This is a genomic window from Streptomyces sp. ICC4 (assembly GCF_003287915.1).
GTDB classification, from domain to species: domain Bacteria; phylum Actinomycetota; class Actinomycetes; order Streptomycetales; family Streptomycetaceae; genus Streptomyces; species Streptomyces tritrimontium.
Genome location: NZ_CP030286.1, coordinates 3334253 through 3389054, shown reverse-complemented (window position 1 = coordinate 3389054; position 54802 = coordinate 3334253). Strand labels below are relative to the sequence as shown.

Sequence of the window (54802 nt, the reverse complement as noted above, 5' to 3'; positions counted from 1 at the left end):
GGAGGCTCCGGCGTGGCGGCGGGCGTTCTCCAGGGCTTCCGAGGTCACTGCGAGGAGGTGTCGGGCCACCGTGGCCGGTACCACCGGCAGGACTCCCGTCGTGCGGAGTTCGCAGCCCGTGGTGAGGGCGCGGAGTTCCCCGAGCAGTGAGACACCGGGGGTGTCCAGGTCCCGACGCAGGTCCGTCAGTAGCGACCTCGACTCCTCCGCCGCCCGGCGGGCCGCCACCGACAGCAGCTCCGCCTGGCGGCGGAGCTCCGCCGGGTCGGCCGTCCGGGTCAGGGCGTCCGCCGTCAGGGCCAGGCCGTGCAGGGTCTTCGACACGGAGTCATGCATCTCCCGCGCCAGATGGTCGCGTTCGGCGCGGACGGCCTCCGCCACGGCCAGGCGGGCCCGGGTCTCGGTCAGGGCCTGGCTCGCCGCGCCGAAGCGGAAGAAGAGGTCGCGCAGGCAGGATCCCGCGGCGCCCGCGAGCAGGCACAACGTCGGCAGGAGCAGCGTGCCCGCGAGAGCCGCGACCGCTAGCCCCTGCACCGCCGCGTACACCGCCGAGGCCCGCCACCCGTAGACCAGGCCGGCCAGGAGCGGCGTGCAGATCGACACGAAGCCGAGTGGGGATTCCGGGGTCGCCGTGACCAGCAGCAGCGCGTTGAAGGCCATGTCGACCGCCAGCAGCCAGCGGTGCCGCAGCAGCAGCGGGCCGAAGCGCTCCCAGTCGCGGAAGAGGACGTAGGACAGCATGAAGGTCAACAGGATCGCGCCGCCCACCAGGTACGTCGGCCCCCCGTGTGCCGTCCTCGCGAGCGCCAGCGGCGCGCCCAGGCCGATCATCACCATGCGGAACGCGAAGACCTGGCGGCAGAGGGCTTGGAGCGCGTTGACCTGGAGGGTCGGGGATGGTGCCGGTGCGGGATTCGCCGGCAGCGCGATGTCAAGTACCGCCATGGTGCTCACCCGCCCCCGAGCATCGCGTCGAAGTCGATGTTCGCGCCGTACACGAACCCGCACACGAGCAGGATCAGGGTGCCCGGCAGCATGAAGGTGGTGACCGCGAAGGTCGCCTTGGGGATCGCGCGCGCGGCCCGTCGGCGGGCGTTCTGGGCATCCGTGCGCCGCATGTCCTCGGCGATCGCGATCAGGGTCTCCACGATCGGGGAACCGAGCTCCTCGCCCTGCTGGAGGGCGGTGACGAACTGCGCCACCTGCTCGGAGTCGTTGCGCCGCCGCAGCTCGTCGAAGGCCTGGCGGCGGCTGACGCCCATGTCCATCTGCTGCAAGGTGATGCGGATTTCATCGGCCCACGGGCCCTCGTACTTGTCGGCCACCCGGGCCAGGGCCTGGCGGAATCCCAGGCCCGCGCTGACGACCACCGCGAGGACGTCGAGGAAGTCGGGCAGCGTCCGCTCGATGTGGTCCCGGCGTATCCGGACCGCCGACCACAGGCCGGCCTCGATCCAGAACAGTCCGAAGGCGACCATCAGCAGGGCCGGAACCAGCTGGCCGTTGAGGAGCATGGAGAAGGCACCGAGGGCGCCGAGGAATCCGTACACCGCGCGGCGTGCCGCGTACCGGTCGATCGTGAGGCCCGCCGGGTTGCCCGCCGAGTCGATCTGGCGGCGCTTGCGCGCCACCCGGGTGGGGCCCATCAGCCGCAGGACCAGCGGCGCGTAGCGGATGCCCAGCCGGTCGACGGCCGAGCCGACCGCCGTCGTGCGGGTTGCGCCGACTTCCAGGGCCAGGGCCAGGTCGGTGGGGAGCTTGGCGTCGGCACGGTAGAGCCGGACTCCGTGGAAGATCCCGAATACGGAGGCACCCACCAGGACGGCCAGGAGCAGAGCGATCACGGCAGCCTCCTCACACGTCGATCTTCGACATACGGCGGATGAGGACGAAGCCCAGCGTGAAGAGGCCGAGCGACACCAGCACCGCCACCTGGCCGATCCATGCTCCCGTCATACGGTCCAGCGCGCCCGGCATCATCGCGTTCACCAGGAGCAGCGAGCCGAACCCGATCGACGGCACCAGATACGCCGTCACCGTCACCTGCGACAGCTGCGTCCGGATCTCCCGCCTCGTCTCCTTCCGCTGCTCCAGCGTCACCGTCAGGTTGCGGAGGCTGCCTACGATCGCGCCGCCCGCCCGCGCCGACAGCACGAGGGTGGAGACCAGGACGACCAGTTCCCGCGACGGGAGGCGCTCCGTCAGCTCGCTCAGGGATTCCTCGATGGAGTGGCCGATGGCGAGGCGGTCGGCGACGCGGGTGAGCTCTTCGCCCGCCGGAGCTTCAAGTTCTTCCGCCGCTATGCCGATGGCGGTGCGCAGGGCCAGGCCGGCCTGGGTGGCGTTGGCCAGGATGCGGGCGAGTTCGGGGAGTTGGCTGATGAAGCGTTCCGTACGGCGCGTGCGCTGCCAGTTGAGGAAGGCGTTGGCCGCCCACAGGCCGATGGCAGCGGTGAGCGGGCCGAAGAACGGGGCCAGGAAGGAAGCCGCTATCAGCCAGAGCATCGCGACCGAGGCGAGCATGTAGACGAAGAACTCGCCCGGGGTCATGTCCAGACCGGTGGTCGCCAGCTTGAGTTCGATGCGGCGGCCGAGCTCCGTACGCCGCAGGCGGCGGTCCAAGGAGCGGAAGCGGCGTACGCGACCGATCTGCTCGGGGGCTCCGCTCGCCGAGAGGCGGTCGATGAGGGCGGCCCGCTGGGCGCGGCCCTTGGCGTAGGCGTGAACGCCCCACACCACGAACAGGCAGGCCAGCAGAGTGGCGGCGAGGGTGAGGGAGACATATGGGTTCACAGGACTGTCCGCGCGGTGAGTTCGTCGTCCGGCAGGGCCACGCCGAAGGCCTGGGGGATCGGCTGGCTGTTCATGTAGAGGCGGTCCGCGATGCGGCGCGGCAGGGGGTAGTAGGCGAAGTAGCCGTGGACCCGGGTGTCCGCGCCCATCGGCTGGGGGACGAACCGGCAGACGGTGGTGGTTCGGAACGGTTCGCGGCCATGGGATTCGAGGATGGAGATCTCCGTGATGCGGCGCGAGCCGTCGCCGAAGCGGGTGAGCTGGACGATGACGTTGACGGCACTGTTGATCTGGTCCTGGAGCGCCTCGAAGGGGATCTCCACCTCCGACATGGAGGCGAGGGTCTGGAGGCGGGTCAGGGCGTCGGCGGAGCTGTTGGCGTGGACGGTGGCCAGGGATCCGTCGTGACCCGTGGACATCGCCTGGAGCATGTCGAGCGTCTCGCCGCCGCGGACCTCGCCGACGATGATGCGGTCGGGTCGCATGCGCAGGGAGTTGCGGACGAGGTCGCGGATGGTGATCTGGCCCTTGCCCTCCACGTTCGCCGGGCGGGATTCGAGGCGGATGACGTGGGCCTGCTGGAGCTGGAGCTCGGCGGAGTCCTCGATGGTGATGATGCGCTCGCCCTCCGGGATCAGGCCGGAGAGGGCGTTGAGGAGGGTGGTCTTGCCGGTGCCGGTGGCGCCGGAGACGATCACGTTCATCTTGGCCGCCACCAGGCCGGAGAGCAGGAGGAGCATGTGCTCGTCCAGGGAGCCGAGGCCGACCATCTCGTGCAGGGTGAAGGCCCGGGGGAAGCGGCGGATGGTGAGGGTCGCGCCGGTCAGGGACAGCGGCGGGATGATGACGTTGACGCGCTCGCCGCTGGGCAGGCGCGCGTCGACCATCGGATTGGCCTCGTCCACACGGCGGTTGACGGTGGAGACGATGCGCTCGATGGTCTGCATCAGTTGGTCGTGCGAGGCGAAGCGGAGCGGGAGCTGCTCCACGCGGCCTGCCCGTTCCACGAAGATCTGGTCGGGGCCGTTGACCATGATCTCGGAGATCGTGGGGTCTTCGAGGAGCGGTTCGAGCACACCGAGGCCGAGGGCCTCGTCGACGACGCGGCGGATCAGCTGCGCGCGCGCGGCGGTGGACAGGACGGGGCCCTCGCGGCTGATGATGTGGCCGAGTACCCGCTCCAGGCGCGCCCGGCGCTCGGCGGGCGCGAGCGCGGACATCTCCGCGAGGTCGATCTCCTCCAGCAGCTTGGCGCGGTAGGAGGAGACCAGCCGGCCGTCCTCGCGCGGGCTGTGGCGGTCGTCCGGTGTGTTGACCCGGGAACGCAGGCTCATGGTCAGGGTCCCTTCGGGTCGTCGTTGGGCATGACGGCGGTGGCCGTCGCCGGGTCGGGATCCAGGCCGGGGATGATCGAGTTGACCGCGATGGTCACGCTCGCGGTGACGGTGTCGGCGTTCTTGACGATGCTGATGTCCGCGCCCAGACCGCCCCGTACGGCAGCCTGGCCCGCGGCGACGCCACCCGAGCCGTTGCGGGCCTCCACCCGCGCCGCCGTCCGCGCCGCAGTCTCCGCCTGCTGGTGGACGTACGCGACCCAGCCGAGCTGGATCCCGCAGAGCGCGACGAACAGCAGGATGGGGATGAAGCCGATGTATTCCAGGGCCACTTGACCCCGGTCGCCCCGGTCGGAGCGAACGCGCCGTCTCATGCCGTCAGTCCTCCCTCTCCATCGCCGCACCGGCCGTGCCGTCGATCGCGCCGAAGTTGAGACCGGGGTACAGCACCGGTATCCGGAGGGTGACGGTCGCCTTGTAGACGTCCCCGGACGCACCGCAGGCCACGGACATGCTCCAGGCGCTCCCGATGTACTTGCCCGCCGCCTCCCGGCACTCCGCGCCCCCTTTCACCGCCCCCGCCCGCGCCGCCTCGTCCGCCGCGTTCCCGGCCAGGGAGAACGCGTACCCGATCAGCACGCACTCCCACACCGCCGCCACGAGCAGCAGGATCAGCGGCACCGTGCCGACGAACTCGATCGCCACCTGGCCCCGGTCCCGGTCCCGGTCGCGTACGGGTCTCCGCGCGGGCACCGCTCAGCCCTCCCGGCCGCGGCGCGGCCACGGGCCGAGTGCGCCGCGGTCGCCCCGGGCGCCGCTGCGGAGCCTGGCCACGGGGCCGGAGGGGCGTACCTCCAGGGCGGCGCCCGGGTCGGCGGCCGCCGCGGCCGCGGCGGACTCGGGGGTTTCCAGTGGTGCCAGCAGGCCCAGTTCGCCCGCCACCGCCCACAGGGCCTGTTTCACCGTCGAGCGGTTGTCCAGGTCCTGGACCCGGCCCGCGTCGACGACCGCCTGGAGTTCCTTGAAGGCGGCCGGGACCGGGGTGCGGACGGCCCGGGTCTTCGTGATCTTCTGGATCAGGGCGGGCTGTATCTCGGTGTGCTTGGTCCAGCGGTTGACGACCATCGCGGTGTCCTCCGCCTTGCGGACCTGGAGCCGTTCCCACATCCGGACCATCCGCTTCGCCGCCCGCACCGCGACCACGTCCGGGGTGGTGACCAGCACCGCCACGTCCGCGGTCTCCACCGCCGCCGCGTTGGCGCCGGTGACCTGGGTGCCGCAGTCGATGACGACGAGCTCGTACCGGGCGCGCAGGGCGGCGATGACGTGCCGGGCAGCCCGGTCGTCGACCTCCTCGCCGCGCTCGCCGTCGGCCGGGGCGAGGAGGAGGGCCAGGCCCGTCCGGTCGTCGTAGACCGCGTCCTGCAGGACGCGCGGCGAGATGTCCTGGATGCCGGCGAGGTCGGCGATGGAGCGCCGGAACTGCACGTCGAGGTACGAGCCGACGTCGCCCGCCTGGAGGTCCATGTCGACCAGGGCCGTATGCCGGCCCGCGGCCGCTGCGGCCAGGGCGAACTGCACGGCCGCGAAGGTGGTGCCGACTCCGCCCTTGGCCCCGCTGACCGTGACCACCCGCCCGCCCGGGCCGGTGGGGAGGTCCGGGCTCCGGCCCAGGTGGCGGCGTACGCCCACGGACCACTGGGCGGCGGCCTGGACGCGGGCGGCGAGTTCGTCGTAGGCGAGGGGGAGGCCGACCAGGCCGCGCGCGCCCGAGTCCATGGCGGCGGAGAAGAGAGCGGGGCTCGCGTCCGAGGTGACCAGGACGACGCCGACCCCGGGGAAGCGGAGGGCTACCTCGCGGATCAGCTCCAGAGCGGGGAGCGGACCGATCCGCTCGTGTACGAGGACCACCTCGGGCAGTTCGTCGATCGACTCGGTGGCCAGCCTGGCCAGCATGTCGAGGAGGAACGTGGAGTCGGGGACCGGCGCGGCCGGCTCGGCGCCCGGGAGCTGGCCGAGCAGGCCGGCGATGACGCGCGCGGCTTCCGGGTCACCGACCGCGGGGAGGATTCGGGTGGTCATCCGCATCTCACCTGTCCCCTTCGAGGGTGTAGAAGCGGTCGTTCGGGTTGGGCGCCGAGTCGGTGCCGGGGGCCACCAGGGCCAGGCGTACGTGCTCCGCGAAGGACTCGGCGTAGGCCACGCGCTGGGTGTCCTTGGTGGTCAGGGCGAAGGTGATCGGGACGGCCTCGGCCGGGCCCTTCTTGTCACTGTCCTTGTCGAGGGGGGTGAGCTTGCCTACGTTGATGACGCGGGCGTTGGCCACCATCACCACGGACACGTCGGGGTCGGTCGGCTTCTTGCCCTTGAACGTGCCCAGGATGTTGACCTTGGCACCAGGGGTGATCTTGCCCGCCACACCCGTCGACGCGTCGATCATGATGGCGATCTCCTGCTCGCCCGGCTGGAGCTGCGGCCGGGCGACGAACATGTCGCTCTGGAGCAGCGAGCCCTTCTTCAATGCGGTGAGCGCCATCTTGTCCTTGAGCTGGCCGAGGTCGGTGACGGCGGTCTCGGACAGCCACCGCTTGGGGACCGTGACCTCCTCGAACTGCCCGGCCGTCAGCGCGCTGTACGGGGCTATGTCGTCCTTCACCCGGTAGGCGACGACCTCGGCCCCGACCTTGGAGTTGACGTCGCCGATCACCACGAGGACTCCGCCGAAGGCGGCGAGGGCGCACAGGACCGACAGGATCAGCAGGATGACGCCGCGGCGCTGGCGTGAGTTCATGACGTACTACCTCGGCGTTCTTCGTTCGGTCGAGCCGGTCATCAGCGAAGTCTGGATCTGGATCGGGAGCCCACGGCCGCCTGCGCCACCGCCGCCGGGGCGGGCGGCGGCGGTGGCGCCGTCAGCGGGGCGGAGCAGAAGCCGCAGCGGTCTCCGATGAGTTCGAAGCCGCACCAGCGGCACTCCTCGCGGCGGACCGAGGCGACGAGCTGGTAGAGCACCGACGGGTCCGGGATGGCGGCGGCGAACTCGACCAGCTTCGGCGTGGCCCACCAGGCGGGCGAGTCGGCCGGCAGCGGGTTCTCCATGACGCCCTGGACCTGCCAGGCGGGGGCCAGGTCGGAGACCACCCAGTCGGAGGCGAGCTGGCCCCGGGCGAAGCTGAGGTGGGTGGCGAACGCCGGTCCCGGGGGCAGGGCGCCCGAGGCGGACGCGGAAGCGGAAGCGGAAGCGGAAGCGGATCCGGAGCCCCCGCCGCCGTGCGCCCCGGAGGAGCGCGAGGGCTTCGAGGAGCCCGGGCCCCCGGACCGCGAACCGCCCGAGCCCAGCTTGACCAGGTGCGCCACCGGATTGGCCAGGACCGCGAACTGCGCGTTCGGCGACCAGGACTTGGCGTGCGCGCCGAGCCCGACCGGCACCCGGTCCAGCTTGGCGACCGAGCCGAGCAGCGCGCCCGCGTAGATGTAGTGGGAGAGCAGCCGGGCGGCGGAGGCGAGCACGCCGGGGCTGAAGTCGCTGACGCTGAGCTGGCGCAGTTGACGTACCAGCAGGGCGGTGGCCAGCGGCGGGAGATCGATGTCGAGGAGCGCGATCCGGTCGGTCTCCAGGATGGCCCGTACGGTGTGCAGCCGGTGGACGGCGGCGGCCGGGAGCCAGGGCGGGACGACGACCACGAGATGGCCGTGGCGCTCCAGCAGGGCGGCCGTCTGGGAGAGCGAGCCCTCGAGGTCGAGCTGGTCGGGCGGCGCCAGCACGGCGGCCGTCGGCGTGTGCCGGTCAGGGGCCGGCAGCACCAGATCGGCGCTGGTGACAGCAATGGCGGTCGGCACGCGCATCCCCCCGTTCACCCCATGCCCAGCGGACGTCCGCACCGCCCGGCAGACCGTCCGAAGACGGGTCCGAGCACGCGCCGTACGTCCCCTCACGGCCGCGCACACGCTGCGCGACCGCAAACGATCAACCCTCTGCCCCCTTGCCCCAGCACCCTATCCGCGTCCCCCCTGGCAGGGCAGGGGCTTGCCCATTCCTGTGCCACGAGCACATGTCACGGGCAGCGGGACAGGTGGCGGGAAACCCGGACAACCGGGATCGGAACACGCGCACCGGGCCGATCGGTTCCAGCCATATTGCAAACATCCTTGACAGGGGCATTGGACTAGACCAACTTGTCGGTGGGGCACCCCACTTGCCCCGGACGCGTACCTCACATCCCCCAACTCCCCCCACCGGAGCCCACGTGAACCGCATACGCTCCCTCGCCGTACCCCTCGCCGTGACCCTCACCGCCGGCGCCCTGACCGCCCTCGCCGCCGGCACCGCCCAGGCCGCCGACGTCAACGTCGCCCGCAACGGCGGCTTCGAGTCCGGCCTCGCCAACTGGAGCTGCACCTCCGGCAGCGGCGCCATCGTCTCCTCTCCCGTCTTCGCCGGGGCCGCCGCCCTCAAGGCCACGCCGGCGGGCCAGGACAACGCCCGCTGCAGCCAGACCGTCACGGTCAAGCCGAATTCGACCTACACGCTGAGCGAGCAGGTCAACGGGTCCTACGTCTACCTCGGCGCGACCGGGACCGGCACCCAGGACGTCTCCACCTGGACCCCCGGCACGGGCGGCGGCTTCCAGAAGCTGTCCACCACGTTCACCACCGGCCCGAACACGACCCAGGTCACCGTCTACACCCACGGCTGGTACGGCCAGTCGGGCTACGTGGTCGACGAGTTCAGCGTCTTCGGCCCCGACGGCGGCGGCGGCACCGACCCCGGTCCGGTCATTCCCGGCGCTCCGGCCGGAACCGCCGTTTCCGGCCAGAGCTCCAGCGGGCTCACCCTTTCGTGGAACACGGTCAGCGGAGCCGCCGGATATTACGTGTATCAGGACGGCGTCCGCGTCCGGACCGTGACCTCGGGCACCTCCGCGCAGATCACCGGGCTCGCCGCGTCGACCTCGTACTCCTTCCAGGTGAGCGCGTACAACGCGGCGGGCGAGAGCGTGAAGGCCGCGGCCGTCACCGGCACCACCACGGGCGGCGGGGGCGGCAATCCGAACCCGTCGGTGCCCAAGCACGCGCTGACCGGCTACTGGCAGAACTTCAACAACGGCGCCACCGTCCAGAAGATCTCCGACGTGTCCGCGCAGTACGACATCATCGCCGTCTCCTTCGCCGACGCCACGACCACGCCCGGCGCCATCACCTTCAACCTCGACTCGGCCGGCCTCGGCGGCTACACGGTCCCCCAGTTCAAGGCGGACATCGCCGCGAAGAAGGCGGCCGGCAAGTCCGTCATCCTCTCCATCGGCGGCGAGAAGGGCACCATCTCGGTGGGCGATTCGGCGTCCGCGACCAACCTCGCGAACTCCGCGTACGCGCTGATGCAGGAGTACGGCTTCACCGGCATCGACATCGACCTGGAGAACGGCCTGAACCCGACCTACATGACGCAGGCGCTGCGCGCGCTGGCGGCGAAGGCCGGCCCCTCGTTCGTCCTCACGATGGCCCCGCAGACCATCGACATGCAGTCGACCCAGGGCGGCTACTTCAAGACGGCGCTCGCCGTGAAGGACATCCTGACCGTCGTCAACATGCAGTACTACAACAGCGGCTCGATGAACGGCTGCGACGGCAACGTGTACCACCAGGGCTCGGTGGACTTCCTCACCGCGCTGGCCTGCATCCAGCTCGAGGGCGGGCTCGACCCCTCGCAGGTGGGCATCGGCGTCCCGGCCTCCCCGAGCGGCGCGGGCAGCGGCTACGTCTCGCCGACCATCGTGAACAACGCGCTGGACTGCCTGACCAGGGGCACGAGCTGCGGGAACTTCAAGCCGTCCAAGACCTACCCGGGTCTGCGCGGCGCGATGACCTGGTCGACCAACTGGGACGCCAAGGCGGGTAGCGCTTGGTCCAACGCGGTGGGTCCGAAGGTCCACGGCCTGCCGTAGCAGGTAGGTGTGTGGGAGTGGCCTGCCGGCGCCCTTTGGCCGCCATGGCTGATTGAAGCTGTGGACTCTTGACCCGGACATGCCATGAGAGCACGCTGTGCGCGTCCGCACGGCTACCCCCACACTCCCACCCAGGAGAACGCATGCGGCTCCACCACCGCCGAAGGGCCGCCGTCACGGCGGCCCTTCTCGCGCTCGCGCTCGGCGCACCCGCCTACGGCCTGAGCGCGACGGCAGCCCCGCCGCCCACCCCGTCGACCGCCACCCAGGACGAGGCCATCGTCCAGTACGAGATCCAGGGCCCGGCCACGGCGGCCGAACGCACCGCCCTGCTGCGCACCGGCGCCTCCATCGACGAGGTCGACGCCCGCTCGGTCGTCGTCAGCGCCGACACCATGCAGGCCAGGAGCCTGCGCGCACTCGGCTACAAGCTCACCGCGCTGCCCGGCCCGCCGGACCGCTCGGACGGGCGCGACATCGCCGCCGGGATCAACGACTTCCCGTCGAAGGACGCGCTCTACCACAACTACGCCGAGGCGAGCGCGGAGATCGACCAGCGCATCGCCCAGTACCCCTCGATCATGAGCAAGCAGGTGATCGGCAAGTCGTACCAGGGCCGGGACCTGTTCGCGATCAAGATCAGCGACAACGTGGCCACGGACGAGGCCGAGCCCGAGGTGCTCTTCACCGCGCACCAGCACGCCCGTGAGCACCTGACGGTCGAGATGGCCCTCTACCTGCTCAAGGAGTTCGGTTCCAAGTACGGCACCGACTCCCGGGTCACGAACGCGGTCAACGGCCGCGAGATCTGGATCATCCCGGACCTGAACCCGGACGGCGGCGAGTACGACATCGCCTCCGGCTCCTACCGGTCCTGGCGCAAGAACCGGCAGCCGAACGCCGGCTCCTCGTACGTCGGCACGGACGAGAACCGCAACTGGAACTACAAGTGGGGCTGCTGCGGCGGCTCCAGCTCCAGCAAGAGCTCCGAGACCTACCGGGGCGCCTCGGCGGAGTCCGCGCCGGAGGTCAAGGTGGTCTCGGACTTCGTGCGCAGCCGCGTGGTCGGCGGCAAGCAGCAGATCAAGGCCGCCATCGACTTCCACACCTACAGCGAGCTCGTGCTGTGGCCGTTCGGGTGGACGTACAACGACACGGCGCCCGGTCTGACCGCCGACGACCTGGCCGTGTACAAGAAGATCGGCACCAGCATGGCGGCCAGCAACGGCTACACGCCGGAGCAGTCGAGCGACCTGTACATCACGGACGGGACGATCGACGACTGGCTGTGGGGCAACCAGAAGATCTTCGCCTACACCTTCGAGATGTACCCGACCGGCTCGGGCGGCGGCGGTTTCTACCCGCCGGACGAGGTCATCGACCGCGAGACGGCGCGCAACAAGGACGCCGTGCTGCAGCTGCTGGAGAACGCGGACTGCATGTACCGCTCGATCGGCAAGCAGGCGCAGTACTGCCCGTAGCGGTCCACGCGTGAGCACCGGGGCGCCCCACCGCCAGGGGGGCGCCCCTTCGCCCGGCCAGGGCTGCCGGAAGGGCTGCCGGAAAGAAGACAAGATCGGCAGCACGCGGGCTGTCACAACCGTCGTCCGGCCGGTGTCTGGTGTCCGAACCCTCGAAACGAAGGAGACGGACACCATGGCTGAGAACACCGATGTGGTCGTGATCGGCGGCGGATACGCCGGAGTGATGGCTGCCAACCGCCTGAGCCGGCGCCAGGACGTGACGGTGACGCTGATCAACCCGCGTGCGTCCTTCGTCGAGCGGATCCGCCTGCACCAGCTCGTGGCCGGGTCGCACGACGCGGTCGTCGAGTACCGGAAGGTCCTGGCCGAGGGGGTCGACCTGGTGGTCGACTCCGTCGTACGGATCGACGCCGCCGGGCGCGGCGTGACCCTGGCCTCGGGAGGCCGGGTCGGCTACGACCACCTCGTCTACGCGGTGGGCAGCGGCAGCGCGGACCCGTCCGTGCCGGGAGCGGCCGAGTTCGCCCACCCGATCGCCACCCTGGAGGACGCGCAGCGGCTGCGGCCGCTCCTCGACGCCGCCCCGGCGACGGCCGCGGTGACCGTGGTCGGGGCCGGGCCGACGGGCATCGAGACGGCCGCCGAACTGGCCGAGCGGGGCCGGGCCGTGACCCTGGTCTGCGGCGGGGTGCTCGGCCCGTACCTGCACGCGCGGGGGCGGCGCTCGGTGGCCGGGCGGCTCGCGGCGCTCGGGGTGACCGTATTCGAAGGCCCCGACACGAAGGTGACGGCGGTGACCGCCGACGCCGTGCGGCTCGCCGACGGCCGCGAGCTGCCCAGCCGGGTCACCATCTGGACCGCCGGATTCGGCGTACCGGACCTGGCGGCGCGCAGCGGGCTGAGCACCGATGCGCTGGGCCGCCTCCTCACGGACGAGACGCTGACGAGCGTGGACGACGTACGGATCGTGGCGGCGGGCGATTCGGCGGCGCCCTCGGGCCTGGCCTTGCGGATGAGCTGCCAGGCCGCGATGCCGTTGGGCGCGCGGGCCGCCGACACGGTCCTGAGCCGGATCGCGGAAGAGCGGCCCGAGACCCTCAACCAGGTGTTCGCCGGTCAGTGCATCAGCCTGGGCCGGGGCGCGGGCATCTTCCAGTTCGCCCACCGCAACGACACCGCGCTGTGGTTCCACGTCGCGGGCCGGCCGGGCGCGAAGCTCAAGGAAGTCGTGTGCAAGGGCACCGTCAAGCACCTGGCCGACGAGGCCGCCAAGCCGGGTGCGTACGGCTTGCACCGGGTTTCGGGAGGCGCCGACCGGAGCCGGCGCCTGGAGGCCGGGCAGGGTGGGACCAGGGCCGCCGCCGAACAGACCGCTTGAGCCGCACCGCCGGTCCGTCGATCATGAACGGATCCGAACCGGCGGAAGACCGACGGAGCCTGACGGAACCTGACGGAAGAGAACCGGCTGTGGACGCACCCTCGCAGGCCCCCGATCCGGCGACCGAGACCTTCGTCGCCCACCGCAACCTGCTGTTCACCGTCGCCTACGAGATGCTCGGCTCGGCGGCCGACGCCGAGGACGTCCTCCAGGAGACCTGGCTGCGCTGGGTCGGCGTGGACCTCGCCGCCGTCCGCGACCAGCGCGCCTACCTGGTCCGGATCACCACCCGGCAGGCACTGAACCGGCTGCGGACGATGAGCCGGCGCAAGGAGGCCTACGTGGGCCCGTGGCTGCCCGAACCGCTGCTCACGGCGCCGGACGTGGCGGAGGACGTGGAGCTGGCCGAGAGCATGTCGATGGCGATGATGCTCGTCCTGGAGACCCTCGCGCCGACCGAGCGGGCCGTCTTCGTCCTGCGCGAGGTCTTCGACCTGGGCTACGAGGAGATCGCGGCCGCCGTCGAGAAGACCCCCGCGGCCGTCCGGCAGATCGCGCACCGCGCCCGCAAGCACGTCGATGCCCGCCGCCCCCGCCGAGCGGTCTCCCCGAGCGAGACCCGGGCGGCCCTGGAGTCGTTCCAGCGGGCCCTCGAGAACGGGGACCTCCAGGGACTCCTCGCCGTGCTCGCCCCCGAGGTCGTCTACATGGGCGACGGCGGCGGCATCAAGCACGCGGCGCTGCGGCCGGTCCTCGGCGCCCACAACGTGGCCCGCCTCTTCGCCGGCATCGCCGGCCGGGCCGGGACCACGGTCGTCGCCCTCGGCCCCACCGTGGTCAACGGCACCCCGGCCCTGGCCGTCCACCTGGACGGCGAGTTCGACGGAGTCATCGCCGTCCACGTGGCGGACGCCCTCATCACCGGCCTCTACTTCGTCCGCAACCCGGAGAAGCTGTCCCACGCCACGGCCGAGACCACGCTCACCCGGCGGTGAACCGCTTCCCGGTCCTTCTTCCTAGTTCTTCTTCGCATCCCCGGCATTGCGCCAGATCGTGAGGTCCACCTTGATGTACGTGCTGGACTCCTTCGCGCCGGACCTGCCGCGGTAGGTCACCAACGCGACGTGGCCGGCGTCGCTCAGCACGCAGACCTGCGAGCCGTCCGTGAGCTGGTCGAGGCCGATCTTCTCGGTGAAGCGGGTCACGGCGCGGCAGGTCTCCAGGGAGCCCTTCTCCGAGTTGTTCAGCAGGACGAGCTTCCCGTTCGCGGTGCCGAACCTCTCGTCCCCGAAGAGGGTGTCCCGGTAGTAGAAGAGGTCCCCGTGCCCGTAGAGCACGCCGGCGCCGGTCGGCTCCTCGGCCGGGCGCGGCGGGTTGTCGGCGAACAGCAGCTGGTGGTTCTGCGGCACGTCGATGCCCTGGTAGGAGACCGGCTGCGGCTCGGGCCGCTTGGCAGCGCCCGACGAGGCACCGGCACCGGCACCGCCGGGGTCCTTCGCGTCGCCGCCCTTGCCCCCCTTGCCGTCCGGCAGCAGGGACCCGAGGACGACGAGCCCGACGAGCGACGCCGCGATGGCCCCGGCGACGATCAGCCCCGTCCGCTTGCGGCCGGCCGCGGGCGGGTGCGAGGGCTGCGCGTACGGGGTCTGCGGGTACGGCGCCTGCGTATAGGCGGGCTGCGCATAGCCGGGCTGGGGGTACGAGGGCTGCGTGTAGACGGGCTGCGGGTACGAGGGCTGCGGGTACGAGGGCTGCGGGTACGGAGGCTGCGCCGGAGCCGCGTGCGTGGGCGCGCCATGCGTGGGGGCGCCATGCGTGGGGGCCGCGGGCGTGGGCGCGGCGGCCAGGGCGGTGGGCGTGTACCCGGGCGCCGCGGTCGGCGCCGCCGTCGGCGGCTGCGGCGGCGGGGTGGGCGCCGGGGCGGGCAGTTGGAGCCGCTCGGTGATGGAGCCGGCGACCGCCCGCGGCAGCCAGTCCTCGCCCTGGCGCAGCGGCTGCGCCGCGGCCTCGTGGCACAGCGCGATGACCTCGGTCAGGGTCGGGCGGTCGGCCGGGTCGCGGCTGAGGCAGCGGGTCACCACGGGCCGCAGCTCCTCGGGCAGGGCGCTGAGGTCGGGGTCCTCGTGCACGATCCGGTAGAGCACGGCGTGCGAGGGCCCGTCGCCGAAGACGGACGCCCCGATCGCGGCGAAGGCCGCGATCTGGCCGAGGGCGAAGACGTCGGTGGCCGGGGTGACCGTACCCGCCGAAGCCTGTTCGGGCGCCATGAACGCCGGGGTGCCGACGCTGACGCCGGTGCTGGTCAGCGCGGTGCTGTCGGCCGCCCGGGCGATGCCGAAGTCGATGACGCGCGGGCCGTCGGAGGCGAGCAGGACGTTGGCGGGCTTCAGGTCGCGGTGGACGATGCCCGCGCCGTGGATGACGTGGAGGGCCTCGGCGACCCCGACGGTCAGCAGCAGCACGCTGCGCGGCGGCAGCGCGCCGTGCCGGGCCACGGCGTGCGCGAGGGAGGGACCGGGCACGTAGGCCGTGGCCAGCCAGGGCTGGTCGCCCTCGGTGTCCGAGTCGATGACCGGCGCCGTGTAGAGGCCCTGGACCCGCTCCGCGGCCCGCACCTCCTGCTGGAAGCGCCGCCGGAACTCGGGGTCTTCGCTGAACTCGGACCGGATCACCTTGACGGCGATGGGCCGGCCGCCCGGCGTGTAGGAGAGGTAGACCTTGCCCATGCCGCCCGCGCCCAGCACCGCCGCCAGACGGTAGCCGCCCACGACGGCCGGGTCCTCCTCCTTGAGCGGCTGGAAGAAGCCGTCCGAAGGCGCACTGCCCATGAGCAACCATCCCCTTGCTGGCGGCGGTCCGGCTGCTGCCGGCGCACCGAAGTCAACCGCGAGGGTACCCAATGTCCGGCTCGCCGGGCGCGCCGGAACCCGTGGGGCCCCCGGGAGTTGGGTCCGCCGGGTGCCCGCCGGGAGTCGGGCGCGCCGGAATCCGCTAGCCGAGTACCGCCAGGGCGTCGATCTCGACGAGCAGACCGGTGGGGAGGCCGACGTACACCGTGGTGCGGGCGGCCGGGACCTCCTTCAGCCCCTGCTCCTCGAAGTAGGTGTTGTAGATGCCGTTCATCTCGGCGAAGTGGCCGGTGTCGGTGAGGTAGACGCGGATCATCACCACGTCGTCCCAGCTCGCGCCGCCGGCCTCCAGGACGGAGCGGACGTTCTCCAGGGTCTGGAGCGTCTGCTCGCGCAGCGTCGGCCCGGCCGGGGTGGGCGGCTGCCCGTCCACGTGCGGCAGGAAGCCGACCTGTCCGGCGACCTGGAGGATGTTGCCCTTGCGCACTCCGTGCGAGAACCTCGCGGGCGGCGCGGTGTGGGTGTCGGGGGTGACGGCGGTCTTCTCGGTCATGGCCGGTCTTCCTGTGCGGGGCCCGAGCCTGAGTACTCGCGGCCGATGGTGTCGGCGGTCTGCCGGACGAGCGGGAGCAGTTCGAGCAGGGCCTCGGCGGAGAGGACCACGCCGGGGGCCGAGACGGACATCGCGGCGACCACGCGTCCGCCGGGTCCGCGGATGGGCGCGGCGAGGCAGTTCAGCGCCTCCTCGTGGCCGCCGAGGTCGGTGGCCCACCCCTGCGCGCGCACGAGGTCCAGCTCGCGCAGGTACGCGGCCGCGTCGGGGGTGGAGCGGGCGGTGTACGCCGGGTACTCGATGCGCAGCGCGAGGGCGCGGCGCTCCTCCTCCGGCAGGTCGGCGATGAGCAGCTTCGCCACCGCCGCGACGGTCAGGGGCACGGGCCGGCCGATGCGCGAGTACATCCGCACCGGATATCGGCTGTCCACCTTGTCGATGTAGACGACCTCGTCGTCCTGGTGGAGCGCGAGGTGGACGGTGTGCCCGGTGGTCCGGTTGAGCTCGACGAGGTGCGGATGCGCGACGTCCCGCACGTCGAGGTTCTCGATGGACTCGGCGGCCAGCGCGAAGAGGGCGGCTCCGAGCCGGTAGCGCCCGTCGCCCTGCCGGTAGACGAAGCCGTGCTCGTGCAGGGTCCGCAGCAGCCGCAGCGCGGTGCTCTTGTGCACGCCGAGGACCTCGGCGACGTCACCGAGCCCGGCCGGTCCCTTGGCCAGGGCGGGCAGGATCCGCAGCGCCCGCTCCACCGACTGGCTCACGCCGCGTACCTCCGTGTGCCGTCCTGCGGCTGCCGCGGGCCCCGTTGACCCGCCGTCATCCGGGATGTTAGACAGCATGCAGCGGCATACGCAACGCTCGTTGCGGTCCGCGCAACAACCGCGATGCCCGGGAGGCACGTACATGCCCAGCGACCCCGTCCAGGCCCTCGCCGAGGAACCGGTCGACCACCGGTTCAAGGGACTCCCCCCGGACGCCGAGCGCGCGGGCCTGACCGTCGGGCAGCTCGCCGCCCAGCAGCGCAATCTGCACACCGGCGGGTTCACCACCCCCGTCCTGACCCTCGACGCCGACGCGCTGAGCCACAACCTCGCCGCCCTCGGCGCGTACGCGGAGCGCCACGGGCTCGCCTTCGCCCCGCACGGCAAGACCTGCATGGCGCCGCAGCTGTTCCACCGTCAGCTCGCCGCGGGTGCCTGGGGCATCACGGCCGCCGTCCCCCACCAGGCGCGCGTCTACCGCGCGTTCGGCATCCAGCGCATCTTCCTCGCCAACGAGCTCGTCGACACCGCCGCCCTGCGCTGGGTCGCCGCCGAGCTCGCCGCCGACCCCGGCTTCCGGTTCGTCTGCTACGTGGACTCCGTGCGCGGGGTCGAGCTGATGAACCGCGCCCTCCAGGGCCAGCCCGCCATCGCCGTCGTCGACGTCGTCGTGGAGCTCGGCGCCGGCGAGGGCGCCCGCACGGGGGCCCGTACCGACGAGGACTGCCGGGCGGTCGCCGACGCCGTGGCGCGGACGCGGACGCTGCGCCTCGTCGGCATCGCCGGGTACGAGGCCGAAGTGCCCGGCGCCGAGCTGGAATCCGTGCGCGCCTACCTGGGCCGGCTCACCTCCCTGGCCGTCGAGTTCGACAAGGCGGGCCGGTTCGCCGGTGTCGAGGAGATCGTCGTCAGCGCCGGCGGCTCCGCCTGGTTCGACGCGGTCGCCGACGTGTTCGCCGAGCTCCCGGAGCTGTCCCGGCCCGTGCTCAAGCTGCTGCGCTCGGGCGCGTACGTCTCCCACGACCACGGCTGGTACACCCGGCTGACCCCCTTCAACCGGATCCCGGAGGAGGGCGGGCTGCGCCCCGCCTTCCGGCTGTGGGCGCAGGTCGTCTCCCGCCCCTCCCCCACCCAGGCCTTCATCAACGCCGGCAAGCGCGACATCGCCTACGACCTCGGGCTCCCCGAGGTCGAGCTCGTGCGCGATCCCCTCGACGGATCCGAGCGCCCGGCCCCGGGCGTGCGCGTCCTCAAGCTCTCCGACCAGCACACCTGGCTGGAGACGGACCGCGCCGAGGACCTGAACGTCGGGGACTGGGTGGCGCTCGGCATGTCCCACCCCTGCACGATCTTCGAGAAGTGGCCGCTCATCCCGGTCGTGGAGGCCGACGGCACGGTCACCGAGTACGTCCGGACGTTCTTCTAACCCGATGGACCTGGTCATCCGCGGGGCCCGCGTCGTCGACGGCACGGGCGGGCCCTCCTACACCGCCGACGTGGGGATCCACGAGGGCCGCATCGCCGGGATCGGCCGGATCGGCGGCGGGCGGCAGACCCTCGACGCCGACGGGCTGGTCCTGGCCCCCGGCTTCGTCGACATGCACGCCCACAGCGATCTGGCGCTGCTCCGCGATCCGGACCACAGCGCGAAGGCCGCCCAGGGGGTGACCCTGGAGGTCCTCGGCCAGGACGGCCTGTCGTACGCCCCCGCCGACGACCGGACCCTGTCGGAGGTCCGGGCCGCCATCGCCGGCTGGAACGGCACGGGCGAGGACATCGACTTCACCTGGCGGGACGTGGGCGGCTACCTCGACCGCCTGGACGCGCAGGGCATCGCCGTCAACGCCGCGTACCTGGTCCCCCAGGGCACCGTCCGCGCGTACGCCGTCGGCTGGTGCGACCGGCCCGCGACCCCCGCCGAGCTGGACCGGATGCGCGCCCTGGTCGCCGAAGGCCTCGCGCAGGGCGCCGTCGGCATGTCCTCCGGCCTCACCTACACCCCGGGCATGTACGCGTCGGGCGCCGAGCTGACCGAGCTGTGCCGGGTGGTCGCCGACCACGGGGGCTACTACTGCCCGCACCACCGCTCGTACGGCCGCGGCGCGCTCGCCGCCTACGCCGAGATGGTCGAGCTGACCCGCGGGGCCGGCTGCGCCCTGCACCTGGCGCACGCCACGATGAACTTCGGCGAGAACGAGGGCCGCGCCCCCGAGCTGCTCGCGCTCCTGGACCGGGCCCTGGCCGACGGCGCCGACATCACCCTCGACAGCTACCCGTACACCCCCGGCTGCACCACCCTGGTCGCCCTCCTGCCCGGCTGGGCGAACGAGGGCGGACCCGAGGCGGTCCTCGCGCGGCTGCGCGACGACGCCGAGGCCGAGCGGATCCGGCGCGCGCTGGAGGTGGAGGGCTCCGACGGCTGTCACGGCGTGCCCGTCGACTGGTCCACGATCGAGATCGCCGGGACCACCGATCCGGCCTTCGGGTCCCACGTCGGCACGCGCGTCCGCGACTGGGGCACCGCCCGGCGGCTGCTGCTGGGCGACCGGCTGGGCCCGAGCATCCTGCAGCACGTCGGGCACGAGGAGAACGTCCGGGCGATCATGCGCCACCCGGTGCACACGGGCGGCTCGGACGGCATCCTGCAGGGTGCGAAACCGCACCCGCGGGCCTACGGCACCTTCCCGCACTACCTCGGGCACTACGTGCGCGAGCTGGGCGTCCTGTCCCTGGAGGAGTGCGTGGCCCACCTGTCGGGCCGCCCGGCGGCCCGGCTGCGCCTGCCCGACCGCGGGACCGTCACGGAGGGCAACCGCGCGGACCTGGTCCTGTTCGATCCGCTGACGGTCGCGGCCGGGTCGACGTACGAGCGGCCGCGCGCCCTGCCGACCGGGATCCCGCACGTGCTGATCGACGGGCGGTTCGTGATGCGGGACGGGCGCAGGACGGACGTCCTGGCCGGGCGGTCCGTCCGCCGCACGCCGTACCGCGGCCGCTAGGGGCCGCGGTACGGAAAGGCCTGCCGGGTCACGGCGGACCCGGAGGACCCGGAGGAAACCGGCCTGCCGTTCGACCCGGCCGCCTACGATGGCGACATGTTCGCCTTTGTCCCCGCCGCCCTTTTCCTCGTCCTCTTCGGCGTCAGCGTCCGGGAGGACCGGCGGCGCTTCCGCAACGCGGTCTACCTGGGCCTCACCTTCATATTCGCCTCGGTCGGCCTGCTCACCCTGGTCCCGGTCCTGCCCCACGGGCTCGGCGCGCTCATCGTCGCGCTGGTCTTCCTCGTCCCGGCCCTCGGCACGGTCGCCCTGGGCCTCTTCCTGATCGGCAACGGCCTGACGATGGTCCGCAAGGAGGGCCGCCGGCCGGCCAACCTGCTCTCCTTCACGGCGGGGGTGGGGATCTTCGCCCTGATCGCGTTCGTCCTGACCCTGGGCAGCCAGGGCTCCCGGATCTGGGACGCGGTGGTGGGGGGCGTGGTCTTCCTCGCCGGGTACGTCTCCTTCCTCTTCCTCTGCTTCCTCGCCTACGCCTTCCTCTACGGCCGGATCAAGGTGCGCGGGGACGTCGACTACGTGGTGATGCTCGGCTCCGGCCTGATCGGCGGCGACCGGGTCCCGCCGCTGCTGGCCTCGCGGCTGCGCAAGGGCAAGGAGATCCACGACGCCCAGATCGCGCGGGGCGGCCGGGTGCCGCTGCTGCTCACCTCGGGCGGCAAGGGGACGGACGAGAAGCTCGCGGAGGCGCGGGCGATGGCCGACTGGCTGATCGCGCAGGGCGTGCCGCAGGACCACCTCCGGCTGGAGGACCGCTCCCGCACGACGGAGGAGAACCTCCTCTTCAGCCGCGAGATCATGCTGACCGGGGACCCGTCCTACCGCTGCGTGGTGGTCACCAACAACTTCCACGCCTTCCGTGCCGCGATGATGGCCCGCAAGGCCGGGGTGAACGGCCAGGTCCTGGGCTCGCCGACGGCGAAGTACTTCTGGCCGAGCGCGACGATCCGCGAGTTCGTCGCGGTGTTCTGGGAGCACAAGACCGTCAACCTCAGCATCTGCGGCGCGGTCGTCGCCCTGACCGCGGTACTGGCGGTCAGCAGCGCCTGAGGCCCACCCGGCCCCGGCCCCGGCCCCGGCCCCGGCCCCGGCCCGGCCCCTGCGGGCCGACGTGCGTTCATGGGGGCGCGGCCGGAGGATGGGGCCAGGGGGAACCCAGGAGGAGGTACGCGATGGCCAGTGAAGCGGACCAGCAGCCCAAGCGTCCGGCCCATCTGTACACAGGCTCGGAGCGCCCGTACGACCCCGAGGACCTCGTGATGGCGCGCGGCCAGGAGCCGACCCCGGAGCGGGTCGAGAAGGCGCGCCTCCTGATCGAGAAGGAAGGCGCGAAGGCCCTCGAACGCTACCTCCCGTAGCCGGACCGGGGTGCGGGGCGAAGCCCCGGAGACCGTGCGAAGGGCGGGGCGGGGAGCGGCTCGGCCGAGCGGCGCCCCGCCCCGTCGCCGCGCGGGGCGCGCGGACCGCATCCACCATCGGTGGACGCTCGTTAGCCGCCCGGGGGGCCGACCCGAAGGACGACGCACGATGCAGACGACCGACAGCCCCGCCGCCGCCGTCGACTGGGACCACCCGGCCGACCCCCCGCCCGGCCTGCCCCTGGCGCACGTGCGCGCCTACGTCGACACCTCCGGCGCCGACGGGCACCTGTGGCGCGGTGTCCCCACGCTGCTGCTGACCACCGTGGACCGGATCTCCGGCCGGGCCGTGCGCACCCCGCTGATCTACGGGAGGGACGGCGCGCGCCACATCGTGCTGGCCACGGCCGCGGAGGGCCCCGGGGGCCTCCCCGCCTGGTACCGCGACCTCTGCGCCCGCCCCGAGGTCCGCGTCCAGGTCGGCGCCCTGACCGCGCAGGCCCGCGCGCGGACGGCGACCGCGGAGGAGCGGGAGATGTACTGGGAGGTCATGACCGCCCTGTGGCCCGCCTACGAGGACCACCAGGCGGCGGCCGCGCCCCGCGAGATCCCGCTGGTGATCATCGAGCGCTGACGCCCGCGGGCGGGCCCGCCCGCCCGCGCCCTCAGTCGAAGTCGTACACCGTGACGGCCACGCCCTTCGCGCACAGCTGCTCCAGTACCAGCGGCTCGACGCGTGACCACTTGCCGCCCGCGAGGCCGCAGCCGATGCGGGGCATGTGCACCGAGGCCCCCAGCTCCGTGGCGTGGCCGGCCAGTGCGGCGAGGCAGCGCTCGAGCGCCTCGTAGCGGATGGGCGGGCCGCCGCTGCCGGTGCGGATGCCGTGCTGGCCCACCATGTTCGCGACCCAGGTGTCCGGGCGGACCCGCACGAGCTGCACGGCGCCGAGGCCGAAGTCGTTCCCGGACCGGCCCCGGTGCCAGGCCCGGAACTCGGCCTCCGGCTCGCTCCAGCGCTTGGAGAGCGCGAGGACGAAGCCCTTCCCCCAGCCCCCGAGGTCGTTGCAGACGTGCGCGATGATCTTCGGACCCTTGGCCTGCGGACTGCTCGCGTCCCCGCTGATGATCTTCGGTTCCCCCATGCCCGCAAGGTACCCGGACCCGCTGACAACGCCGGAAGGCACGCGTTGCGAGGGGCCTTCGACCCCACCCTCCAGGGCTTAGGTCCACAGTCCGTCCGGCTGTGGGTTTATACGTTTTTAACCGTGTTACAACTGGAACATCGCGCTTCAAATAGCGCAATTCCCCACGCTGTTGCCCAGCCCACACAAGCGCTGCCTGCCCTGGCAACACACCCCGTTTCCGCTGGAGGAAGCACGTGAGTACAGCCGAGCAGACGGCCCCGTCTGCCAAGAAGAGCTCCCCGGTGATGGCGGTCATGCAGCGCCTCGGCCGCAGCCTCATGCTGCCGATCGCCGTACTGCCGGCCGCCGCGCTGCTGATGCGCTTCGGCAACGGCGACATGCTGGGCAGCGAGTCGCTGCCGGGCTGGTGCAACGAGATAGCCAAGTACATGGCGGCCGGCGGCAACGCGGTCTTCAACAACCTGGCCCTGCTGTTCGCCGTCGGCATCGCGGTCGGCTTCGCCAAGAAGTCCGACGGCTCCACCGGCCTCGCGGCCGTCGCCGGCTACGTGGTCTTCTCGAACGTGCTCGGCACCTTCACCGACGGCAACGTGCCGCAGATCGAGAAGGTCGTCGACCACCAGGTCGCCCTGGTCAACGCCCCGGTCAACGCCGGCGTCCTCGGCGGTGTGGTGATGGGCATCGTCACCGCCCTGCTGTACCAGAAGTTCTACCGGACCAAGCTGCCCGACTGGGCGGGCTTCTTCGGCGGTCGCCGCCTCGTCCCGATCCTGTCCTCCTTCGCGGGCCTGGTCATCGGCATCGTCATGGGCCTGATCTGGCCGGTGCTCGGCCGGGGCATCCACGGCCTCGGTGAGTGGCTGGTCAACTCCGGCTCGGTCGGCGCGGGCATCTTCGGTGTCGTCAACCGTGCGCTGATCCCCGTCGGCATGCACCACCTCGTGAACTCCTTCCCCTGGTACCAGGCGGGCGAGTTCGACGGCAAGCACGGCGACATCGCCCGCTTCCTCGCCGGCGACCCCACCGCCGGACAGTTCATGACCGGCTTCTTCCCGATCATGATGTTCGCCCTCCCGGCGGCCTGCCTCGCGATCGTCCACTGCGCGCGCCCCGAGCGCCGCAAGGTCGTCGGCGGCATGATGTTCTCCCTCGCGCTCACCGCCTTCGTCACGGGCATCACCGAGCCGATCGAGTTCACCTTCATGTTCATCGCCCCGGTGCTCTACGCGATCCACGCGGTCCTGACCGGCGTCTCGATGGCGCTGACCTGGGCCCTCGGAATGAAGGACGGCTTCGGCTTCTCGGCCGGCGCGATCGACTTCTTCCTCAACCTCGGCATCGCGTCCAACCCGTGGGGCCTGGCCGGCATCGGACTCTGCTTCGCGGCGCTCTACTACTTCGTCTTCCGGTTCGCGATCACCAAGTGGAACCTCCCCACGCCGGGCCGCGAGTCCGACGAGGAGCTCGCCGAGATCCTGAAGGCCGAGGCCAAGTAACCGTGACCGCGCAGCGCACTCCCGGCCAGGGAATGCCTTGCGAGGAACGGCGGGACCTGATCGCCGGAACGGCACGCGCCAAGGGCCACGTATGGGTCGCGGACCTCGTGCGGGAGCTGGGCGTCAGCCGGATGACGATCCACCGGGACCTCCAGCGGCTGGCCGCGCAGGGCCGGATCCGCCGGATCCGCTCCGGAGCGGCCGCCGCGGCCTGAGCACCACCCCGAGAGCAGGGGCGGGGCACCACCCCACCCCCCGCGGGGGCCCCCCCCCTTTCCCCGCCCCGGTCCCCCTCCCCCCCCCCCGCCCCGCCCCGGCCCCGCCCCCCCCCCCCCCCCGGCCCCCCCCCCGTCCCACCCGCCCCCCCCGGCCCCCGCAGGGGCCGCTCCCTTTACCACACTTACGACCCGGCGCGTCCCCCCACCCCGCCTCGGCCACCCGGCGCAGGTCCCCGGTGGGGACCGCCTCGATCTCGACCCGCAGCGCGTTCGCCGTCGGCGCGCGGCGGCCCATGGGCAGGGCCAGGGCGTGCGCGGGAATGGTGACGGCCGCGAGGATCACGGCGAGTACGGCGTAGGTGGACCGCCAGCTCAGGTGGTCGGCGAGGACTGCGGTGAGCGGCGCGAAGAGCGTGGAGGCGAGGCCGCCGGCCAGCGTGACGACGGTGAGCGCCCGGATCCGGTCCGGACCCCACCAGCGGGTGAGGGCGGCGAAGGCGGGCGGGTAGAAGGTGGACGCCATGGCCACACCCGCGAGGATCCACCCGGCGGTGAAGACGGGGAGGTTGGGGGCGGCGGCGATCACAAGGATCGCGAGGGTGCCGAGGACGGATCCGGTCGTCATGACGGCGCGCGGGCCCCGGCGGTCGAGGATGCGACCGACGGGGACGCCGACCGCCGCCGAGACGAGCAGGGCGAGGGAGAAGGCAGCGGTGGCGGCATGGGTGGACCAGCCGGTGTCGGCGGTCAGGCGCGGGAGGAGGACGGGGAACGCGTAGTAGACGATGCCCCAGCTCGTGATCTGCGTGGCACAGAGCGCGGGCAGGACGGCGCGGGGCCGCGACCGGTCCCCCGTCCCGGTCGCGGCCCCCGTGCTGTGGAGGTCGGTCACGGAGGTCAGCAGCCGCCGGACCGGGCCGGGGCCCCGATGGTGAGGGTGGCCGGGGCGGCGCAGCAGCCACCGCCGGATTCCTCTTCAACGGCCCCGGGCTCGTCGAAGAGGCCCGCGCCACCGCAGACTCCGGTCTCCGGGAGGGTCAGCTCCACCCGCTCGGCGGCCTCGCGGTCACAGGCCAGGGCCGCGGCGATGGAGCGGACCTGCTCGTAGCCGGTCATGGCGAGGAAGGTCGGCGCGCGGCCGTAGCTCTTCATGCCGACGAGGTAGACGTCCTGTTCGGGGTGGGACAGCTCCGTCACTCCGTGGGGGTAGACGGTGCCGCAGGAGTGCTGGTTGGGATCGATCAGCGGGGCCAGTTCGGTGGGGGCCTGGAGGCGCTCGTCGAGGCCGAGGCGGAGCTCGTCCAGGAAGGAGAGGTCGGGGCGGAAGCCGGTGAGGGCGATGACCTCGTCGACCGGGTCCAGTCGGCGGCCGTCCTCGGCGACCAGGACCAGCTGCTCGCCGGTCCTCTCGACGGCGGTGGTGCGGAAGCCGGTGACCGCGTCGGCGTGGCCGGCCTCGACCGCGGCCTTGGCAGCCAGGCCAAGCGCGCCGCGGGCGGGCAGCTGGTCGGCCTCTCCCCCGCCGAAGGTGGAGCCGCTGATCCCGCGCCGCAGGATCCACACGGCGTGTGTCCCGGGCTCGGCCTTCACGAGTTCGGCGAGGTAGGCGAGGGCGGTGAACGCGGAGGCTCCGGAGCCGATGACGGCGGTGCGCCCGCCGGCGTAGCGGGCGCGGACGGCCGGGTCCTTGAGGTCCGGGACTCGGTAGGAGATCCGGCCGGCGGCGGCGCGTTCGCCGAGCGCGGGCAGGCCGTCCCCGCCGAGGGGGCTCGGAGTGGACCAGGTGCCGGACGCATCGACGACAGCCCGGGCGGTGAGCCGCTCCTCGGATCCGTCGGCGAGCGTCACGTGCACGGTGAACGGCTGCGCCTCCCGGTCCACGTCGACAACCCGGTCGCGGCCCAAGCGGGAGACGCCGGTCACGGTGGCGCCGTAGCGGACCCGATCACCGAGGACGTCGGCGAGGGGCTGGAGGTACTGCTCGGCCCAGTCGCCGCCCGTCGGGTACGAGCCACCGTCGGGCGCGGTCCAGCCGGTCGGGGCCAGCAGCTTCTCGGCGGCGGGGTCGACGACCTCGGACCAGGTCGAGAACAGCCGTACGTGCGACCACTCCCGGACGGCCGAGCCGGCCGAACTACCGGCCTCCAGTACCAGCGGCTCGATGCCGCGCTCGACGAGGTGGGCCGCCGCAGCCAGACCGACGGGGCCTGCTCCGATGACCACGACGGGCAGGGCGGTGGTGGATGCGTTCACGACGGACTCCCCTGTTGATTCGACATCTATCGATGACCGGACGCTTCCAGCATGAACCTTGTATCGATGTTCGTCAACATAGACATTCATCAAATCTAAAAGAACGCAGCCGCTGCGCCCCCACGGGCCGCACGGGCCACCCGACGAGCTCGCAGGGGGCCCACCTGGGGCGATGTCGACGCGCCACGCACCTGACCCACTGCTTCGACATGTGTCAACATAGGCGTATGTCGAATGCCAAGGTCCTGCCGCTACCGGAGCCCGAGGCCGTGGCGCCGTGCTGCCCCCCGCTCACCGAGCGCCCCCTGAACGCCGAAGAGGCCGAGCGCACGGCGAAGATGTTCAAGGCACTCGGAGACCCGGTGCGCCTGCGGCTGTTCTCGGCGGTCGCCTCCCACGAGGGAGGCGAGGCCTGCGTGTGCGACATCTCCGACGTCGGCGTCTCCCAGCCGACGGTCTCCCACCACCTGAAGAAGCTCAAGGAAGCGGGACTGCTCTCCTCCGAGCGCCGCGGAACCTGGGTCTACTACCGCGTCGAACCGTCCGTCGTCGCAGCGATGAGTCAGCTCCTCGCGACGGCAAGCTGAACCTCCTCGCCGACACGGCGGCCACCCGCCGACGGCCCGTCGCCTCAAGACGCATTGGCGGCATCCTCAGGGCGAGGCTGTTTCTCCAGACGCGGTCTGCGGTGCAAGGGAACGGAGTGTGTCCCGTGAAAGATGAGCCGCTGGTGGACCGCCGGCTGATCCATGACGAGCTGGAGCGGGTCCGCGCCGAGTTTCATCAGCTCCTCGACGCCGCCACGCCGGCGGACCTGGACTTGCCCACCCAGGAAACTCGCTGGACGAACGAGCAGCTGCTGTTCCACATGCTCTTCGGCTTCATCCTCATCCGGCCGCTGCTGGCCGTGATGCGGATCTTCGGGTGGCTGCCGCGTGGCGCCAGCCGGGTCTTCGCCCGGTTCCTGAACAGCGCGACCAGGCCATTCGATGTCATCAACTTTCTGGGCCCGGTCGGGGCCGTCCGGATCCTCGGGCGCCGGCGGATGGGCGTGACGTTCGACCGAGTCGTCGACGACCTGCACCGCCGCCTCGACACAGCGCCAGAGGCCGCCTTCACTCTGGGGATGCACTACCCCGTCCGGTGGGATCCGTTCTTCCGCGACTTCATGACGGTCACGGACCTCTACCACTACCCGGCCCAGCACTTCGACTTCCACCGGCGCCAGCTCACCCTGCCCGGCCCCCGCTGACACCGCGCGGGTCAGCCGACGCCGACAACGGCGACCGGATCGATCGGGCTCGCCGCAGGCACAGCGCCGGTTCACGCATGGGCCCGCTGCGGCATGGCCTCTTCTCTGCCGTCCATCTCCAGGGTGCAGCGCGGGGTACTGGCCGTATGGGGCAGGTGGACCCGCACCCGGAGGGGCGTCGGGGGCTCGGTGGGCAGTTCGGCATCCAGGATCCAGGATCCCGTCCGGGCGGTGCGACGGCCGAGCTCTTCGCCGTCGACGAGCAGCTCGATCACATGCGGGTGATCCCCATGGATGCTCACCGATACCGAATGACCGGCCCGATCGATGTGGAATTCGTGATGCCTGTCCATGATCGTCTCCCGACGGCCGAGTCTCGGCGCCTTCTCAGTCTCCCTCTACTCGGGCGACCGCGCTGGACCACCGCCCACGGCTGCCTGCGACCGCATCTACTGACCGAGGCCGCCACCGTCCGGCAGGCCGCCGCCCGGACGCGCTGTCCTCATCAGCCGAGCAGCTCTGCGGTCTCACGGCCCTCATCGCGCGGAACGGCCGCCGCCAATCACCACCACATCCGCGCTCATCGTCATGCGGTGGGTGCTCCGGTGGCGGCCTTGCCCCGCATGAAGATGACCGCCACCAGTGCGAGACCGATGACCACGCCGGCCAGTTGGGCGCCGATGAAGGCCGGAACCGAGGCCGGGGCTATCCCCGCGAAGGTGTCGGTGAAGGCGCGGCCGATCGTCACCGCCGGGTTGGCGAACGACGTGGACGAGGTGAACCAGTACGCGGCACCGATGTACGAGGCGACCGCGACCGGCGCGAAGCGGAGACGATCGGTGCGGGCGAGGCCGAAGATCAGCAGGATCAGCCCGGCAGTGGCGACGACCTCGCCGAGGAGGAGGTTCTCGGCGGAGCGGTCGTGGGTGGACCACTTCACCAGCGGCTCGCCGAACATCGCGTCCGCGAGCACCGCGCCCGCGATCGCACCGACGATCTGCGAAGGCACGTACACAGCCGTCTCACGGACGGTGACCCCGGCGCCGTCCCGGCGTGCGGTCCACCACTCGGCCAGGGTGACGGCGGGGTTGAAGTGGGCGCCGGAGACCGGGCCGACCGCGACCAGAGCGGCCGTGCCGACGAGCTCGGAAGCAGCCCTGGCCATGAGAGGCGTACGCGGTGGGGTGGCGCCGGGTGCGGGCTGCGGCGCGCCGGCGGCCGTGACGGCATCCGCTGCGGGGGCGGTGCCGACGGGCTCGGTGGTGGGCAAGAGGGCCCCTCGGGCAGGTGAGGCAGAACGCGGAAGGCTACGGGCAGGACCGCTTGAGGTTCGCTTCGGCGGTGGTGCGCGCGGTCCGGGCGAGATCGGCGAACTGACCGGCGAGCGCTTCGATGACTTCCGGGCGCAGCCGGTAGTAGGTGAACCGTCCGCACGGCTCCGTCTCCACGACCCCGGCATCGCGCAGCACCTTGAGGTGGTTGGAGAGGTTGGTCTGCTTCGCGCCGGTCTCCTCGACCAGGTGCGTGGTGCAGAGCGTCTCCTGCGCGAGGAGGGTCACGATCTGGAGCCTGAGCGGGTCGGCCAGAACCCGGATCAGATCAGTGTCGACTGACGTCATCATGGACTGATAATGTCACATCACCCGGACCTGATGTCAGCCCGGACTGAGTCGTAACCGCGGGGAAGGGGATTCCCGTACCTGCCTCGCCACGTCCCGCACTTCCTGATGAACGCCTGGCGGTACATCCACGGGCTGCCGGGCGACAGGCCGCTACCGCACCACCTGCCGGTCCACTCCGTAAAGGGAAGAACTGATGTCCTCCACCCCGCTCGCGTCCGTGCTGTTCGTCTGTGTCCACAACGCAGGCCGCTCCCAGATGGCCGCCGGCTTCCTGCGCCACCTCGCCGGTGACCGCGTCGAGGTCCGCTCCGCCGGATCCCTGCCCGGCGACCAGGTCAACCCCTCCGCCGTCGCCGCCATGGCCGAGCTGAGCATCGACATCTCCGACCAGAAGCCGAAGGTGCTGACCCCCGAGGCTGTCCAGGCCTCCGACTACGTGATCACCATGGGCTGCGGCGACGCATGCCCGTACTTCCCCGGCAAGACCTACCTCGACTGGCAGCTCGCGGACCCGGCCGGTCAGGGGGTGGAGGCCGTCCGCCCCATCCGCGACGAGATCAAGGGCCTGATCGAGGGCCTCATCGCCGAGGTCGACGCGAAGAAGCAGAAGAGCTGAGCTGCGGCCTCCACGTTCGTCGTCATGATGCGGTCGGCTGCGCGGCGGCCCTCGACGCCGAGCGCCACCTTGCCGCCCTGGCCGACGGCACCTCTGCGGCAAGTCTGCAGACAGTCCCCGCTGCAGTCCGAACCGTCCGGTTCAATGGTCTTGCGCGGTGGTGGCCGCCGCGCAGGGCAGGCCGACGACCTGGCGAAACGCCGGGAGCACAAGGGGAAATGAGCACAGTGGCGTGGAGTGAGCAGGAGCTGGCGGACGCGCAGCGGCGGCATTGGCAGAGCACGTACGGCGCCCACCCGGGGATGTACGGCGAAGAACCCTCCACTCCGGCCGCCCACGCCGCAAAGGCGTTCCGCTCCGGCGATGCGGTGGAGGTACTGGAACTGGGTGCCGGGCACGGGCGCGACGCGCTCTTCTTCGCCCGCGAGGGCTTCACCGTCCTCGCAACCGACTTCAGCGAGACCGGCCTTCAGCAGCTGCGCGATGCCGCCCTCAGCCAAGGCGTCGCGGAGCGGGTGACCACGGCGGTGCATGACGTCCGGGAGCCGCTGCCCCTGGCGGACGACTCCGTGGACGCGGTCTTCGCGCACATGCTCCTGTGCATGGCCCTGTCCACCAAGGAGATCCTGGCCCTGGTGAGCGAGGTCCGCCGCGTGCTGCGGCCCGGCGGCCCCTTCGTCTACACCGTCCGGCACACCGGCGACGCGCACTACGGCGCCGGCACCGATCACGGCGACGACATCTACGAACACGGCGGCTTCGCCGTGCACTTCTTCCCTCGCGACCTGGTCGACGCGCTCGCCGACGGCTGGGCCTTGGACGAAGTCCACGCCTTCGAGGAGGGCGACCTGCCCCGCCGCCTGTGGCGCGTCACCCAGACCTTGTCCCGATAGCGGGTGCAGCGCCTCGCCACGGGATGGCGCTGACCGTCACCCGGAAGCCCCGTAAGCCCCGTAAGCCAACGGGGAATGAACCCTGCGTGACAGCTATGAACTGCGGCGGCCATGCCGCGTGGGCTCAGATATCGTCTCCCGATATCGGATTCCAACAGCGCGGACGGCGCCGCCGTCTAGGGAGTGGGCCATGAGCAAGCCATCAGCCGCAGCGACGCCCGACGAGTTGCAGCGGCGGCTGGGGGTGTCCGACGCGGTGGTGATCGGCCTGGGGTCGATGATCGGCGCGGGGATCTTCGCTGCGCTCGGGCCGGCCGCCGGCGCTGCCGGGTCCGGACTGCTGCTGGGTCTGGCGCTGGCCGCGGTGGTGGCGTACTGCAACGCGACGTCCTCGGCTCGGCTCGCCGCCCGTTACCCCGCTTCCGGCGGCACCTACGTCTACGGCCGCGAGCGGCTGGGCGACTTCTGGGGCTACCTGGCGGGCTGGGCGTTCGTCGTCGGCAAGACCGCCTCCTGCGCGGCGATGGCCCTGACCGTCGGCTCGTACGTCTGGCCCGGGCAGGCCCACGCGGTCGCGGTCGCGGCCGTGGTGGCGCTGACTGCGGTCAACTACGCCGGGGTGCAGAAGTCCGCCTGGTTGACCAGGGCGATCGTCGCCGTGGTCCTGGCGGTGCTGGCCGCCGTGACCGTCGCCCTGTTCACCTCCGGCAGCCCGGACGTCGCCCGGCTGGACATCGGTGACGACGCCACGTTCGGCGGGGTGCTCCAGGCGGCCGGCCTGCTGTTCTTCGCGTTCGCCGGGTACGCGCGCATCGCCACCCTCGGCGAGGAGGTCCGCGACCCGGCCCGCACCATCCCCCGGGCCATCCCGCTCGCGCTCGGCATCACCCTGATCGTCTACACCGTCATCGCCGTTGCGGTCCTGACGGTGCTCGGTCCCGAGCAGTTGGCCGACGCGACCGCCCCGCTGTCCGACGCGGTGCGCGCGGCGGGGGTGGACTGGCTGGTGCCCGTCGTACGGGTCGGGGCCGCGGTGGCCGCGCTGGGCTCGCTCCTGGCCCTGATCCTGGGCATCTCGCGCACCACCCTCGCCATGGCCCGCGACCGGCACCTCCCGCACGCGCTCTCGGCCGTGCACCCGAAGTTCAAGGTGCCCCACCGTGCCGAGCTCGTGGTCGGCGCCGTGGTGGCCGTGCTCGCGGCGACGACCGATGTCCGCGGGGCGATCGGCTTCTCCTCGTTCGGCGTGCTGGTCTACTACGCCGTCGCCAACGCCTCGGCCTGGACGCTCACCCCGGCCGAGGGCCGTCCCGCACGGATCATCCCGGTGGTCGGGCTGGCCGGCTGCCTGGTCCTGGCCTTCGCCCTGCCCATCTCGTCGGTGATCACCGGCGGCGCCGTGCTGGCCGTCGGCGCCGCCGCGTACGGCATCCGCCGCACGGTGACCGCCCGTCGGGAGCCGTAGGCCGGTTACCGACGAGCCTGCCGAAGGCAGGGGCGCATCCTCGTAGGGCGCAGCTCAGCAACCGGCAGACCCGGCCGGGCTCGCCCACCGCGCGGCCGCTGCGGTCCTCATCCGCCAACGGCTGTAGTGATGTTTCCCGAGGCCGACTATCCCCCTCGTGTTCGCTGCGGTCAGCCGGCACGGCGGGAGCGGGCCAGAGCCAGCCCACCGAGGGCCATGCTGATCAGTCCCAACAGCAGCGCCATGAAGGCTCCGCCGCGCTGACAGCTCTCCCCCTCGCGGCCCTGGCCTCGGGCCTGCACGACATGGGCGAGGCGTTGGCGCAGTCCCGAGGCGCCCTTGAGATTGCCTGACTGATCGCGGCCGGCGCCGCGGGCGAGGCGCTGCGGCAGGCGGAGCGGCGGGCGGACGAAGCCGAGCGCACCCGGGAGGAGACCGCGCGGCGTCGCGCCGACGAGGAGCGGCTGCACATCGCGCGGGAGCTGCACGATTCGCTCGTCCACCAGATCTCGATCATCAAGGTGCAGTCCGAAGTCGCCGTCCACCTGGCCCGCAAGCGCGGCGAACAGGTGCCGGAGGCCCTGCTGGCCATCCAGCAGGCCGGTCGTGAGGCGACCCGGGAACTGCGAGCGACCCTTGAGGCGTTGCGCGACGACGACACGAGCCCGCCGCGTGGGCTCGACGATGTCCCGGAACTGGTGGAAGGCGCGCGGATGACTGGCCTGGACGCCAGGCTGACGATCGACGGACGACGACACGACGTGCCGGCCGCGGTCGAACGGACCGTCTACCGGATCGTCCAGGAGTCGCTCACCAACATCGCCCGGCACGCCGCCGCCACTACCGCATCGGTCCACATCGACTACCGCCCGGACGCCCTGACCATTCACATCGAAGACGACGGCAAGGCCACGCCGGGCACCGCCCCGACGCCCGGCGTCGGGCTGCTCGGGATGCGCGAACGAGTCACCGCCCTCGGCGGCCGAATGCGCGCCGAACCACGCGGCGAGGGCGGCTTCACCGTCCAGGCCGAACTCCCCGTGGACCAGACATCATGATCCGTGTCCTGCTGGTCGACGACCAGCCACTCATCCGCAGCGGATTCCGCGCGCTCCTCAACGCCGAAGACGACATCGAGGTGGTGGCCGAAGCCGGCGACGGGAAAGAAGGCCTGGCTCTGGCGAAAGAGCACCTGCCCGACGTCGCGCTCATCGACATCCAGATGCCGGTCATGGACGGCATCGAGGCGACCCGGCTCATCGCCGCCGACCCGGCCCTGGCCGGGGTGCACGTCGTCATCCTGACCAACTACGGCTTGGACGAATACGTCTTCAACGCGCTGCGCGCCGGCGCTGCCGGATTCCTCGTCAAGGACATCGTGCCGGAAGACTTCCTGCACGCCGTACGCGTCGCCGCGCGCGGCGACGCCCTGCTGGCACCGTCGATCACCCGCAAGCTGATCAACAGGTACGTCACCCAGCCGCTCCACACAGCCGCCGGCACCGGGCTGGAAGAGCTGACCAACCGCGAACGCGAGGCCGTCGCCCTGGTCGCGCAGGGCTTGTCCAACGACCAGATCGCCGACCGCATGGTGATCAGCCCGATCACCGCGAAGACCCACATCAACCGGGCCATGGCCAAACTCCACGCCCGAGACCGCGCCCAACTCGTCGTCCTCGCCTACGAATCCGGACTGGTAGCCCCACGCAACTCCTGACATCCGCGGTCCGCGTGCATGCCGGCCGGCCGGCCGGCCGGTGATCCTCTTACTGAACGCCCTCGCAAGCTTCACGAGCTGCGCGTCGCCGCGCCCGCTTCCTCGATGATCGCCGGGGCCCCCGCCGGGAGCCGCAGCCCCACGACGCGCCCAGGCCACGCGGGCGTAGCGCCACCGATGCATCCCTGCCTCGCGGGACGATGTCGCCGACCAGCTACATCCCCGAAGGCGGAGAGGGGCATCTTCCTATGACGCAGCTCAACGACTGGCAGACCCGGCTCATCTCGACCGACGCTCCCGCGGCCGTGGTGCTCATCCGCCTCTACCTCGGGGTGGTGTTCCTCTGTGAGGGCATCTTGAAGTTCCTGCGCCCCGGCGCTCTCGGTACGGGCCGGTTCGACAAGGCCGGTATCCCCGCCCCGGGGTTCTTCGGCCCGCTGGACGGGGTCTTCGAGATCGTCTGCGGCGTACTGATCCTGGTCGGACTGCTGACCCGGCTCGCCGCTGTCCCGATGGTGGTCGACATGGTCGGCGCGCTGCTCATCACCAAGCTGCCGATCCTGTGGGGCAACGCGCCGCTGCTCGCCGGTGCGTCAGGGTGGTGGGACTTCATCCACGAGTCCCGCACCGACCTCGCCCAGCTGTGCGGCAGCCTGTTCCTGCTGATCGTCGGCGCGGGCGCTTATTCGCTCGACGCCCGCCTGCGCCGAGCCGCCGTGACCCCGGCGGCCGAGCCGCAGGTGGCCCGGCGCTGACCACCTGCCTGGTGCCGGCCGATGAGCCCGGCTCACTTCCCGGCTGGGTCCGGTGTGGGCCGAAGGTCTGCGGCGAGGCGCTCGACACGAGCCCGGATGTCGTCACGGATGGCCCGTACTTCGTCGAGGTTCTTACCCGCGACGTCCTCCACCGGCCAGTCCTCGTGCCGCTGTCCGGCCGCCACCGAGACCGCGTCCGCTCCGCTGGTGGTCACCACCACGGCGCTGCTCTGCGCGGTGTCCTCGGTCAGCTGCCGCGGGGTGCGCTCGGACAGGTCGATTCCCACCTCCGCCATCGCCTGCACGACCAGAGGGTTCACCCGCCCACCGGGCGCCGGGCCAGCGGACCGTACGGTCACGCCGTCGCCGGCCAGTTCCTCGAAGAATGCGGCCGCGATCTGCGAGCGCCCCGCGTTGTGCGCACACACGAACAGCACGCTGGGCTGGGGTTCTGTATCCGACATGGTGCGACCTCCCGCGAACATCGGGCCGGCGCCCCGGAGGCACCCAGTGGTCTCGCACCGACGCTACCGGCCAAGTGCCCGCCCTACGGGGGGCCGGACGGCATTGCCACATGCTGTTCATCAGCCTGCCGGAGGGATCTTGACGGCATCAGGAGGCGTCGTCGCCGAGGACTTCGCGGGCCAGCTCCTTGAGCGCCCGCCTGTCATCGGCCAGTGCCTGCTTCCCGGCTTCGGTGGCCCAGTAGACCCGCCGCGTACGGCCGTCGACCACCCGCTGCTCGGAGACCAGCAACCCGTCGGATTCCAGCCGGTGCAGCGTGGGATACATGGTGCCGGGGCTGATCTTGTATCCGTGACCGGCGAGTTCCTCGGTCATCCACGCGCCGTGGATCTCCTGCTCGGCCGCGTGGTGCAGGATGTGCAGCCGCACCGCGCCCCGCTGGAACTCCCGCATCCCGAACACCTCCACACTGCCACCCGCGCAGCGACGAAACCGATATCGGGTTCCGAGTCTACTTCTCCGCACCGCTGACGTCCTCCAGCCCGACCGGCCACCCCGATCAGCCAGGCCGGGTCCGGGCACACTCCCAGCACCCCACCGCCTGAGGAGAGATCGGCGCTATGACCCGCACCAGCACACCCGTCAAGCCGCCAGAACCTACGGAGTCGCCACTCTCGGCCTGGATGGCCCAGCCGTCCGCCAAGACCGCTTTGCTGCTCGCGGGAGCGGCGGGCCTGCTCATCACGCTGGTCGCGGCCGGAGTCCAGCCCGTGTTGCACGTCGACAGGGCTGTGGCCTCGCAGCTTCACGCCGTCGCGCTGGAAGAGCCGGGCTGGACGCATGCCAGCCGGATCCTCACCGACTGGGTGGTCGATCCGTGGACCATGCGCCTGCTCCTTGCCGGTGCCGTGGTGGGTCTGTGGCGGGGCGGGCAACGGCTGGTCGCCGTGTGGGCCGCGTGCGCCTCCGCCGCTGAATGGGTGTTCCGCGGCGTGCTGCGCTGGGCCATCGGGCGTGAACGCCCCCGGTGGGAACAACCCGTCGACTCGGCAGAGTTCGCCGCCATGCCGTCCGGCCACGCCATGACAGCAGCCGCCACGTGCGTACTACTGCTCTGGCTGGCGCGATGTGCCGGCGCGCCCGCGACCGCTCTGCGGATCGGGCTCGCGATGGCCGTTCTCGCAGTCATCACGGCCTGCTTCACACGCGTCTTCCTCGGTGTGCACTGGCTCTCCGACACCCTCGCGGGAGCCCTCCTCGGCACCGCGATGGCGACAGCCGCCGTCGCCGCCTGCCGGGCCGTGATGCGCCCGGCCCGCGCCCTTCCCGACACCGCATCCATCGACTATCGTCGATGATCGATGGATAGGCCGCTGCGACACCCCACCCCCCTGACCCACGAGGACGCGGCCACGTACGCCGGCTGGTTCAAGGCGCTGGCCGACCCCATGCGCGTCCGCCTGCTGCACCTGCTCGCCTCCGAACGACGGCCCATGGCCGTCGGCGAGATCACCATCCGTCTGCCCATCGGCCAGTCGACGGTCTCGCACCACCTCAAGGTTCTGGCGGAGGTCCGCTTCGTGCTGCCCGAACGGCAGGGCACCAGCACCCGCTACGAGGTCAACAGCGCCTGCCTGGACTGCTTCCCCGCCGCCGTCCGCGCGATCATGGGACAACGGCCGTGAAGATCAGGCGGATGACCGCCGGCGACGGTCCCGAGGTCCTGGCCGTCTACCAAGCCGGCATCGACGAAGGCGACGCCACCTTCGAGACGACAGCCCCCGACTGGCCGGCCTTCGACGCCGCCAAGCTGCCCGAGCACCGTTTCGTCGCCACCGACGACAGCGACGCGACGGTCCTGGGCTGGATCGCCGCGAGCGCCGTATCCGACCGCTGCGCGTACGCGGGCGTCGTCGAGCACTCGGTGTACGTGAGCCCGTCGGCGCGGGGCCTCGGCGTCGCCCGCGCCCTCCTCGACGCCCTCATCGCCTCGACCGAAGCCGCGGGCATCTGGACCGTCCAGTCCGGCATCTTCCCCGAGAACACCGCGAGCCTCGCCCTCCATCGCCGCGCCGGGTTCCGCGTCATCGGCATCCGCGAACGCATCGGCTGCCATCACGGCCGCTGGCGCGACGTGGTCCTCCTCGAGCGGCGCAGCACACGCGCAGATCGGCAGGCCCCGGCCACCTAGTGCTGTGGCCGGGAAGGTTTGCCGGGTCGCGGTGTCCGGTGCGGTGCCTCGCAAGGCGGAGGACCACGCCTCGTACTGGACGTACCGGTGTGGTCCGACAACGCGGCGAGGTGCCGTGCCGGGCGCCGCGACCCGGTGAACCTTTCCGGTCACCGGACTAGCGATCCGGGAAAACTGTTCCTCAATTGACAGTTGGGGCCTGGCTGAGACGCAGTGCGATGGATGATGGGCCCGACATGGCCGGAGCCCGTGCAGGAATGCGCTCGTGTCCGCAGCCCGGGTGGCGGAGCGGACGGTGGCTGCGGGCTGCCGTGTTCACGCTGCTCGGCTCGGCATTGGCCGTCATAGGTCACCATCTCGCCTCGGAGGAGCCGGTGTCCGGGCAGCGGGTGGCTGTCGGGGCGGCGGCCGTCTTCGCCACCTCGTGGCTCACGGCCCGCCTGCCCCGGTCCTGGTGGCAGGCGGTCGCGGCCACCGGCATCGCCCAACTCCTGCTGCACTGGGCGCTGTCCGCGCAAACGCCGGTACGCCACGGACAGGCCGAAGCACACGCCGTGGCGCCGGAGATCGGGTACGCGGCACACCACAGTGCGTGGGTGATGACGGCGGCCCACTGCGTGGCCGCATCCGCGATGGCTCTGCTCATGTACCGCGCGGACCAGGTGCTGAGCCGCCTGCCCGAGACGGTGGGCCGATGGGCCGAGACGGCAGTCGCGGCGGCCGGAGCGGCCTTCGGGGTCCGCTGGCGGCCCTGGGCCCGGCCGCGCGCGGCGACCGTACACGTCCCCCTCAACAGCCTTGTCCTAGCGCCGACCGTGACGGCGATGCTCTGTCACGCGGTGGTACGCCGGGGGCCTCCTGCCGGGTGTGCAGGAGACGTTCCCCCGATCCCGGCGGGCTGTGCACCTCCATGGTGAAACCCGCCCCACGTACTGAGAAGGTTGCTCCATCGTGAACAGATCACACATCCATCTTCCGCTCCGCAGGCTGGGCCTCGCGGCTGTCGGCGCCGTGGTGGTCCTCGGCGTGGCAGCCGGGCCGGCCGCCGCGCACGCCGAGGTCACCGCCTCCGACCCCCGTGCCCTCGCCGAGAACGTCACGCTGTCCTTCACCTCCGAGGCGGAGTCGGACACCGCGGGCATCGCGGAGTTGAGGGTCGTACTCCCGAAGGGCATCACCCCGGACGCCGTGACCCTGAAGGACGCCCCCAAGGAATGGAAGCTGACCGCCACGCCTGACGGGTACGCGATCGGTGGTCCGGCTCTGGCGACCGGCACCGACGCCGAGTACAGCGTCACGGTGCGCCAGCTGCCCGATGAGAAGTCCCTGGCGTTCAAGACCCTGGAGACGTACGGCGACGGAAAGGTCTCCCGCTGGATCGAGGTGCCGACCAACGGCGAGAAGGTTGATAATCCGGCCCCCGTACTGGAGCTGAAGGCAGCGGCCCCCGGGGCCAAGCTGATCGCCCCGAGCCCCTCACCGTCACCGACCCCGAGCGTCCCGTCCGCCCAGCCGTCGGCCACTGCTCCGTCCGCTCCCGCCGCGTCAGCGAGCGCGCGGGCGACGGACGAGACGGACACGGGCAGCAATACCGGAACCGTCGTCGGCGTTGTCGCGGCCGTCGTACTGCTCGTCGCCGCCGGCATCTTCTGGCGGCTGCGCCGCAACCGCAGCCAGGCCTGACCGGAGCGGCCGCAGCCCCGGCCGCAGATCGGTACGACGTGACGCGGTGGTCAGCCCGCACAGCAGCCGCAGCCTCCCGGCTCCGCGCCCTCCTCGGGACGGCCGGTCGTAGCCGTACCGGACTGGGGGCGCTGGCCACCTCGTACCGGGATCTTGTCCCCGGAGACCGCTGCGCGCGTGGTGAGCAGGACCGCCTGGGGCCGCCGCCCCTCGGATACCGAACGCTCACCTGCGTTGGCGGACCGCTGTGGAGCGGAGATCGAGGCGAGCAGGTTCGTCCTTCCCTCGGCGACCATCGGAGCAGGGGACTCGGCTGACTCGCCACAGCAGCCGTCCGTGCATCCATCAGACGCTGCCAGGGGCGCCGAGGTGGTTTCCGGCTTGGCGGCGATGGCCGCGCGGGCCGGGGCCGAGTCGCGTACCGGCTGGTGGTGCGGGAGTCGGGTCTTGCGTCCGGCGCGGATGCCGTTTCCGATGACCAGGACTTCGGCGAGTTCGTGTGTGGCTACCACGGCTGCCAGGCCCAGTGTGCCGATGGCGGCCAGCGGTACGAGGGTGACGAGGATGGCGCCGGAGAGCAGCAGGTTCTGGGTGAAGATGCCCCGGGCGGCGCGGGCGTGGGCGATGGCGTCGGGCAGGCGACGGAGGTCCTCGCCCATCAGGGCCACGTCGGCGGCTTCGATGGCGACGTCGCTGCCCATGGCACCCATGGCGATTCCGGCCTGCGCGGTGGCCAGGGCGGGGGCGTCGTTGATGCCGTCGCCGACCATGGCCACCGGGCCGCGGGCCTGGAGCTCGGTGACGATCCGGGCCTTGTCCTCGGGGAGGAGCTCGGCGCGCACCTCGGTGATGCCGGCGGCGGCCGCGATGGCCTCGGCGGTGCGGGTGTTGTCGCCGGTGAGCATGACCACCTGGATGCCCTGCTGCTTGAGACGGGTGATCGCCTCCGCGGCCTCGGGGCGGATCTCGTCGCGCACGGCGACCGCGCCGAGCAGGGCTCCGTCGTGCTCCACGACGACCACGGTGGCACCGGCGCTCTGAAGCCGGGTGACCTCGTCCGCGAGGGAACCGGGGTCGACGAAGCCGGGCTTGCCGAGCCGGGCCGGGGCTCCTGCCACGGTGCCGGTCAGGCCGTTGCCGGGTACGGCTTCCACGCCCTCGGCCGACATGTTCGGGAGCTCGTCGGCGGCGGTGAGGATGGCCGCGGCCAGGGGGTGTTCGCTTCGCGCTTCGAGGGCGGCGGCGACGCTCAGGACCCGCGTGCGATCGACACCCGCAGCCATCACCACGTCGATGACGACCGGTTCGTTGCGGGTGAGCGTGCCGGTCTTGTCGATGGCGACAACCCGGACGCTGCCGAGCGCCTCGACGGCCGCGCCCCCCTTGATCAGTACGCCGGCCTTGGAGGCCGCGCCGACGGCGGCGACCACGGCGATGGGCACGGACAGGGCGAAGGCGCAGGGGGCGGCGGCGACCAGGACGACGAGCGCGCGTTCGATCCACAGTCCTGGGTCGCCGAAGAGGCTGCCCAGTACGGCGACCAGTGCGGCCAGGACGAGGACGCCGGGCACCAGGGGCCGCGCGAAGCGGGCAGCCAGGCGCTGGCTGGAGCCCTTGCGTTCCTGGGCGTCCTGGACGATGTGCACCAGACGGGCGAGCGAGTTGTCCTCGGCCGTGGCGGTGACGGTCACTTCCAGTGCGCCGGACCCGTTGATGGTGCCGGCGAAGACCTCGCTGCCGGGGCCGACTTCGGTCGGGACGGATTCGCCGGTCACCACGGAGGTGTCCAGGGCGCTACGGCCCGTACGGACCGTTCCGTCGGTGGCGATCTTCTCGCCGGGGCGTACCACCAGGATGTCGCCGACGGCGAGTTCAGCCGGTTCCACCTGCTGTTCGGTGCCGTTGCGGAGGACCACGGCGTTGGGGGGCACGAGGTCGAGGAGGGCGCGCAGCCCGTGCTGGGTGCGGGCCAGTGCGTAGCCTTCGAGGCCCTCGGCGATGGAGAAGAGGAAGGCCAGGGTGGCGGCCTCGCCGTACTCCCCCAGCGCGACGGCCCCGGCTGCGGCGATGGTCATGAGGAGTCCGACGCCGAGCCGGCCCCGCAGTAGTGCGCGCAGGGCGCTGGGGGCGAAGGTGGCGGCGCCGACGGCGAGCGCCGCGAGCGCGAGGGCCGTGGACCACGCGTCGGACACGAGCAGGGATATGCCCAACAGGACACCGGAGACGGCCGCGGCCTGCAGTTCGCGTACCTGCCAGACCCGGGAGGGAGGCTCGGCCCCGCCCTGGCCGGTGCCGCTCTTGGCCGGGGCGGTGCCGCAGCATTCCTCAGCCATGACGGGCCTCCAGGCTCCGGGCGTGATCGGCCCTCTCGCCGTCGGAGGCGCAGCAGGCGCCGTCCGGGTCACAGGCCTGGTCGGGCTTACCCTGGTGGTCGACCAGCAGGACGAGCGCGGCCAGCTCGGCGAGCGCGTGCGCCAGCTTGGGATCCGCCAGCTCGTAGCGCACCCGGCGGCCGACCGGGATCGGCTTGACCAGTCCGCAGCCTCGCAGGCAGGACAGGTGGTTCGAGACGTTGCCGCGGGTCAGTCCGAGGCGGTCGGCGAGGTCGGAGGGGTAAGCGGGCGCTTCGAGTAGCGCCAGCAGCAGCCTGCGCCGCGTTTCGTCGGCCAGGGCCGTACCTACTCGGGCCAGCGCGCCGGCGTCGACCGCCACGGCGAGGCCCCTGTCCTGTTGCATCTCCATGCTCCTCACGTTACAGCGAACGCTGAATTAAGCCGAGGCTGTACTAATGGTGAGTGGTGCCGCGCGGGGCGGCGCAGTGCACCGGCCCCTCGAGGGCCTCCGGGTGCTGGGTGTGGCCCGTCTGCAGGGTGGCGTGGCTGATCCCGTACGCCGTGGCCAGGTGGTCCTGCAGTGCGCTGCGCAGCGCGTGGCAGTCTCGGCCGTCGCGGACCAGGAGGTGGGCGCTGAGGGCGGGGTAGCCGGAGGTGATCGTCCAGATGTGCAGGTGGCGGAGCCCGGCCACGCCCGGCCAGGAGGCGAGTTCCGCTCCGATGCGTTCGGGGTCGAGGTCCGCGGGTGCGGCTTCGAGGAGGACCTTCCACGATTCGCGTTCCAGCGCGTACCCGGCTTTGGCCATGAGCGCCACGACGAGCAGCGAGGCGAGCGGGTCGGCGCGGGTGAATCCGGTGAGCAGTACGACCAGGCCGGCCGCGGCGGTGGCGGTGAAGGCCCACAGGTCGTTGAGCAGATGCTGGAAGGCACCTTCGACGTTCAGGCTGGTGCGGTTGGCCTTGACGATCAGCCGGACCGCGATGATATTCACGGCGACTCCTCCCAGGGCGGTGAGGAGGACCGGCCCACCCTGCACCTGGGGCGGGTCGATGAGGCGGATCGCGGCCTCATACCCGAGCACGGCGGCGAGCAGGTGCGCGGCGTCCGAGATCAGTGCGAGGGAGCCTACGGTCAGTCCGACGGCGACCTCGGCGGCCATGAGTGCGGCGATCAGCGCGAGGGCCGCGGTGGGATAGCGCCGGTCGGAGTCCGGGCTCACCTCGTGGTGGTGGTCGGTGTGCGGGTGGGAGCCGTGGGCGTGGCGAACGCTCATTTCTGCCTTTCAGCCTGAGAACGTTCCTGCGCCGCCGTCGGGGACCGGCGCGGCGGCCGGTGCCCGACGGCGCACGGTGTCAGGAGCAGCAGCCCTGCGACGAACAGACCGTGGCCGGGGCGGCCGGCTCGCTGTCGTGGCTGTCCGGGGACGCGGGCGGTGCCTGCGGGGCGGTGGCCTGGGACTCGTCCTGCGCGTCGGCGGTCTGTGCTGTCGTGGCCGCGGTGCTGCCACAGCAGTGTGCGCCCATGCTTCTTCCGTCCTTCGGGTCGTTGTGTTCGGTGCCGCCGGTCGGCGGCGGTGTCGCATTCCCGCAGCAGACCGAGCCGGCCGGCTGCCGGGGCGCCTGCTGTGGTCTGGTGGGACGGCCCCTCGCGGTGCCGTCAGTGCGCCAGGACCATGACGGCCCCGATCGTGGACGCCGCGGCGACGGACACGGAGATGTGCCAGCCGCGCAGTTCCCCGGACCTGCGCTTGGCTGCGGCGAGTTTCAGTCCGACGACGGCGGTCCGCAGGAGGACCCCGCCCACCATCGCCAGCAGTACCGGGGTGAGGGAGGCGGGCAGCGGGCGGATGGTGGCGAGCAGGACGCCGGCCGCGGGGCTGACGGCCGACACGGCCAGCCACGGGGACAGTCGCTCCCGCGCTTCCGTCCGGGGGGCGTGCAGGGCGCGATGCCCGGCGTCCTCGTAGCCGTGGCCGCATCCCTTCCGGGTGAAGTAGGTGATGACCAGGTAGCCGGTGAGCCCGGCCAGGGCGGTGAATTACGGGAGCGGGTGGGGATGAGTGGTCAGCTACGGGTGTTCTTCGCCAGGAGCGGCAGGTCGTGCGTGAAGTCGTCCACGGTGGTGCCGCTGGTGTAGACGACGCGGCCTTCGCCGTCGGGGGTGAAGGCCAGGACCTGGGCACCGTGGTCGGAGGTGACGGACCCGTCGTGATGCTTCTTGGGGTCTTCGATGGCGATCCCGACTCCGATGGCGGCCTTCTTGACCTGCTCCAGGTTGCCGGAGAGCCCGATGAAGGAAGGGGAGAAGGCGTCGAGCCACTTGTCGAGGGCGGCCGGGGTATCGCGCTCGGGGTCGGTCGTCACGAAGACGACCTGGGTGTTGTCGCGGATCTCCTGGGGCTGCTTGCCCAGGGCGACGGCGACGTCCCCCATGGTGGTGGGGCAGACGTCGGGGCAGCTGCTGTAACCGAAGAACAGCAGCACGGTCCGTCCGGCGGTCCGCTCGCGCAGGTCGAAGGGCTGGCCGTCGGCGCCCGTGAGGACCAGGGCGGGCTTGGCGAACGGCTTCGACAGCTCGGTGCCCTTGTACGGGGAACTGCCCGCGGGCCGGGAGACGACCTGATCCGCCGTACCCGGGTGGTGGGGCTGCGAGGAGCCGCACGCGGTCAGGGTGAGTGCCGCGGCCAGGGCCAGAGTTGCCGCGCAGGCGGTCCGGATGCGGTTCGTCGCGGGCGTCACAAGGTGTCCGTTCATCGTGGTGGGCTTTCGAGTGCGGGAAAGATCAGGAGGGTTCGGCCGCGGCAAGGGCCAGAACCGTGCCGGCCAGGGCCTTGCCTCGCTCGGTGAGGCTGTACATGACCAGCCGTCCGTCCCTGCGCGATACGGCGAGACCCGCGGTACGGAGCTGACGCAGGTGGTGCGAGACCAGGTTCTGGGCCTGTCCGACCACCCAGGCGAGGTCGCAGACGCACAGCTCGCCGCCCTCGGCCAGGGCGGCGGCCACCTTCAGTCGGGTGGGGTCGGCGAGCGCTTTGGCGGCGGTGGCAGCCGATTCGAGCGTCGGCAGGGCCGGCATCCGGCGGCGGATCTCCTCCGCCACGGGCAGGTCCAGGCACAGCAGGTCACACGCGTCCTGGTGCTCCTCGGTCACGTCACGGGGTCCTTCGTCTCGGGGGCGGTGCGGTGGCAGTGCTCTGGTCCGGGACCCGGTTCAGATGCCGATGGTGAAGCCGGCACTCCAGGACTGCATCTGGCCGATCAAGAAGCTCCACACCCCGGTGACCATGAGGATGCCGGTGGCGATCATCATGCCGCCGCCGATCCGCATCACCCACCGGTAGTGGTTCTTGACCCAGGCGAAGATACCCAAGGCCCTGCGGAAGGCGAGACCGGCGACGAGGAAGGGAACGCCCAGGCCGAGGCAGTAGGCCACGGTCAGCAGTGCGCCGCGTCCGGCGCTGGCCTCGCTGAACGCCAGCGCCTGCACCGCGCCGAGGGTCGGGCCGATGCACGGCGTCCAACCCAGGCCGAACAGCACGCCCAGCATCGGGGCGCCGGCCAGCCCTGCGGCCGGGCGCCTGTGCAAGCGCCACTCCCTCTGCATGCCGGGCAGTACGCCCATGAATGACAGGCCCATCAGGATGGTCAGCCCGCCCAGGATCCGGATCAGCAGGTCCTGGTGGGCCAGGAGGGTGTTCCCTGCGTATCCGAACAAGGCGCCGAAGGAGACGAACACGGCCGTGAACCCGGCGAGGAAGAGCAGGGTGCCCGCCAGGATCCGGCCCCGGCGCACGTCGGCCAGGTCCGCGCCGCTGACCCCGGTGACGTAGGAGAGGTAGCCGGGCACCAGGGGCAGTACGCACGGGGAGAAGAAGGACACCAGTCCGGCGAGCGCCGCGACGGGTACGGCCAGTAGGACGGAGCCGGTGAGCACGGTGGTGTCGAACGCGGCAGCCAGGACCACGGTTCAGCCCTCCTTCAGTACGGGTTCGAGCATGGACCGCAGTTCCTGTTCGGAGAGGGCCTTCATCGCGCTGGTCGCGATGCGCCCCTCGCGGTCGATCACCAGGGTGCTCGGGATCGAGGACGGAGAGATGGTGCCCTTGAACTTCAGAAGCTGCTTGCCGTCCGGGTCCCACAGGCTGGGGTAGGTCATCCCGTAGGTCTCCTCGAACGCGAGCGCGTTGTCCTGGCCGGCATCACGCGTGTTGATACCGAGGAAGACCACACCCTGCTCACGAGTGTCCTCGTAGACCTTTTGAAGGTTCGGAGCCTCGGCCCGGCACGGCGCGCACCAGGGACCCCGCACATTGAGGACGACCACCTTGCCGCGGTGGTCGGCGAGTTGAAGCCGTTCACCGGTCAGACTTTCGCCCTCCAGGTCCGGCGCCTTCTTGCGGTCGGCGGCCGGTACCGGCGCCAGGCCCGCGGCCGCCGGCGCGGACGAGGAAGCGGGGGTGTTGCCGGGCGCACATCCCGCGGCCGACACGGCCACCGCGAGCACGGCGGCGACAGCAGCGGCCCGGCGTGCGGCACGTAGGCGGCCGAAGACGGGGAGGGAGGTACTCATGAGCAGGGGTACAGCCTTCGTGACGGGGACGGCAGGGGTTAGAGGAGGCTGGTCCAGTACAGCCAGAACCGCTGCAGGATCAGCCCGGCGATCAGCAGGAACCAGACGGTCAGCACCACTCCGTGGAGCGAGGCCGCCACCCGGACACCGCCGCGCAGCGGCGCGGGTACCGGCAGGACGCCGTGGGTCAGATTGCGCAGCGTCGTGTACCAGAAGACCGGGATCATCACCGCCCACACCGCCATGCAGTACGGGCACAGGGCATCGATCCGGTAGAGGCTCTGGAAGATCAGCCAGTGCACGAACACCACCCCGAAGGTGACCCCGGCCTGCACGGCCAGCCACATCCAGCGCGGCAACAGCGCCCCGGTCAGCAGCACCACACCCAGAGCGGTGACCACGGCGAACCCGGCGATGCCCAGCAGTGGGTTCGGGAAGCCGAAGGCCTCCGCCTGCGGGGTGGTCATCACCGACCCGCAGGACAGGATCGGGTTGATGCTGCACGACGGCTTGTACGAGGGGTCCTTGAGCAGCGCGATCTTCTCGACCGTCAGGGTGAACGCGGCGAGCAGGCCCAGCGCACCCCCGACGGTGAGGATCAGAGCGAGCAGCCGGGCTCCCGGAACGAGGGGGAAGCCGGCGGGCCCCACCGGGCCGGACCCGGACCGCTGTGCGGTGGCGGTCACTTGGCCAGCTCCGCCTCGATCACGGCCTTGAAGCTGTCGTAGCCGGTGATCTTCGGGCGCTTGCCGTTGACGAAGAACGTCGGCGTGCCCTGCACTCCGAGGCTGATCCCGTCCTCACGGTCCTTCTTCACCCGCGCGGCGGTCGCGGGGTCCTTCCACGCCTTCTCGAACGCCGCCATGTCCAGGCCCAGCTCCCGGGCGAAACCGCGGAACGTCTCCTCGTGCGAGACCTGCTGATCCCCCCAGCTCGCCTGGGTCTCGTACATCTTCGTGTACATCTCCTCCAGCTTCCCCTGCGCCCCGGCGGCCTCCACGGCCGCAGCGGCGAGCTCGGCGTTGCGGTGGCTGGGGATCGGGAAGTACCGCATCACGAAGGTGACCCGTCCTTCGTACTCCTTGCGAAGCCACTCGACGTCCGGGAACGCGGCCCGGCACGATTCGCACTCCAGGTCGAGGAACTCCACCACGGTGACCTTGCCGTCCTTCGCCGTGGACAGGCGGTGGCTGTCGGGGCGCACCAGCACCGAAGCGGCAGCGGCTTCGCCGGTGCCCGTCCCGTCACCTGCCGGTGCGGCGTCCGGCGAGCGGTTGGCCAGCAGCAGGGCGGCGACCACGGCCAGCACCAGGGCGACCAGGCCCAGGGAGATCTTCAGGTTCTTCGTCATGTCCATCCGGCGATCAAGAGGAATGGGGCAGGGGACAGCAACCACCCGTCCCTGATGGGAAGCGGGCGTCGCATCAACAAACTAATGGACGTTGATATGTGCTCGATATGGGGCCTCTGCACCGATCGGACCCGAGACCGCGCGAGCACGAAACGCCACCGCCGTCCAGGTGTCCGAGTCGATGGACTCTTCTGTCTGCGGCGGGCATCCTGCCCCGAAGGAACGGTGCGGGACCAGGGGGCGTGCGTGGAGTCGGTGGTCGTGAACGGTGTGCGGATCGCGTACGAGCGGACGGGGCGGGGCCGGCCGGTGGTGCTGGCCGGCGGCACGGGGATGCCACCAGTGGCCTGGGAGCTGTGCGGGGTACGCGAGGACCTGGTGCGGGCGGGCTTCGAGGTGATCACCTACGCCGCACGCGGCGTCGCCCCCTCCGAAGCGCCCGCGTCCCCGTACGCGATGGCCGACATGGCCGGGGACCTGGCGGGACTGATGGACGCCCTCGGCCTCACCAGCGCTACGGTCATCGGGTACTCACTGGGGAGCTTCACCGTCGAGCTACTGGCCCACACCCGGCCCGACTTGGTGGCCTCGGTGGTGCTCATGGCGGGCGCCGGCCCGGTGACCGGGGTCCTCGACGCCATGCTGGCCGCGGAGGCCGAGCTGATCGCCACGACCGGTCGGCTGCCCGCCGCCTTCACGCGCCTGCAATCCCTGCTGTCGAGCCTGCCGCCCGCCGTCCTGTGCGACGACGAGCAGCAGACCCGCACCTGGCTGGAACTCCTCTCCGCCCAGGAAGACCTCTGGACGTCCGCCGACGGGGAGGTGGGCCAGGCCACCGCGGCCCAAGCCTGGCTGCGCGACCCGCACCGCATGGCCGCGCTCACCGACATCACCGTCCCGGTGCTGGTCCTGGCCTTCGAGCACGACTTCTACTTCCCGCCCCGCGCCGCCAAGATCTCCGCCGACGCCCTACCCCAGGCGGAGTTCACGGTCATCGCCGACGCCGCACACGGCGGACTCCTCACCCACCCGAAGGAGACCAGCGCCGCCCTCCTGGCGTTTCTGACCCGAACCTGATCCGAGGGCGCCCAACCCGGGTGCGGGCGCGGATCCGGCTCACACTGTCAGCGGATGCTCCCGGTAAGGAGCAGCGGGTCGTGGGTGAAGTCGAGCTGCCCGCACGCCCTCTGCGCCAGCTCATGCCGTCCATTCCGCCCTGAGGCTCGTGCTCTACGGTCCCAACGTTTTCTGCCTGGACCGGGCGCTAGGAGCGATGTAATGCGGATGGCTTCGTCCACGGCGACCCGGTCGACCGTGTTCTCACCGACGCATGCCAGCGCCGGAGTGAGCACTGGACGCTCGGCGAGGCCTGACACCTCTACCGGCGCGACAGCAGTGGCCTCGACACGCTCCCTGTGGGCTCTCCACAACATGGCGCGCCGGCCTCCGGGAGAGATGGGCAGAACAGCGGGATCGCCACTCGAAGGCTGGGTCCAGCGCTGGTCTGGGCATCTGAGCGCGTCGGCCAGGGCACCCGCGGCACGCCAGGTGCGGTCGCGCACCCGGGTTTCACGCGACGTCGTGCCGGCCGCCCCTGAGCGCGAACCGGACCTCGACAGCGGAGCCGATCCGAGCTCTCCGCCGCTTCCGATTTGCGTCGGCTCGACCGGAGTCACGTCGCTCTCAACGCTGCGTAGTCAGCACCAAGTCAGCAAGGGACAGGTTGCGAGGGGTGCTGACATGGGGTTTCAGGTCAGCACCAGGTCAGCACGGGAGTCAGCACCGCATCCCCAAAAGCGGCGCAACTCTGCAATTCCGGCAGGGTCTTCCCACCCGCGTCAGGAGAGGTCCGAGGAGATCGGTTCGGGCCGTGTGGTGGTCTGGCACACTCAGGTGGGGTTGATTGTGATGACGCGCCACATATACCGCTGACCTGGGGACTTCTACGTTGTGGCCACGCCCGACGTCCCCGCAGACACCCTGGAAGTGGTGCACATGGTCTCCCCCGCAGCCGTCCCGAAGGCTCCGACCGGCATTCGGCGGATCGTGGCCGCCAGCCTCATCGGGACCACCATCGAGTGGTACGACTTCTTCCTCTACGGTACCGCCGCCGCCCTGGTCTTCAACAAGCTGTTCTTCCCCACCGCGGATCCGCTCACCGGCACCCTGATCGCCTTCCTCACCTACGCCATCGGGTTCCTGGCCCGGCCGCTGGGCGGGGTGGTGTTCGGGCACTTCGGGGACAAGGTCGGGCGCAAGAAGCTGCTCGTGCTCAGCCTGGTCATGATGGGCGGGGCCACCTTCGCGATGGGGCTGCTGCCCACCCACGCCAGCATCGGTGTCGGCGCTCCCATCCTGCTGACCGTGCTGCGCCTGGTGCAGGGGTTCGCGCTGGGCGGCGAGTGGGGCGGGGCCGTGCTGATCGTCTCCGAGCACGGCGGGGCCGAGCACCGCGGGTTCTGGGCGTCCTGGCCGCAGTCCGGGGCGCCCGGCGGGAACCTGCTCGCCACCGGGGTGCTGGCGCTGCTCGCCGCCGTGCAGTCGGACGCCACGTTCCTCGCGTGGGGCTGGCGCGTTCCCTTCCTGCTCTCCGGGCTCCTCGTGGTCGTCGGGCTGTGGATCCGGCTCTCGGTTTCCGAGTCGCCCGTCTTCCTCGCCGCGCAGGCCGAGGCCGCGCGCTCGGCCGAGAAGGACAGGGCCCCCGTCGTCCAGGTGTTCCGAAAGGACTGGCGGCAGGTCCTGACCGCGATCGGCACCCGGTTCGGCGAGAACATCTCGTACTACGTCCTCACCGCCTTCCTCCTCGTCTACGTGACCACGCACCTCGGCCTGCCCAAGACCACCGCCCTGAACGCGCTCCTGATCGGCTCGGCCGTCCACTTCCTCACCATCCCCGCCTGGGGCGCGCTGTCGGACCGGATCGGGCGCCGGCCGGTGACGCTGATCGGTTCGGTCGGCATGGCCCTGTGGGCGTTCGGGTTCTTCGCGCTGGTGGACTCCAAGTCCTTCGCCGTCATCACGGCGGCCGTGACCGTCGGCCTGCTCCTGCACGGCGCCATGTACGGGCCGCAGGCCGCCTTCATCTCCGAGATGTTCGACACCAAGGTCCGCTACTCGGGCGCCTCCATGGGCTCCCAGCTCGCCTCGATCATCGCGGGCGCCCTGGCCCCGATCATCGCCGTCGAGCTCTTGAAGGAGTACGGCTCCTCGGTGCCGGTCTCCGTCTACCTCTCGGCCGCCGCCGTCGTCACCACCCTCACCGTCGCCTTCGCCCGCGAGACGCGGGGGCGGGACCTGTCCGTGCCGAGGGCCGGGGCGGACGTCGGAGCGGAGGCCGGCGGGAAGGGCCGCGCGGCCCGGTCCGCGGCCGTCTCGGTATCCGACCCCGCCTGACCCGCCCGGCACGGATCCGCCCGCCGCGTCCGGTGTTCCGGGCACGGCGGGCGGACCCGGGACCCGGTCACCACCCCCGCACCGAAGGGCTGCCAGCATGGCTCCCGTGAACGAATCCACCGAGAGCGCCACCGGGCAGCGGGCGGCCGGCGCGTTGCGGCAGCTCCTCGACCTGCTCGACCGGGGCGCACCCGTCGAGGACTTCGCCCGGCCCGGCGCGCAGGCCCGTACCGGCGGGGCCGGGGCCGGTGAGCAGGCCCTCGTGGAGGAGGCGACCCGGGTCGCCCTCGGGATCAGGCGCACCCTCGACCAGCACCGGCGGCGCGAGGCGGAGCTCACCGCGCTGTTCGACACCGCCGGCGACCTCGCGGCGCTGCGCGATCTCGACGCGGTGCTGCGGGCCATCGTGCGGCGGGCCAGGACCCTGTTGGGCACGGACGTCGCCTACCTGACGCTCAACGACCCCGTCGCGGGCGACACCTTCATGCGGGTCACCGACGGGTCCGTCTCCGCCGCCTTCCAGCAGCTGCGCCTCGGCATGGGTGAGGGGCTCGGCGGCCTGGTCGCCCAGACCGCCCGCCCGTACGCCAGCGCCGACTACCGCGCCGACGACCGCTTCCGGCACACCAGCACCATCGATGCCGGGGTCCGCGAGGAGGGGCTGCGGGGCATCCTCGGCGTCCCGCTGCGCGTCGCCTCTCGGGTCATCGGAGTGCTCTACGCCGCCGACCGCTCGGTACGGGATTTCGCCCCCGACGCCGTGGCCCTGCTCTCCTCGCTCGCCGACCACGCCGCCGTCGCCATCGACGGCGCGCGGCTGCTGGAGGAGACGCGTACGGCCCTGGTCGAGCTCAACTCCGCCACCGAGACCGCCCGGGCGCACAGTGAGGCCGTACGCCTGGCCACCGAGACCCACGACCGGCTGACCGACCTGGTCCTGCGTGGCGGGGACGTCACCGACGTGGCCCGCGAGGTCGCCGCGCTGCTGCGCGGCGGGCTGGTGGTGCACGACGCCGAGGGCGCCGAGCTGGCCCGGGTCGGCAGCGATCCGATCGGCCCGCCCGACCGGGGGGTGGCCGCCTCGCGCTCCGGCGGCCGGGCCGTCCCGGTGGACGGGGTATGGGTCTGCGCGGTCCTGGCCGGGCCCGAACTCCTCGGCAGCATCGCCCTGACCGGGCGGGCCGACCTCTCGGACACCGACCGGCGTCTGTTCGAGCGCACCGGCCTGGTCACCGCGCTCCTGCTGCTGCTGCGGCGGTCGGTGGCGCACGCCGAGGACCGGGTCCGCGGCGAGCTGCTCAGCGACCTGCTGACCCCGGAGAGCCCGGGGCGCACCCGCGACCCCGGCAGCCAGACGATCCGGGCGCGCAAACTCGGCGTCGACCTGGCGCGCCCGCATTCCGTGCTGGTGCTGCGCGGCGACGCGGCCCTGCGGCCCCGGATGTCGGCGGAGGCGGCCCGCCGGGCCCGGGCCCTCGACGGCCTGGCCGGGCCGCACGAGGGGGACATCGTGCTCCTCGTCCCGGCCGGGCGGCCGGGCGACCTCGCGCGGTCGCTGGCGGCGGAGCTGGGGCAGGCCCTGGGCGCCCCCGTCACGGTGGGCTCCGCCGGACCGGCGGGCCGCCCGGGCGCCCTGCCCGCCGTGTACGCCGAGGCCGTGCGCTGCCTGGACGCCCTGCACGCCCTGGGCCACACCGGCCACGGCGCCGCCCTCCCCGACCTGGGCTTCGTCGGCCTCCTGATCGGGGACCACGGGGACGTCGGCGGGTACGTCCACCAGGTGCTGGGCCCGGTCATCGACTACGACGCCCAGCGCGGCACCGAGCTGGTGCACACGCTCCGGGCCTACTACACGCACGGAGCGAGCCTCTCCAGGGCCAAGGACGCCCTGCACATCCACGTCAACACCGTCGTTCAGCGCCTCGACCGGATCGGCCGGCTCCTGGGGCCGGACTGGAACGTCCCCGCCCGGGCTCTGGAACTCCAACTCGCCCTGCGCCTGCACCTCCTGGCACAGCCCGGGCCGATCGACCGGACGACGCCTCCTACGCCTGCGGGCCCGGCGTGACCAGACCCGTCTCGTAGGCCAGGACGACCGCCTGCGCCCGGTCGCGCAGGGCCAATTTGGCGAAGATGCGGGCCACATGGGTCTTCACGGTGGCTTCGCTGAGCGTGAGCTCCCGGGCCAGTTCCGCATTGGAGAGGCCGTGGCCCATGAGGGTGAGCACTTCGCGTTCGCGCGGGGTGAGGGCATCGAGGTCCGGGTGGGGCGCCGGGGTCGCGCCGCCGCCCCGAGCGGCGGCGGCCGCCGCGCAGCGCTCCACCAGCCGACGGGTGATGGACGGGGCGAGCAGCGCGTCTCCGGTGTTGACGAGCCGCACGGCGTTGGCGAGGTACTCCGGGGTGACGTCCTTGAGCAGGAACCCGCTGGCTCCGGCGGCGATGGCGGCGTAGACGTACTGGTCGAGGTCGAAGGTGGTCAGCATGATCACCCGGCATTCAGGGGCCTCGGCGAGGATCTGCCGGGCGGCCTCCAGTCCGTCCAGGCGCGGCATGCGTATGTCGAGCAGGACGACGTCCGGGCGCAGGCTCCGGACCTGCGAGACGGCCTCCACCCCGTCGGCCGCCACCCCCACCACATCGATCCCGCGTGCCGTCAGGATCATCCGGAATCCGGTGCGGACGAGTTCCTGGTCGTCGGCGATGACCACCCGCGGCCCGAGCGCAGGGACGGAAGCGGGATCGGGCGCGGGATCGGGCGCGGGGGCAGGCGCGGGCATCCCCGCCGCGGGCACGGTCGGCTCGGTCCGTTCTGTCGGCGTGGTCGGCGTGGTCGGCGTGGTCACGGGCGCTCCAGCGGGAGGCGGGCGCGGACCCGGTAGCCGCCGCCGAGGCGTCGGCGGGCGTCGAAGTCCCCTCCGTACACGGCGACCCGCTCGCGCAGCCCGAGCAGTCCGCGCCCGGCACCGTCCGCCCGGGCCGCCTTGGCTTCCCCGGCCTCCTCCCCGACTGCCGGCCCGGACGGCCCGGACGGCGCGGGAGGAGTGTCCGTCGTGACGGGCGCCGAGGACGCGGGCGCCCTGTCCCCCGACAGCACGCTCGGTCCGCTGTTGAGCACCTCGACCCGCAGCGCGTGGTCCGCGTATCTCACGCTCACCTCGGCCTTCACCCCGTCCCCGTGTTTGAGTGCGTTGGTCAGCGCCTCCTGGATGATCCGGTAGGCGGTGACGTCTATCCCGGCCGGCAGCGGCCGGGGTTCGCCGGATATCCGGACCTCGACCGGCAGCCCGGCGAAGACCATCCGGTCGATCAACGGACTGAGCCGGGCCAGGCTCGGCTGCGGCGAGAGCTCCGCCTCCGGGGCAGCGCCGTAGGGCTCGTCCTTGCCGTCCTGCGCGGGAGCGAGCAGGCCGAGCAGGTGGCGCAGCTCGGTCATCGTCGTGCGCCCGGCGTCCTCGACGGCGCTCATGGCAGCGGCCGCCTCCCGCGGTATGGTCTCCAGCACCTCGCGGGCCGCACCGGCCTGGACCACCATCAGGCTGACGTTGTGGCTGACTATGTCGTGCAGCTCTGCCGCGATCCGAGCCCGCTCCGCGTCCACGGCGGTGCGTGCCGCGGTCTCCCGCTCCCGCTCCAGCAGCCACCCCCGCTCCTCGATCGCCGCCCGGTGCCCGCGCCTGGTGCGCACGAGCGCGACGGCCAGCCCGTACGCGGTGAGCACCGCCGCGCCCGCCGCGGCCGACACCGCGACCAGCAGCCACCCCGACCCCCCCACCTCCCCCCACTGTCCCTTATACACTTCCCACCCTCCCCCCCCCCACCCCCCGGTAGCTCTCGGTGGCCTCCGGCGCATCAACAAACAAAACACTACAT

General features: G+C 71.9%; 59 protein-coding genes and 1 pseudogene (1 of these 60 only partly in view). 26 read left to right on the top strand and 34 right to left on the bottom strand.

What is annotated here, in order from left to right; all coding sequences use genetic code 11:
• The 9 genes in view from DRB89_RS15760 to DRB89_RS15720 are tightly spaced (at most 41 nt apart) and all read right to left on the bottom strand, a layout consistent with a single transcriptional unit that may run on beyond the window.
• A protein-coding gene (locus DRB89_RS15760; RefSeq protein WP_112453556.1) for an ATP-binding protein crosses the window boundary here: on the bottom strand, positions 1–945 show its 5' portion. 252 nt of this gene lie to the left of the window's left edge; 945 of the gene's 1197 nt are visible here — the first part of the coding sequence; it begins with the start codon at positions 943–945; its stop codon lies beyond the left edge, outside the window.
• 5 nt (positions 946–950) lie between these two features.
• Positions 951–1841: a DUF5936 domain-containing protein gene (locus tag DRB89_RS15755; RefSeq protein ID WP_112453555.1), complete on the bottom strand. Its 891-nt coding sequence runs from the start codon at positions 1839–1841 to the stop codon at positions 951–953.
• Positions 1842–1854: 13 nt separating this feature from the next.
• Positions 1855–2793: a type II secretion system F family protein gene (locus DRB89_RS15750; RefSeq protein WP_112449572.1), complete on the bottom strand. Its 939-nt coding sequence runs from the start codon at positions 2791–2793 to the stop codon at positions 1855–1857.
• Positions 2790–4127, bottom strand: coding sequence for a CpaF family protein (locus tag DRB89_RS15745; RefSeq protein WP_112449571.1), 1338 nt, complete (start codon positions 4125–4127; stop codon positions 2790–2792). Before DRB89_RS15745 ends, DRB89_RS15750 begins: the two co-directional genes overlap by 4 nt.
• Before the next feature lie 2 nt (positions 4128–4129).
• Positions 4130–4501 carry a TadE/TadG family type IV pilus assembly protein gene (locus tag DRB89_RS15740; RefSeq protein ID WP_112449570.1) on the bottom strand — a complete coding sequence of 124 codons (372 nt, stop codon included), beginning with the start codon at positions 4499–4501 and terminating at the stop codon, positions 4130–4132.
• A 4-nt stretch (positions 4502–4505) separates the two neighbouring features.
• Positions 4506–4880, bottom strand: a complete 375-nt coding sequence (locus DRB89_RS15735) for a TadE/TadG family type IV pilus assembly protein (RefSeq protein ID WP_112463309.1) — start codon at positions 4878–4880, stop codon at positions 4506–4508.
• Positions 4881–4883: 3 nt separating this feature from the next.
• A complete protein-coding gene (locus DRB89_RS15730; RefSeq protein ID WP_112453554.1) occupies positions 4884–6209 on the bottom strand; it encodes an AAA family ATPase in 1326 nt (441 codons plus the stop codon).
• 7 nt (positions 6210–6216) lie between these two features.
• Positions 6217–6918 carry a Flp pilus assembly protein CpaB gene (gene cpaB, locus DRB89_RS15725; protein ID WP_112449568.1) on the bottom strand — a complete coding sequence of 234 codons (702 nt, stop codon included), beginning with the start codon at positions 6916–6918 and terminating at the stop codon, positions 6217–6219.
• A gap of 41 nt (positions 6919–6959) precedes the next feature.
• Positions 6960–7973: a hypothetical protein gene (locus tag DRB89_RS15720; protein WP_112449567.1), complete on the bottom strand. Its 1014-nt coding sequence runs from the start codon at positions 7971–7973 to the stop codon at positions 6960–6962.
• Positions 7974–8410: 437 nt separating this feature from the next.
• Between DRB89_RS15720 and DRB89_RS15715 the strand changes: the two genes are divergently transcribed.
• The 4 genes from DRB89_RS15715 to DRB89_RS15700 all read left to right on the top strand — a co-directional run bounded on the left by DRB89_RS15715 (position 8411) and on the right by DRB89_RS15700 (position 13929).
• A complete protein-coding gene (locus DRB89_RS15715) occupies positions 8411–10072 on the top strand; it encodes a glycosyl hydrolase family 18 protein (protein WP_343234700.1) in 1662 nt (553 codons plus the stop codon).
• A 143-nt stretch (positions 10073–10215) separates the two neighbouring features.
• Positions 10216–11553: a M14 family metallopeptidase gene (locus DRB89_RS15710; protein ID WP_112449565.1), complete on the top strand. Its 1338-nt coding sequence runs from the start codon at positions 10216–10218 to the stop codon at positions 11551–11553.
• Between the two features lie 175 nt (positions 11554–11728).
• A complete protein-coding gene (locus DRB89_RS15705; protein ID WP_112463308.1) occupies positions 11729–12934 on the top strand; it encodes an FAD-dependent oxidoreductase in 1206 nt (401 codons plus the stop codon).
• Between the two features lie 89 nt (positions 12935–13023).
• A complete protein-coding gene (locus tag DRB89_RS15700) occupies positions 13024–13929 on the top strand; it encodes an RNA polymerase sigma-70 factor (protein WP_239516165.1) in 906 nt (301 codons plus the stop codon).
• A gap of 21 nt (positions 13930–13950) precedes the next feature.
• On the opposite strand, the gene DRB89_RS15695 is transcribed toward DRB89_RS15700, so the two are convergent.
• The 3 genes from DRB89_RS15695 to DRB89_RS15685 form a co-directional block, all read right to left on the bottom strand.
• A complete protein-coding gene (locus DRB89_RS15695) occupies positions 13951–15762 on the bottom strand; it encodes a serine/threonine-protein kinase (protein ID WP_112463307.1) in 1812 nt (603 codons plus the stop codon).
• 163 nt (positions 15763–15925) lie between these two features.
• Positions 15926–16336, bottom strand: coding sequence for a RidA family protein (locus DRB89_RS15690; RefSeq protein ID WP_112452493.1), 411 nt, complete (start codon positions 16334–16336; stop codon positions 15926–15928).
• Positions 16333–17097, bottom strand: a complete 765-nt coding sequence (locus DRB89_RS15685) for an IclR family transcriptional regulator (RefSeq protein WP_112452494.1) — start codon at positions 17095–17097, stop codon at positions 16333–16335. The genes DRB89_RS15690 and DRB89_RS15685 overlap by 4 nt, the downstream gene beginning before the upstream one ends.
• Positions 17098–17239: 142 nt before the next feature.
• Between DRB89_RS15685 and DRB89_RS15680 the strand changes: the two genes are divergently transcribed.
• From DRB89_RS15680 to DRB89_RS15660, 5 genes are all read left to right on the top strand, one after another.
• Positions 17240–18523, top strand: coding sequence for an amino acid deaminase (locus DRB89_RS15680; RefSeq protein ID WP_112452495.1), 1284 nt, complete (start codon positions 17240–17242; stop codon positions 18521–18523).
• A 4-nt stretch (positions 18524–18527) separates the two neighbouring features.
• Positions 18528–20096, top strand: a complete 1569-nt coding sequence (locus tag DRB89_RS15675; RefSeq protein WP_112452496.1) for a D-aminoacylase — start codon at positions 18528–18530, stop codon at positions 20094–20096.
• 96 nt (positions 20097–20192) lie between these two features.
• Positions 20193–21203 carry a YdcF family protein gene (locus tag DRB89_RS15670; RefSeq protein WP_112452497.1) on the top strand — a complete coding sequence of 337 codons (1011 nt, stop codon included), beginning with the start codon at positions 20193–20195 and terminating at the stop codon, positions 21201–21203.
• Between the two features lie 122 nt (positions 21204–21325).
• Positions 21326–21511: a hypothetical protein gene (locus DRB89_RS15665; protein WP_112453091.1), complete on the top strand. Its 186-nt coding sequence runs from the start codon at positions 21326–21328 to the stop codon at positions 21509–21511.
• A gap of 169 nt (positions 21512–21680) precedes the next feature.
• On the top strand, positions 21681–22145 hold the full coding sequence (locus tag DRB89_RS15660) for a nitroreductase/quinone reductase family protein (RefSeq protein WP_112463306.1): 465 nt from the start codon (positions 21681–21683) through the stop codon (positions 22143–22145).
• A 31-nt stretch (positions 22146–22176) separates the two neighbouring features.
• Here the strand turns inward: DRB89_RS15660 and DRB89_RS15655 are convergent, their stop codons facing one another.
• Positions 22177–22653: a macro domain-containing protein gene (locus tag DRB89_RS15655; RefSeq protein WP_112452961.1), complete on the bottom strand. Its 477-nt coding sequence runs from the start codon at positions 22651–22653 to the stop codon at positions 22177–22179.
• 287 nt (positions 22654–22940) lie between these two features.
• Here DRB89_RS15655 and DRB89_RS15650 point away from each other — a divergent pair, with 287 nt between their 5' ends.
• Positions 22941–24152, top strand: a complete 1212-nt coding sequence (locus tag DRB89_RS15650) for a PTS transporter subunit EIIC (protein ID WP_112452962.1) — start codon at positions 22941–22943, stop codon at positions 24150–24152.
• A 123-nt stretch (positions 24153–24275) separates the two neighbouring features.
• Here DRB89_RS15650 and DRB89_RS44545 read toward each other — a convergent pair whose 3' ends face one another.
• Both DRB89_RS44545 and DRB89_RS15630 read right to left on the bottom strand, forming a co-directional pair.
• Positions 24276–25262, bottom strand: a complete 987-nt coding sequence (locus DRB89_RS44545) for an MFS transporter (protein WP_239516164.1) — start codon at positions 25260–25262, stop codon at positions 24276–24278.
• Positions 25263–25267: 5 nt separating this feature from the next.
• Positions 25268–26623 carry an NAD(P)-binding domain-containing protein gene (locus DRB89_RS15630; protein WP_112463305.1) on the bottom strand — a complete coding sequence of 452 codons (1356 nt, stop codon included), beginning with the start codon at positions 26621–26623 and terminating at the stop codon, positions 25268–25270.
• 227 nt (positions 26624–26850) lie between these two features.
• Between DRB89_RS15630 and DRB89_RS15625 the strand changes: the two genes are divergently transcribed.
• Both DRB89_RS15625 and DRB89_RS15620 read left to right on the top strand, forming a co-directional pair.
• Positions 26851–27210 (top strand): metalloregulator ArsR/SmtB family transcription factor, encoded by a 360-nt coding sequence (locus tag DRB89_RS15625; protein WP_112449048.1) that lies wholly within the window; start codon positions 26851–26853, stop codon positions 27208–27210.
• Between the two features lie 125 nt (positions 27211–27335).
• Positions 27336–27875: a DinB family protein gene (locus tag DRB89_RS15620; protein ID WP_112449047.1), complete on the top strand. Its 540-nt coding sequence runs from the start codon at positions 27336–27338 to the stop codon at positions 27873–27875.
• Between the two features lie 71 nt (positions 27876–27946).
• Here the strand turns inward: DRB89_RS15620 and DRB89_RS15615 are convergent, their stop codons facing one another.
• The 3 genes from DRB89_RS15615 to DRB89_RS15605 form a co-directional block, all read right to left on the bottom strand.
• On the bottom strand, positions 27947–28228 hold the full coding sequence (locus DRB89_RS15615; protein ID WP_112449046.1) for a hypothetical protein: 282 nt from the start codon (positions 28226–28228) through the stop codon (positions 27947–27949).
• A 233-nt stretch (positions 28229–28461) separates the two neighbouring features.
• Positions 28462–29145: an aquaporin gene (locus tag DRB89_RS15610; protein ID WP_204357741.1), complete on the bottom strand. Its 684-nt coding sequence runs from the start codon at positions 29143–29145 to the stop codon at positions 28462–28464.
• A gap of 37 nt (positions 29146–29182) precedes the next feature.
• Complete coding sequence (locus tag DRB89_RS15605; protein WP_112449045.1) at positions 29183–29497, bottom strand: metalloregulator ArsR/SmtB family transcription factor; 315 nt, start codon at positions 29495–29497, stop codon at positions 29183–29185.
• Between the two features lie 193 nt (positions 29498–29690).
• Between DRB89_RS15605 and DRB89_RS15600 the strand changes: the two genes are divergently transcribed.
• The 3 genes from DRB89_RS15600 (at position 29691) to DRB89_RS15590 (ending at position 32471) form a co-directional block, all read left to right on the top strand.
• Entirely contained in the window at positions 29691–30113 is a 423-nt protein-coding gene (locus DRB89_RS15600; protein ID WP_112449044.1) for an arsenate reductase ArsC, read from the top strand.
• Positions 30114–30340: 227 nt separating this feature from the next.
• The gene (locus tag DRB89_RS15595) at positions 30341–31006 is read left to right on the top strand and encodes a class I SAM-dependent methyltransferase (RefSeq protein ID WP_204358037.1); all 666 of its coding nucleotides are present in this window, start codon (positions 30341–30343) and stop codon (positions 31004–31006) included.
• 190 nt (positions 31007–31196) lie between these two features.
• The gene (locus DRB89_RS15590) at positions 31197–32471 is read left to right on the top strand and encodes an APC family permease (RefSeq protein WP_112449042.1); all 1275 of its coding nucleotides are present in this window, start codon (positions 31197–31199) and stop codon (positions 32469–32471) included.
• Positions 32472–32641: 170 nt separating this feature from the next.
• Here DRB89_RS15590 and DRB89_RS44540 read toward each other — a convergent pair whose 3' ends face one another.
• Positions 32642–32773, bottom strand: a complete 132-nt coding sequence (locus DRB89_RS44540) for a DUF6223 family protein (RefSeq protein WP_239516163.1) — start codon at positions 32771–32773, stop codon at positions 32642–32644.
• Here DRB89_RS44540 and DRB89_RS15585 point away from each other — a divergent pair.
• The 3 genes and pseudogenes from DRB89_RS15585 to DRB89_RS15575 all read left to right on the top strand — a co-directional run.
• A pseudogene (locus DRB89_RS15585) lies at positions 32741–33529 on the top strand (sensor histidine kinase); the annotation flags it as partial. The gene DRB89_RS44540 and the pseudogene DRB89_RS15585 overlap by 33 nt on opposite strands.
• On the top strand, positions 33526–34188 hold the full coding sequence (locus DRB89_RS15580) for a response regulator transcription factor (protein ID WP_112449041.1): 663 nt from the start codon (positions 33526–33528) through the stop codon (positions 34186–34188). The pseudogene DRB89_RS15585 and the gene DRB89_RS15580, both read left to right, overlap by 4 nt.
• A 248-nt stretch (positions 34189–34436) precedes the next feature.
• Positions 34437–34943 carry a DoxX family protein gene (locus DRB89_RS15575; RefSeq protein WP_112449040.1) on the top strand — a complete coding sequence of 169 codons (507 nt, stop codon included), beginning with the start codon at positions 34437–34439 and terminating at the stop codon, positions 34941–34943.
• A gap of 32 nt (positions 34944–34975) precedes the next feature.
• Here the strand turns inward: DRB89_RS15575 and DRB89_RS15570 are convergent, their stop codons facing one another.
• On the bottom strand, positions 34976–35407 hold the full coding sequence (locus DRB89_RS15570) for a heat-shock protein HtpX (protein ID WP_112449039.1): 432 nt from the start codon (positions 35405–35407) through the stop codon (positions 34976–34978).
• Between the two features lie 148 nt (positions 35408–35555).
• Positions 35556–35861 carry a PadR family transcriptional regulator gene (locus DRB89_RS15565; protein WP_112449038.1) on the bottom strand — a complete coding sequence of 102 codons (306 nt, stop codon included), beginning with the start codon at positions 35859–35861 and terminating at the stop codon, positions 35556–35558.
• Positions 35862–36091: 230 nt separating this feature from the next.
• Here DRB89_RS15565 and DRB89_RS15560 point away from each other — a divergent pair, with 230 nt between their 5' ends.
• From DRB89_RS15560 to DRB89_RS15540, 5 genes are all read left to right on the top strand, one after another.
• Positions 36092–36766 (top strand): phosphatase PAP2 family protein, encoded by a 675-nt coding sequence (locus DRB89_RS15560; RefSeq protein WP_112449037.1) that lies wholly within the window; start codon positions 36092–36094, stop codon positions 36764–36766.
• A gap of 3 nt (positions 36767–36769) precedes the next feature.
• Positions 36770–37093 carry a metalloregulator ArsR/SmtB family transcription factor gene (locus DRB89_RS15555; protein ID WP_112449036.1) on the top strand — a complete coding sequence of 108 codons (324 nt, stop codon included), beginning with the start codon at positions 36770–36772 and terminating at the stop codon, positions 37091–37093.
• A gap of 11 nt (positions 37094–37104) precedes the next feature.
• Positions 37105–37599, top strand: coding sequence for a GNAT family N-acetyltransferase (locus tag DRB89_RS15550; RefSeq protein WP_112449035.1), 495 nt, complete (start codon positions 37105–37107; stop codon positions 37597–37599).
• 311 nt (positions 37600–37910) lie between these two features.
• Positions 37911–38516: a hypothetical protein gene (locus DRB89_RS15545; RefSeq protein WP_112449034.1), complete on the top strand. Its 606-nt coding sequence runs from the start codon at positions 37911–37913 to the stop codon at positions 38514–38516.
• Between the two features lie 34 nt (positions 38517–38550).
• A complete protein-coding gene (locus tag DRB89_RS15540) occupies positions 38551–39282 on the top strand; it encodes a DUF1775 domain-containing protein (protein ID WP_112449033.1) in 732 nt (243 codons plus the stop codon).
• Positions 39283–39332: 50 nt separating this feature from the next.
• On the opposite strand, the gene DRB89_RS15535 is transcribed toward DRB89_RS15540, so the two are convergent.
• The 11 genes from DRB89_RS15535 to DRB89_RS15490 form a co-directional block, all read right to left on the bottom strand.
• On the bottom strand, positions 39333–41615 hold the full coding sequence (locus tag DRB89_RS15535) for a cation-translocating P-type ATPase (protein WP_112449032.1): 2283 nt from the start codon (positions 41613–41615) through the stop codon (positions 39333–39335).
• Positions 41608–42018, bottom strand: coding sequence for a metalloregulator ArsR/SmtB family transcription factor (locus tag DRB89_RS15530; protein ID WP_112453458.1), 411 nt, complete (start codon positions 42016–42018; stop codon positions 41608–41610). The genes DRB89_RS15535 and DRB89_RS15530 overlap by 8 nt, the downstream gene beginning before the upstream one ends.
• 49 nt (positions 42019–42067) lie before the next feature.
• Positions 42068–42889, bottom strand: coding sequence for a cation diffusion facilitator family transporter (locus DRB89_RS15525; protein WP_112449031.1), 822 nt, complete (start codon positions 42887–42889; stop codon positions 42068–42070).
• 79 nt (positions 42890–42968) lie between these two features.
• Positions 42969–43139, bottom strand: a complete 171-nt coding sequence (locus DRB89_RS42950; RefSeq protein ID WP_162688597.1) for a hypothetical protein — start codon at positions 43137–43139, stop codon at positions 42969–42971.
• A gap of 133 nt (positions 43140–43272) precedes the next feature.
• On the bottom strand, positions 43273–43506 hold the full coding sequence (locus tag DRB89_RS15520) for a hypothetical protein (RefSeq protein ID WP_112449030.1): 234 nt from the start codon (positions 43504–43506) through the stop codon (positions 43273–43275).
• A gap of 173 nt (positions 43507–43679) precedes the next feature.
• Entirely contained in the window at positions 43680–44369 is a 690-nt protein-coding gene (locus DRB89_RS15515) for an SCO family protein (protein WP_112449029.1), read from the bottom strand.
• Positions 44370–44397: 28 nt separating this feature from the next.
• The gene (locus DRB89_RS15510) at positions 44398–44766 is read right to left on the bottom strand and encodes a metalloregulator ArsR/SmtB family transcription factor (protein ID WP_112449028.1); all 369 of its coding nucleotides are present in this window, start codon (positions 44764–44766) and stop codon (positions 44398–44400) included.
• Positions 44767–44826: 60 nt separating this feature from the next.
• Entirely contained in the window at positions 44827–45579 is a 753-nt protein-coding gene (locus DRB89_RS15505) for a cytochrome c biogenesis protein CcdA (protein ID WP_112449027.1), read from the bottom strand.
• A 3-nt stretch (positions 45580–45582) separates the two neighbouring features.
• Positions 45583–46185 (bottom strand): TlpA disulfide reductase family protein, encoded by a 603-nt coding sequence (locus tag DRB89_RS15500; protein WP_112449026.1) that lies wholly within the window; start codon positions 46183–46185, stop codon positions 45583–45585.
• Positions 46186–46223: 38 nt separating this feature from the next.
• Complete coding sequence (locus tag DRB89_RS15495; protein WP_239516162.1) at positions 46224–46871, bottom strand: vitamin K epoxide reductase family protein; 648 nt, start codon at positions 46869–46871, stop codon at positions 46224–46226.
• Positions 46868–47536, bottom strand: a complete 669-nt coding sequence (locus DRB89_RS15490) for a thioredoxin domain-containing protein (RefSeq protein WP_112453456.1) — start codon at positions 47534–47536, stop codon at positions 46868–46870. Before DRB89_RS15490 ends, DRB89_RS15495 begins: the two co-directional genes overlap by 4 nt.
• 225 nt (positions 47537–47761) lie before the next feature.
• Between DRB89_RS15490 and DRB89_RS15485 the strand changes: the two genes are divergently transcribed.
• From DRB89_RS15485 to DRB89_RS15475, 3 genes are all read left to right on the top strand, one after another.
• Entirely contained in the window at positions 47762–48613 is an 852-nt protein-coding gene (locus DRB89_RS15485; RefSeq protein ID WP_162688596.1) for an alpha/beta hydrolase, read from the top strand.
• A gap of 918 nt (positions 48614–49531) precedes the next feature.
• Complete coding sequence (locus DRB89_RS15480; RefSeq protein ID WP_112453455.1) at positions 49532–50929, top strand: MFS transporter; 1398 nt, start codon at positions 49532–49534, stop codon at positions 50927–50929.
• 97 nt (positions 50930–51026) lie between these two features.
• Positions 51027–52997, top strand: coding sequence for a GAF domain-containing protein (locus DRB89_RS15475; RefSeq protein WP_112463304.1), 1971 nt, complete (start codon positions 51027–51029; stop codon positions 52995–52997).
• On the opposite strand, the gene DRB89_RS15470 is transcribed toward DRB89_RS15475, so the two are convergent.
• Positions 52975–53709, bottom strand: coding sequence for a response regulator transcription factor (locus DRB89_RS15470; protein WP_112453454.1), 735 nt, complete (start codon positions 53707–53709; stop codon positions 52975–52977). The genes DRB89_RS15475 and DRB89_RS15470 overlap by 23 nt on opposite strands.
• Positions 53710–53771: 62 nt before the next feature.
• Complete coding sequence (locus tag DRB89_RS15465; protein WP_239516161.1) at positions 53772–54704, bottom strand: histidine kinase; 933 nt, start codon at positions 54702–54704, stop codon at positions 53772–53774.
• Positions 54705–54802 lie beyond the last annotated feature (98 nt).

Excerpts from the sequence above, each read along its gene's own strand:
- DRB89_RS15665 (WP_112453091.1), top strand. The coding sequence starts at position 21,326 with ATGGCCAGTGAAGCGGACCAGCAGCCCAAGCGTCCGGCCCATCTGTAC.
- DRB89_RS15615 (WP_112449046.1), bottom strand. The coding sequence starts at position 28,228 with ATGGACAGGCATCACGAATTCCACATCGATCGGGCCGGTCATTCGGTA.
- DRB89_RS15515 (WP_112449029.1), bottom strand. The coding sequence starts at position 44,369 with ATGAACGGACACCTTGTGACGCCCGCGACGAACCGCATCCGGACCGCC.
- DRB89_RS15470 (WP_112453454.1), bottom strand. The coding sequence starts at position 53,709 with ATGCCCGCGCCTGCCCCCGCGCCCGATCCCGCGCCCGATCCCGCTTCC.
- DRB89_RS15530 (WP_112453458.1), bottom strand. The coding sequence starts at position 42,018 with ATGCAACAGGACAGGGGCCTCGCCGTGGCGGTCGACGCCGGCGCGCTG.
- DRB89_RS15655 (WP_112452961.1), bottom strand. The coding sequence starts at position 22,653 with ATGGGGGAACCGAAGATCATCAGCGGGGACGCGAGCAGTCCGCAGGCC.
- DRB89_RS15575 (WP_112449040.1), top strand. The coding sequence starts at position 34,437 with ATGACGCAGCTCAACGACTGGCAGACCCGGCTCATCTCGACCGACGCT.
- DRB89_RS15660 (WP_112463306.1), top strand. The coding sequence starts at position 21,681 with ATGCAGACGACCGACAGCCCCGCCGCCGCCGTCGACTGGGACCACCCG.
- DRB89_RS15705 (WP_112463308.1), top strand. The coding sequence starts at position 11,729 with ATGGCTGAGAACACCGATGTGGTCGTGATCGGCGGCGGATACGCCGGA.
- DRB89_RS15730 (WP_112453554.1), bottom strand. The coding sequence starts at position 6,209 with ATGACCACCCGAATCCTCCCCGCGGTCGGTGACCCGGAAGCCGCGCGC.
- DRB89_RS15745 (WP_112449571.1), bottom strand. The coding sequence starts at position 4,127 with ATGAGCCTGCGTTCCCGGGTCAACACACCGGACGACCGCCACAGCCCG.
- DRB89_RS15475 (WP_112463304.1), top strand. The coding sequence starts at position 51,027 with ATGGCTCCCGTGAACGAATCCACCGAGAGCGCCACCGGGCAGCGGGCG.
- DRB89_RS15570 (WP_112449039.1), bottom strand. The coding sequence starts at position 35,407 with ATGTCGGATACAGAACCCCAGCCCAGCGTGCTGTTCGTGTGTGCGCAC.
- DRB89_RS15580 (WP_112449041.1), top strand. The coding sequence starts at position 33,526 with ATGATCCGTGTCCTGCTGGTCGACGACCAGCCACTCATCCGCAGCGGA.
- DRB89_RS15590 (WP_112449042.1), top strand. The coding sequence starts at position 31,197 with ATGAGCAAGCCATCAGCCGCAGCGACGCCCGACGAGTTGCAGCGGCGG.
- DRB89_RS15480 (WP_112453455.1), top strand. The coding sequence starts at position 49,532 with ATGGTCTCCCCCGCAGCCGTCCCGAAGGCTCCGACCGGCATTCGGCGG.
- DRB89_RS15500 (WP_112449026.1), bottom strand. The coding sequence starts at position 46,185 with ATGAGTACCTCCCTCCCCGTCTTCGGCCGCCTACGTGCCGCACGCCGG.
- DRB89_RS15605 (WP_112449045.1), bottom strand. The coding sequence starts at position 29,497 with ATGATGACGTCAGTCGACACTGATCTGATCCGGGTTCTGGCCGACCCG.
- DRB89_RS15675 (WP_112452496.1), top strand. The coding sequence starts at position 18,528 with ATGGACCTGGTCATCCGCGGGGCCCGCGTCGTCGACGGCACGGGCGGG.
- DRB89_RS15560 (WP_112449037.1), top strand. The coding sequence starts at position 36,092 with ATGGCCCAGCCGTCCGCCAAGACCGCTTTGCTGCTCGCGGGAGCGGCG.
- DRB89_RS15740 (WP_112449570.1), bottom strand. The coding sequence starts at position 4,501 with ATGAGACGGCGCGTTCGCTCCGACCGGGGCGACCGGGGTCAAGTGGCC.
- DRB89_RS15490 (WP_112453456.1), bottom strand. The coding sequence starts at position 47,536 with ATGACGAAGAACCTGAAGATCTCCCTGGGCCTGGTCGCCCTGGTGCTG.
- DRB89_RS15720 (WP_112449567.1), bottom strand. The coding sequence starts at position 7,973 with ATGCGCGTGCCGACCGCCATTGCTGTCACCAGCGCCGATCTGGTGCTG.
- cpaB (WP_112449568.1), bottom strand. The coding sequence starts at position 6,918 with ATGAACTCACGCCAGCGCCGCGGCGTCATCCTGCTGATCCTGTCGGTC.
- DRB89_RS42950 (WP_162688597.1), bottom strand. The coding sequence starts at position 43,139 with ATGGGCGCACACTGCTGTGGCAGCACCGCGGCCACGACAGCACAGACC.
- DRB89_RS15680 (WP_112452495.1), top strand. The coding sequence starts at position 17,240 with ATGCCCAGCGACCCCGTCCAGGCCCTCGCCGAGGAACCGGTCGACCAC.
- DRB89_RS15670 (WP_112452497.1), top strand. The coding sequence starts at position 20,193 with ATGTTCGCCTTTGTCCCCGCCGCCCTTTTCCTCGTCCTCTTCGGCGTC.
- DRB89_RS15600 (WP_112449044.1), top strand. The coding sequence starts at position 29,691 with ATGTCCTCCACCCCGCTCGCGTCCGTGCTGTTCGTCTGTGTCCACAAC.
- DRB89_RS15565 (WP_112449038.1), bottom strand. The coding sequence starts at position 35,861 with ATGCGGGAGTTCCAGCGGGGCGCGGTGCGGCTGCACATCCTGCACCAC.
- DRB89_RS15690 (WP_112452493.1), bottom strand. The coding sequence starts at position 16,336 with ATGACCGAGAAGACCGCCGTCACCCCCGACACCCACACCGCGCCGCCC.
- DRB89_RS15625 (WP_112449048.1), top strand. The coding sequence starts at position 26,851 with ATGTCGAATGCCAAGGTCCTGCCGCTACCGGAGCCCGAGGCCGTGGCG.
- DRB89_RS15525 (WP_112449031.1), bottom strand. The coding sequence starts at position 42,889 with ATGAGCGTTCGCCACGCCCACGGCTCCCACCCGCACACCGACCACCAC.
- DRB89_RS15710 (WP_112449565.1), top strand. The coding sequence starts at position 10,216 with ATGCGGCTCCACCACCGCCGAAGGGCCGCCGTCACGGCGGCCCTTCTC.
- DRB89_RS15650 (WP_112452962.1), top strand. The coding sequence starts at position 22,941 with ATGGCGGTCATGCAGCGCCTCGGCCGCAGCCTCATGCTGCCGATCGCC.
- DRB89_RS15535 (WP_112449032.1), bottom strand. The coding sequence starts at position 41,615 with ATGGCTGAGGAATGCTGCGGCACCGCCCCGGCCAAGAGCGGCACCGGC.
- DRB89_RS15550 (WP_112449035.1), top strand. The coding sequence starts at position 37,105 with ATGACCGCCGGCGACGGTCCCGAGGTCCTGGCCGTCTACCAAGCCGGC.
- DRB89_RS15555 (WP_112449036.1), top strand. The coding sequence starts at position 36,770 with ATGGATAGGCCGCTGCGACACCCCACCCCCCTGACCCACGAGGACGCG.
- DRB89_RS15695 (WP_112463307.1), bottom strand. The coding sequence starts at position 15,762 with ATGGGCAGTGCGCCTTCGGACGGCTTCTTCCAGCCGCTCAAGGAGGAG.